At 51.2% G+C, this 55085-nt stretch carries 52 protein-coding genes; 31 read left to right on the top strand and 21 right to left on the bottom strand.

Features of this window, described 5'->3' with window-relative positions:
* Positions 1 to 297: 297 nt before the first annotated feature.
* Positions 298 to 669 (top strand): tRNA-binding protein, encoded by a 372-nt coding sequence (locus tag B3Z23_RS04095; RefSeq protein ID WP_294901840.1) that lies wholly within the window; start codon positions 298 to 300, stop codon positions 667 to 669.
* Between the two features lie 132 nt (positions 670 to 801).
* On the top strand, positions 802 to 1605 hold the full coding sequence (locus B3Z23_RS04090; protein WP_294901838.1) for a nucleotidyltransferase domain-containing protein: 804 nt from the start codon (positions 802 to 804) through the stop codon (positions 1603 to 1605).
* A 7-nt stretch (positions 1606 to 1612) separates the two neighbouring features.
* On the opposite strand, the gene B3Z23_RS04085 is transcribed toward B3Z23_RS04090, so the two are convergent.
* From B3Z23_RS04085 to hemC, 5 genes are all read right to left on the bottom strand, one after another.
* Positions 1613 to 2152 carry an NADPH-dependent FMN reductase gene (locus B3Z23_RS04085; RefSeq protein ID WP_294901836.1) on the bottom strand — a complete coding sequence of 180 codons (540 nt, stop codon included), beginning with the start codon at positions 2150 to 2152 and terminating at the stop codon, positions 1613 to 1615.
* Positions 2153 to 2723: 571 nt separating this feature from the next.
* A complete protein-coding gene (gene hemY / locus B3Z23_RS04080; RefSeq protein ID WP_294901834.1) occupies positions 2724 to 3920 on the bottom strand; it encodes a protoheme IX biogenesis protein HemY in 1197 nt (398 codons plus the stop codon).
* Positions 3921 to 3922: 2 nt separating this feature from the next.
* Entirely contained in the window at positions 3923 to 5065 is a 1143-nt protein-coding gene (gene hemX / locus B3Z23_RS04075) for a uroporphyrinogen-III C-methyltransferase (protein ID WP_294901832.1), read from the bottom strand.
* A gap of 25 nt (positions 5066 to 5090) precedes the next feature.
* On the bottom strand, positions 5091 to 5831 hold the full coding sequence (gene hemD, locus B3Z23_RS04070; RefSeq protein ID WP_294901830.1) for a uroporphyrinogen-III synthase: 741 nt from the start codon (positions 5829 to 5831) through the stop codon (positions 5091 to 5093).
* Positions 5828 to 6772 (bottom strand): hydroxymethylbilane synthase, encoded by a 945-nt coding sequence (gene hemC, locus B3Z23_RS04065; protein WP_294901828.1) that lies wholly within the window; start codon positions 6770 to 6772, stop codon positions 5828 to 5830. The genes hemD and hemC overlap by 4 nt, the downstream gene beginning before the upstream one ends.
* Before the next feature lie 308 nt (positions 6773 to 7080).
* On the opposite strand from hemC, the gene B3Z23_RS04060 reads away from it, so the two are divergent.
* Entirely contained in the window at positions 7081 to 9645 is a 2565-nt protein-coding gene (locus B3Z23_RS04060; RefSeq protein ID WP_294901826.1) for a class I adenylate cyclase, read from the top strand.
* Positions 9646 to 9689: 44 nt separating this feature from the next.
* On the opposite strand, the gene cyaY is transcribed toward B3Z23_RS04060, so the two are convergent.
* Positions 9690 to 10007 carry an iron donor protein CyaY gene (gene cyaY / locus B3Z23_RS04055; RefSeq protein ID WP_294901824.1) on the bottom strand — a complete coding sequence of 106 codons (318 nt, stop codon included), beginning with the start codon at positions 10005 to 10007 and terminating at the stop codon, positions 9690 to 9692.
* Between the two features lie 179 nt (positions 10008 to 10186).
* On the opposite strand from cyaY, the gene lptM reads away from it, so the two are divergent.
* The 7 genes from lptM to corA all read left to right on the top strand — a co-directional run bounded on the left by lptM (position 10187) and on the right by corA (position 17032).
* Positions 10187 to 10369: an LPS translocon maturation chaperone LptM gene (lptM, locus tag B3Z23_RS18665; RefSeq protein WP_349677205.1), complete on the top strand. Its 183-nt coding sequence runs from the start codon at positions 10187 to 10189 to the stop codon at positions 10367 to 10369.
* 26 nt (positions 10370 to 10395) lie between these two features.
* Positions 10396 to 11220, top strand: coding sequence for a diaminopimelate epimerase (dapF, locus tag B3Z23_RS04050; RefSeq protein WP_294901822.1), 825 nt, complete (start codon positions 10396 to 10398; stop codon positions 11218 to 11220).
* A complete protein-coding gene (locus tag B3Z23_RS04045) occupies positions 11217 to 11924 on the top strand; it encodes a DUF484 domain-containing protein (RefSeq protein WP_294901820.1) in 708 nt (235 codons plus the stop codon). The genes dapF and B3Z23_RS04045 overlap by 4 nt, the downstream gene beginning before the upstream one ends.
* Before the next feature lie 8 nt (positions 11925 to 11932).
* The gene (gene xerC / locus B3Z23_RS04040; RefSeq protein ID WP_294901818.1) at positions 11933 to 12835 is read left to right on the top strand and encodes a tyrosine recombinase XerC; all 903 of its coding nucleotides are present in this window, start codon (positions 11933 to 11935) and stop codon (positions 12833 to 12835) included.
* On the top strand, positions 12835 to 13551 hold the full coding sequence (gene yigB / locus B3Z23_RS04035) for a 5-amino-6-(5-phospho-D-ribitylamino)uracil phosphatase YigB (RefSeq protein WP_294901816.1): 717 nt from the start codon (positions 12835 to 12837) through the stop codon (positions 13549 to 13551). The genes xerC and yigB overlap by 1 nt, the downstream gene beginning before the upstream one ends.
* 45 nt (positions 13552 to 13596) lie before the next feature.
* Entirely contained in the window at positions 13597 to 15759 is a 2163-nt protein-coding gene (uvrD, locus tag B3Z23_RS04030) for a DNA helicase II (RefSeq protein WP_038015404.1), read from the top strand.
* Positions 15760 to 16078: 319 nt separating this feature from the next.
* Positions 16079 to 17032, top strand: a complete 954-nt coding sequence (gene corA / locus B3Z23_RS04025; protein WP_038015401.1) for a magnesium/cobalt transporter CorA — start codon at positions 16079 to 16081, stop codon at positions 17030 to 17032.
* 118 nt (positions 17033 to 17150) lie between these two features.
* On the opposite strand, the gene B3Z23_RS04020 is transcribed toward corA, so the two are convergent.
* The 6 genes from B3Z23_RS04020 to B3Z23_RS03995 all read right to left on the bottom strand — a co-directional run bounded on the left by B3Z23_RS04020 (position 17151) and on the right by B3Z23_RS03995 (position 22243).
* On the bottom strand, positions 17151 to 18491 hold the full coding sequence (locus B3Z23_RS04020; protein ID WP_294901811.1) for a D-serine ammonia-lyase: 1341 nt from the start codon (positions 18489 to 18491) through the stop codon (positions 17151 to 17153).
* Between the two features lie 145 nt (positions 18492 to 18636).
* Positions 18637 to 18819 (bottom strand): amidase family protein, encoded by a 183-nt coding sequence (locus B3Z23_RS04015; RefSeq protein WP_294901809.1) that lies wholly within the window; start codon positions 18817 to 18819, stop codon positions 18637 to 18639.
* 121 nt (positions 18820 to 18940) lie between these two features.
* Entirely contained in the window at positions 18941 to 19375 is a 435-nt protein-coding gene (locus B3Z23_RS04010) for a LysR family transcriptional regulator (RefSeq protein ID WP_294901807.1), read from the bottom strand.
* Between the two features lie 20 nt (positions 19376 to 19395).
* Positions 19396 to 20619, bottom strand: a complete 1224-nt coding sequence (locus B3Z23_RS04005) for an MFS transporter (protein ID WP_294901805.1) — start codon at positions 20617 to 20619, stop codon at positions 19396 to 19398.
* 303 nt (positions 20620 to 20922) lie between these two features.
* A complete protein-coding gene (gene aphA, locus B3Z23_RS04000) occupies positions 20923 to 21642 on the bottom strand; it encodes an acid phosphatase AphA (RefSeq protein WP_294901803.1) in 720 nt (239 codons plus the stop codon).
* A gap of 130 nt (positions 21643 to 21772) precedes the next feature.
* Positions 21773 to 22243, bottom strand: coding sequence for a thioesterase family protein (locus B3Z23_RS03995; protein WP_294901801.1), 471 nt, complete (start codon positions 22241 to 22243; stop codon positions 21773 to 21775).
* A 162-nt stretch (positions 22244 to 22405) separates the two neighbouring features.
* Between B3Z23_RS03995 and pldA the strand changes: the two genes are divergently transcribed.
* The 3 genes from pldA to B3Z23_RS03980 are packed head-to-tail and all read left to right on the top strand — an operon-like array spanning position 22406 to position 25822.
* Positions 22406 to 23284, top strand: coding sequence for a phospholipase A (gene pldA / locus B3Z23_RS03990; RefSeq protein ID WP_294901799.1), 879 nt, complete (start codon positions 22406 to 22408; stop codon positions 23282 to 23284).
* Positions 23285 to 23303: 19 nt separating this feature from the next.
* Positions 23304 to 25127 carry an ATP-dependent DNA helicase RecQ gene (recQ, locus tag B3Z23_RS03985; protein ID WP_294901797.1) on the top strand — a complete coding sequence of 608 codons (1824 nt, stop codon included), beginning with the start codon at positions 23304 to 23306 and terminating at the stop codon, positions 25125 to 25127.
* A gap of 38 nt (positions 25128 to 25165) precedes the next feature.
* The gene (locus B3Z23_RS03980) at positions 25166 to 25822 is read left to right on the top strand and encodes a LysE family transporter (protein ID WP_294901794.1); all 657 of its coding nucleotides are present in this window, start codon (positions 25166 to 25168) and stop codon (positions 25820 to 25822) included.
* 32 nt (positions 25823 to 25854) lie between these two features.
* On the opposite strand, the gene rhtB is transcribed toward B3Z23_RS03980, so the two are convergent.
* A complete protein-coding gene (gene rhtB, locus B3Z23_RS03975) occupies positions 25855 to 26478 on the bottom strand; it encodes a homoserine/homoserine lactone efflux protein (protein WP_294901792.1) in 624 nt (207 codons plus the stop codon).
* A 112-nt stretch (positions 26479 to 26590) separates the two neighbouring features.
* Between rhtB and pldB the strand changes: the two genes are divergently transcribed.
* Both pldB and yigL read left to right on the top strand, forming a co-directional pair.
* Positions 26591 to 27631: a lysophospholipase L2 gene (gene pldB / locus B3Z23_RS03970; protein ID WP_294901790.1), complete on the top strand. Its 1041-nt coding sequence runs from the start codon at positions 26591 to 26593 to the stop codon at positions 27629 to 27631.
* A 20-nt stretch (positions 27632 to 27651) separates the two neighbouring features.
* The gene (yigL, locus tag B3Z23_RS03965; RefSeq protein WP_294901788.1) at positions 27652 to 28449 is read left to right on the top strand and encodes a sugar/pyridoxal phosphate phosphatase YigL; all 798 of its coding nucleotides are present in this window, start codon (positions 27652 to 27654) and stop codon (positions 28447 to 28449) included.
* Positions 28450 to 28510: 61 nt separating this feature from the next.
* Here yigL and glpT read toward each other — a convergent pair whose 3' ends face one another.
* Both glpT and metR read right to left on the bottom strand, forming a co-directional pair.
* Positions 28511 to 29860: a glycerol-3-phosphate transporter gene (glpT, locus tag B3Z23_RS03960; RefSeq protein WP_294901786.1), complete on the bottom strand. Its 1350-nt coding sequence runs from the start codon at positions 29858 to 29860 to the stop codon at positions 28511 to 28513.
* Between the two features lie 279 nt (positions 29861 to 30139).
* Entirely contained in the window at positions 30140 to 31072 is a 933-nt protein-coding gene (metR, locus tag B3Z23_RS03955) for an HTH-type transcriptional regulator MetR (protein WP_294901783.1), read from the bottom strand.
* A gap of 211 nt (positions 31073 to 31283) precedes the next feature.
* Between metR and metE the strand changes: the two genes are divergently transcribed.
* Positions 31284 to 33554 carry a 5-methyltetrahydropteroyltriglutamate--homocysteine S-methyltransferase gene (metE, locus tag B3Z23_RS03950; protein ID WP_294901781.1) on the top strand — a complete coding sequence of 757 codons (2271 nt, stop codon included), beginning with the start codon at positions 31284 to 31286 and terminating at the stop codon, positions 33552 to 33554.
* Between the two features lie 72 nt (positions 33555 to 33626).
* Here the strand turns inward: metE and rluF are convergent, their stop codons facing one another.
* The 3 genes from rluF to B3Z23_RS03935 form a co-directional block, all read right to left on the bottom strand.
* Entirely contained in the window at positions 33627 to 34496 is an 870-nt protein-coding gene (gene rluF / locus B3Z23_RS03945) for a 23S rRNA pseudouridine(2604) synthase RluF (protein WP_294901778.1), read from the bottom strand.
* Between the two features lie 166 nt (positions 34497 to 34662).
* Positions 34663 to 35205, bottom strand: coding sequence for a tetratricopeptide repeat protein (locus B3Z23_RS03940; protein ID WP_294901776.1), 543 nt, complete (start codon positions 35203 to 35205; stop codon positions 34663 to 34665).
* A 163-nt stretch (positions 35206 to 35368) separates the two neighbouring features.
* On the bottom strand, positions 35369 to 36157 hold the full coding sequence (locus tag B3Z23_RS03935; protein WP_294901774.1) for a dienelactone hydrolase family protein: 789 nt from the start codon (positions 36155 to 36157) through the stop codon (positions 35369 to 35371).
* Positions 36158 to 36436: 279 nt separating this feature from the next.
* Here B3Z23_RS03935 and udp point away from each other — a divergent pair, with 279 nt between their 5' ends.
* The 9 genes from udp (at position 36437) to tatD (ending at position 44474) form a co-directional block, all read left to right on the top strand.
* Complete coding sequence (gene udp, locus B3Z23_RS03930) at positions 36437 to 37198, top strand: uridine phosphorylase (RefSeq protein WP_294901772.1); 762 nt, start codon at positions 36437 to 36439, stop codon at positions 37196 to 37198.
* Positions 37199 to 37329: 131 nt separating this feature from the next.
* Positions 37330 to 38847 carry a DNA recombination protein RmuC gene (gene rmuC / locus B3Z23_RS03925; RefSeq protein WP_294901770.1) on the top strand — a complete coding sequence of 506 codons (1518 nt, stop codon included), beginning with the start codon at positions 37330 to 37332 and terminating at the stop codon, positions 38845 to 38847.
* Positions 38848 to 38926: 79 nt separating this feature from the next.
* Positions 38927 to 39691, top strand: a complete 765-nt coding sequence (gene ubiE / locus B3Z23_RS03920; protein WP_294901767.1) for a bifunctional demethylmenaquinone methyltransferase/2-methoxy-6-polyprenyl-1,4-benzoquinol methylase UbiE — start codon at positions 38927 to 38929, stop codon at positions 39689 to 39691.
* 11 nt (positions 39692 to 39702) lie between these two features.
* Positions 39703 to 40308: a ubiquinone biosynthesis protein UbiJ gene (gene ubiJ / locus B3Z23_RS03915; protein WP_294901894.1), complete on the top strand. Its 606-nt coding sequence runs from the start codon at positions 39703 to 39705 to the stop codon at positions 40306 to 40308.
* Positions 40305 to 41942 (top strand): ubiquinone biosynthesis regulatory protein kinase UbiB, encoded by a 1638-nt coding sequence (gene ubiB / locus B3Z23_RS03910; protein WP_294901765.1) that lies wholly within the window; start codon positions 40305 to 40307, stop codon positions 41940 to 41942. Before ubiJ ends, ubiB begins: the two co-directional genes overlap by 4 nt.
* A gap of 94 nt (positions 41943 to 42036) precedes the next feature.
* On the top strand, positions 42037 to 42282 hold the full coding sequence (gene tatA / locus B3Z23_RS03905) for a twin-arginine translocase TatA/TatE family subunit (RefSeq protein WP_038015359.1): 246 nt from the start codon (positions 42037 to 42039) through the stop codon (positions 42280 to 42282).
* A 3-nt stretch (positions 42283 to 42285) separates the two neighbouring features.
* A complete protein-coding gene (gene tatB / locus B3Z23_RS03900; RefSeq protein WP_294901761.1) occupies positions 42286 to 42849 on the top strand; it encodes a Sec-independent protein translocase protein TatB in 564 nt (187 codons plus the stop codon).
* Between the two features lie 2 nt (positions 42850 to 42851).
* Complete coding sequence (gene tatC / locus B3Z23_RS03895) at positions 42852 to 43610, top strand: Sec-independent protein translocase subunit TatC (RefSeq protein WP_294901759.1); 759 nt, start codon at positions 42852 to 42854, stop codon at positions 43608 to 43610.
* Positions 43611 to 43691: 81 nt separating this feature from the next.
* Complete coding sequence (gene tatD, locus B3Z23_RS03890; RefSeq protein ID WP_294901758.1) at positions 43692 to 44474, top strand: 3'-5' ssDNA/RNA exonuclease TatD; 783 nt, start codon at positions 43692 to 43694, stop codon at positions 44472 to 44474.
* Here tatD and rfaH read toward each other — a convergent pair whose 3' ends face one another.
* Positions 44475 to 44963 carry a transcription/translation regulatory transformer protein RfaH gene (gene rfaH, locus B3Z23_RS03885; protein WP_294901756.1) on the bottom strand — a complete coding sequence of 163 codons (489 nt, stop codon included), beginning with the start codon at positions 44961 to 44963 and terminating at the stop codon, positions 44475 to 44477.
* Positions 44964 to 45238: 275 nt separating this feature from the next.
* Between rfaH and ubiD the strand changes: the two genes are divergently transcribed.
* Both ubiD and fre read left to right on the top strand, forming a co-directional pair.
* Positions 45239 to 46723, top strand: a complete 1485-nt coding sequence (gene ubiD, locus B3Z23_RS03880) for a 4-hydroxy-3-polyprenylbenzoate decarboxylase (protein WP_294901754.1) — start codon at positions 45239 to 45241, stop codon at positions 46721 to 46723.
* 44 nt (positions 46724 to 46767) lie between these two features.
* Positions 46768 to 47469 carry an NAD(P)H-flavin reductase gene (gene fre / locus B3Z23_RS03875; RefSeq protein ID WP_294901753.1) on the top strand — a complete coding sequence of 234 codons (702 nt, stop codon included), beginning with the start codon at positions 46768 to 46770 and terminating at the stop codon, positions 47467 to 47469.
* Between the two features lie 60 nt (positions 47470 to 47529).
* Here fre and fadA read toward each other — a convergent pair whose 3' ends face one another.
* Together fadA and fadB are read right to left on the bottom strand one after the other, a co-directional pair.
* The gene (gene fadA / locus B3Z23_RS03870) at positions 47530 to 48693 is read right to left on the bottom strand and encodes an acetyl-CoA C-acyltransferase FadA (protein WP_294901751.1); all 1164 of its coding nucleotides are present in this window, start codon (positions 48691 to 48693) and stop codon (positions 47530 to 47532) included.
* A complete protein-coding gene (gene fadB / locus B3Z23_RS03865; protein WP_294901749.1) occupies positions 48694 to 50886 on the bottom strand; it encodes a fatty acid oxidation complex subunit alpha FadB in 2193 nt (730 codons plus the stop codon).
* Between the two features lie 184 nt (positions 50887 to 51070).
* On the opposite strand from fadB, the gene pepQ reads away from it, so the two are divergent.
* The 4 genes from pepQ to hemG are packed head-to-tail and all read left to right on the top strand — an operon-like array spanning position 51071 to position 55046.
* Positions 51071 to 52402 (top strand): Xaa-Pro dipeptidase, encoded by a 1332-nt coding sequence (pepQ, locus tag B3Z23_RS03860; RefSeq protein ID WP_294901747.1) that lies wholly within the window; start codon positions 51071 to 51073, stop codon positions 52400 to 52402.
* Entirely contained in the window at positions 52402 to 53034 is a 633-nt protein-coding gene (locus B3Z23_RS03855; protein ID WP_294901745.1) for an IMPACT family protein, read from the top strand. Before pepQ ends, B3Z23_RS03855 begins: the two co-directional genes overlap by 1 nt.
* 10 nt (positions 53035 to 53044) lie before the next feature.
* On the top strand, positions 53045 to 54496 hold the full coding sequence (gene trkH / locus B3Z23_RS03850) for a Trk system potassium transporter TrkH (protein WP_294901743.1): 1452 nt from the start codon (positions 53045 to 53047) through the stop codon (positions 54494 to 54496).
* A 13-nt stretch (positions 54497 to 54509) separates the two neighbouring features.
* Complete coding sequence (hemG, locus tag B3Z23_RS03845; protein WP_294901741.1) at positions 54510 to 55046, top strand: menaquinone-dependent protoporphyrinogen IX dehydrogenase; 537 nt, start codon at positions 54510 to 54512, stop codon at positions 55044 to 55046.
* Positions 55047 to 55085: the final 39 nt, after the last annotated feature.

Here is a 55085-nt window from a genome sequence, read left to right as displayed (position 1 = left end):
CCCGCAGGGGCATCATCCTCTCCCGCCATCCAATTTTGAAGAAACCCGCTTTTTGGACTGAACCCATAGAGTTAGCCATCAGAAAAAAACAAAATATTCAGATACCACCTGAAACCGCGTAAGCAGGTGTTTTTTGAAACTATTCTTGTTATAAGTGTGAATACCAAATATCAGCAAAACCACTGCCAGTGAACAGGGTTGTAGTCATTATTCTCAACACTATTACGGTCCCGGGTTTCGGCCTGCTAATGAGGGCTGGCAAGGTTTTTATCCACCAGATAACAGGATGATATAGTTATGCACCTGAATCACCCGCACGATGCTCCGCCTGCCGATACCACAGACTTTAGCCAGTTTTTAGCGGTGGATATTCGCATCGGCACTATCCTTTCTGCTGAAGCCTTTCCCGAAGCGCGTAAACCGGCCTACAAACTGACTATCGATTTTGGTCCCGGGGTCGGGGTAAGGCGCTCGAGTGCACAAATCACAAAACATTATCAGTTACAGGATCTGGCTGGCCGACGTGTAGCTGCGGTGGTTAATTTTCCACCACGGCAGATAGGCAAGTTTATGTCCGAGGTGCTGACCTTAGGATTTCCTGATGCAGAAGGCGAAGTGGTGTTGTTTGCACCTGATAAAGATGTCCCTGACGGAAGCAGGCTTTTCTGAATGATAAGCCTCTTATATCGGGGACTTCTCCGTTAAGTCAGCGTTTGTTATCTGCCGTGTCAGGCACCGTGGGTATTACCGTATATATTCAGGATCTGAAATACCGATAAGTAATGAAATGACGGAGCGATTATGTCCGTGGATCTCAATGGATTTATCAGTATTCCGCCGCCAGGCAGAATACAGCCAGTGTTTACTACAACAGTGGCTGATGTGGTTAGCCGGTTAAAAAGTCAATTCCCAACGCTTATCCATAGTCTCTATGTTTATGGCAGCGTTGCGCAGGGAAAAGCATTGCCAGGGCGGTCAGATCTCGACTTAACGGTGATTTTCACAACTCAGCCGGATGCAGCCGCGTTGCAGCAGCTTGAGGCTCTTCAGGTCATTCTGGAAAGTACTCATCCAGAGGTGAGTAAAATCGATTTTGATTGCGGTGTACTGGTAGAGGTACTGAAATTTGAAAACCGTCTTAGCTGGGGATATTGGCTGAAACATCACTGTGTCTGCGTATACGGTGACGATTTAAGTCTGCATTTCGGGCTGTTTCGGCCTTCACCAGCCATTGCTCTGGCGGTGAACGGTGACTTTATGGCTGTCATACACAGACTGGCAAGCCAGATCCGGGAAACGGATGATCCTGCCCGGCAGAGGCAATGGCTGAGAGCTGCGGCCAGAAAAGCCATTCGGGCGACCAGTATTCTGCGCGGTCCTGAAGATACTGACTGGCCGGATACTCTGCAGCAACATGCAGAAAAGTTTATGACCCGCTATCCACAACACTCCGTAGCTACCCTGACGTTACTGGATCTCTGTACCGTCTTTGACGGAGATATCTGCCAGGACTGTGAAACCATTCTGGCATTCGCCCGTCGGCTGCAACAGGAGTCCGCAGGCAGGATACCCCGTAGTTCAGATACAGAAAACCATGCTCTCTAAAATATCCTCAGGCAGAGTGCAGCACTCCGGAAATATTCAGCCATAGCTGCTGTAACCGTGGGCTGATCTGTGGATGGTCGATTAACTGCTGTTCTGTGATATCAGGTAATACATAACGGCAATCCAGTGATGCCGAAGGACTACAGGTCTCAGAAAGCACTCCCCCCATCACGGTGATAATTTCCCGTAAATGTCCCTGCGCAAGGTCAGTACGCGGCGAGAGGTTTGGCAGGGCAACGGGTTTGTCGAGGAATTCTCCACTGCTCACCAGCCAGTCGAGGGAGTTTTTGAACGCCCCGCTGATCCCATGTGCGTATTCAGGGCTGACGATTAAAAATAAATCTGCCTGCCGTAATTCCTGTCGCCACCGGGTGACTATTTCTGGTGGGGTATCTTCCAGATCAGGATTAAACAACGGAAGTTTTCCTGGCAATGAACTGATTTCAAAACAGATATCTTGTGGACAGATCAAGGCCATAGCACGCAGGAAAAGGCTGTTTAATGAACTTTTACGTAAACTTCCGGAAATACCGATAACTTTAAACATGCAGTAGTCTCTGCAAAACAGGGCTCCAGCTCACCGCGCGGGCCCGAAGGAAAGTCAGCCCACAGCATACTAATCGACAACTGTCGCTGTAAAGGCACAGTTTTCATAGCGGATTGTCGCTGGATGAAGACATTTATCCTTTTGAAACTTATAAGCTATTCAAATAAGGAGGGGAGGTTGTCGCCAGGGGGTGACGATTCTTCGATAGTTTTGGCTTCTGAATATGATTTGCTTTGCGGTGAATATTTATTTATATCATTAAATTCAGTGAGATATATATTTTTATTTTTTTTAAAGATGTTCTGGCACTGATCATGCAATAGTAAAGCTGTAGATGCTCATTCTGTTTTTTTATGTCTGCCGCTGGCAACATAATCCCTGGAATGATGCAGAGCCCTTTACCGATACCTGTTATCTGCCATCTCACAAATTATTGATGAGAGCTTCAGATATTACGTTGAGTCTGGTATCAGCTGTTGTCTGTCGACCTGATTTTACACCTGCCTGGTTGCAGGTGTTTTTTTTGCCAAAAAAAAGCGCCTGTCAAAGGCGCTTCCTTTTGTAAGAGTTACTACTGTTCCGGATTTTGTTTCAGTGTTAACAACAGGCCTTCACGTCGCATGCGGGCGGCTTCTTCCGGGCGGCCAATTTTGTCATAACAATCGGCCAGCCAGGCATAGTCAAAACCATCAGGACGCTGTTTCAGGGCCAGGGAGAAAGCATCGGCAGCCTCCTGCCATTTAGCCTGACGCATCAGCATCTGTCCCAGGGTACTGTTCAGCAACGGGGTGGCACCATGTTGTTTAATCTGCTGGCGTAACGCTTTTTCCAGAGGCTCAGGCTGCGGACTGTTAATCCTGGGCAGTAGCAGAATCAGGCGTTCGTCATACTGACGCTTCAGTCCGGTTAGCACAATTTCCTGGGCCATCATTGGATCATTACACTCGATCAGATGGTTTGCCATCGCCACCTGCAAGGAAATATCCTGGCGTGTCTTACGACTCTGGTTCTTCCACCACTGTTTAAGCCCTTCGCTGCCTTGTTCTGCCATTGCCTGATTCATCATGCCAAGCCAGGCCCGCTCACGTAAATCCTGTAAATGCTGTTCGTTACCGGTTTGTACCTTCTCCATGGATGGCAGAATATCCAGTAATGCCCGCCAGGCTCCGGTATTGAGATAAGCCTGTTCAGCCAGACGCAGGACTTCAGGATGGCGCGGTGCGACCTCCAGCAGCCGGTCGAGGCAGTGTCGGGCTGCATGATCTTCATGGCGGGCCAACAGGATACGGGCACGGGTAATTTCTACCGGAATCTGGTTATCGGTGCTCACTTCGGCTGCACGTTCCAGATGCTGGTTAGCTCTGACCTCATCACCTCGTTGCTGAGCTGCTTCGGCGGCCAGCAGATAATTCGCCAGCGGGTCTGTTGCATGATCAGCATCACGGGACAGCAGTTTCTCAACCTGTTTATGATCACCTTCCGCCAGTTTGATCAGCGCATCACGTGTATGGCGCTGTGCACGGCGACGTTTACGACCACTGAACCAGCCACGGGTTCGGATTCCCGTACGCAGCACCCTGCGCAGTAACCATTCGACGGCCAGGATCACCAGCAATGCGACAATCAGAATGATCACAAGCCCGGTAACGCTGGTTTCAATATTCCAGTTATCAGTCTGAATCAGGACATATCCCTGATGGCCAGCGAGCATAGGGCCCAGAACGATTCCTGCGAGCAGTAGCAAAAAAACAATCAGGACTTTTAGCATTATCAGCCTCCCTGCTTGCCGGAGGCCGGCTCAGGGGCTGGTGACGGCTGACTGAGCAGACCCCGCACCCGGGTTTGCATTAGCTTATCCAGCAATGGCTGGCTGGAGAGAGAATCCGGGACATCCATGGCAATGGTTTGCTGTTCCAGAGTATCAATCTGTGCCAGAAAGGCTTTGGTGGCTGGGTCACTGGCGTCATACCATGAACGTACCCAGGTGGAGACGGATTCCAGTGATTGTTTATAAATTTCCTGCTGATGGCGGGGGACGGCCTGCGCGGCAATCAGCAATGAAGAACGAATATTTTCCCGCAGATAAATATCCTGATTCGGGGCCAGAAGTGGCTGTGCGGTTTTATCACGACGACGGATAGTAATAAAGTTATCCATGAAGTCATGCCAACTTTTTACCAGGTTTTCGCGCCAGTGGGCCAGAGATCCGGAGAGTTCATTGCTGTCCTCATCCATCGGATTGCTGTGGTCTTCATTATCTGCCAGACGCAGATTATCGACACCGTTAGCCAGCTGGTTGAGCTGCAGAATAATACCATCGTAGTCCACCTGACTGACGGCAGCTAACGAACTGATATCCTGAGTCAGTGCCCGCCGGACATTCAGTACACTGGGGTCATTCATCTCTGCCAGGCTGCCATCGGCGCTTTTCAGCAATGCCGCCGCAGTGGTGGCATCCTGATCGCTCCACAGTTTACGCCCGGCCAGTTTTACCAGGTAATCAGCCTGAGCGATCAGCCAGTTGTTGCTGTCGTTACCGGTGAGCGCAGTTACTTTTTCCTGCAGGGTATCCAGTGCTTTGCTGGTCGTTTCCTGCCGCAATTTCGCATCCTGCAGCGCCTGGTTGGCAGCCGACAGCTGTTCTGTCAGCTGTTGCTGAGCATTCCCGGACTGCTGCTGTAATGTATTCAGTTTGTCGTTCAGTGCCGACAGCGACTGCGCATCAGCACTCTGTTGCTGCTTAATATACCAATAGCTTCCGGCTCCGGTCGCCAGAGCAATGATAATGGCCACAATGGCTAAAGGGGTTCCGCTATTCCTTGCTGTTGAAGTTTTATCCTCCGTGCCGGGAGTCAGTTGCTCCTCCGGCGGAGTCACTTCAGGTATGGCGGAGGGGTCTTTGTGTTCCGTCATGTTGGCTCATCCCATTTTAGTAAGTTCAGTGTAACGCACGTAACAACGCATCGTTATCCGCACCATCAGCTACTGTCACTGAATGCCAGCCTAATTCACTGGCCAGAGTAGCTAAACGTTCACTGACGACAACCAGCCGGCAGTGCAATAGCCATTCCCTGCGGTCAATTGCCGGAAACAGCGAATATAAAAGTTTTAGCATTTCGCCACTGGTCACGACCAGGGTTGTAATACCTTGCCTGCGCCAGCGAACCGCCTGTTCTGCACCCTGATACTGACAGGGAATGCGCTGATAACACTCACATAATTCTACGCGGGCACCACGTTGCTGTAATGTTTCGGCCAATAGTTCCCGGCCACCATTACCACGTAATATTAATATCTGTTTACCACTCACATCTTTGAGCGAAGGCAGATTAAGCAATGTTTCACTGGTGGCACAGTCTTCAGGGTAGTTCACAGTTTGCTGACAAGCCATATGTAAATCTAATGCTGTCCGGCGCCCTATAGCATAATAGTCGACACTGGCCGGCCATGCAGTATTGGTTTGCATCAATGCCGGAATCGCAAAATGGACTGCCTGATGTGATACGGCAAATACCATATCTTTGGGTTGCAAAGCTGACAGGCGCTGAGGCAGTGACGCCAGGTCTTTACCTGGCGTATATTCAATCAGCGGAAAACTCCAGGCATGTTTGCCTGTCTGGCGTAGTCTGGCAACCAGCTCTGACGCTGAGGGCTCCGGCCTGGTGACCAGAATGGTCATACCGGAGGCTGCCCCTGATAGACTTCGCGCAGAATGTCGCCGGCACCTTTTTCCAGAAGTTCTTCTGCCAGGGCAATACCCAGTTGCTCGGCCTGATCGCGATGACCGCGGCGTTCAGCACTGATCATTTGCGAACCATCCGGTGTGCCCACCAGGCCACGCAACCATAACTGGTCATCCGCCTGCAGTAATGCGTAACTGCCAATTGGTACCTGACAACCGCCCTCCAGACGAGTATTCATTGCGCGTTCAGCCCGGACACAGCTCTCGGTATCGTGATGATTCAGTGCCTGTAACAGGGCTATCAGTGCCGTATCATCGGTACGGCATTCGATACCGACAGCTCCCTGACCAACGGCAGGCAGCGACACTTCGGCAGGAAGGGTGCTACGGATACGGGATTCCAGGCCCAGGCGCTTCAATCCGGCGGCGGCCAGGATAATGGCATCATATTCACCGGCATCGAGTTTGGAGAGGCGGGTTCCGACATTCCCCCGTAACGAACGAATGACCAGGTCAGGGCGACGGGCGCTAATCTGACACTGCCGGCGCAGGCTGGATGTTCCTACAACAGCACCTTCCGGCAATTCGTCCAGGGACGCGTATTTCCCGGAAACAAATGCATCCAGGGGATCGGCCCGCTGGCAAATAGTCACCAGGCCCAGCCCTTCAGGGAAGGCCACCGGCACATCTTTCATTGAATGCACAGCAAGATCGGCTCGATTTTCCAGCATGGCCAGTTCCAGCTCTTTGACAAACAATCCCTTGCCGCCCACTTTTGACAGCGGAGTATCCAGCAGTACATCACCTTTAGTCACCATCGGGACCAGTTCAACCTGTACCCCGGGATGGGCTGACATTAATTGTTCCTGAACATAATGCGCCTGCCAGAGAGCAAGTGGGCTTTGTCGGGTGGCGATGCGGATAATTTTATCAGACATGTGTTTAACCGTTTTAATCGTTTGTTAATCATCCTATCATTTAAACAGCAAATGTGGCAGGCTTCGGCGATGAAATCCATGCGACGTTTATGGGATTGCTCCTTATGCAGAGGGGTTCTCCGCACCGAATATTAAGATTTCAGTTTGAAAGGTGATAAAATAATCGCCGGAGTCATTGTGTTTAGCCAGTACAGGAAGAGAGGCTAACCGCCCGCATCTCCCTGGCCGGGTCAACACCAGGCACGGGAACATCAAGGGAGCCGTGGGAGCGACAGTGCTTAATTACCGGAAAAAACAGGCAAAACGTCTTGTACCTTTATATTGAGACTCTGAAACAGAGACTGGATGCCATTAATCAACTGCGGGTTGATCGGGCAATGGCGGCGATGGGGCCTGCCTTCAGGCAGGTGTACAGCTTGCTGCCGGTATTTCTACAGTATCATCATCCCATGCTGCCAGGTTATCTTGACGGTAATGTGCCCCACGGCATTAGCTTTTTCACGCCTGTCGAAAACCAGCAGGAAATGCTGGATAAACTCTGTCATTCCCCTGTGAAACTGCCGGCGGTTTCTCCCGGCGAAGCCCCGATTACCGGGGTCTATTCTATGGGCAGTACCTCTTCCGTTGGACAAAACAGTGTTTCAGACCTGGATATCTGGGTCTGTCATCAGTCGTGGCTGGATAACGACGAACGGCAAAAATTGCAGCAAAAATGTCATTTGTTGCGGCAGTGGTGTTTGTCCCTGGGGATTGAAGTCAGTTTCTTCCTGATCGATGAAAACCGTTTCCGGCATAATGAAAGCGGCAATCTGGGCACTGAAGATTGCGGAAGTACCCAGCATATTTTGTTGCTGGATGAATTTTATCGCTCGGCCGTAAGGATGGCGGGTAAGCGTATTCTGTGGAATATGGTGCCGGGTGAAGAAGAAGGACATTACGACGATTATGTGATGTCTCTGTATGCCGGTGGTGCTTTGACACCGAACGAATGGCTGGACCTGGGGGGACTTGGTACCCTGTCTGCTGAAGAGTATTTCGGTGCCAGTCTGTGGCAGTTGTATAAGAGTATCGATTCTCCGTATAAAGCCGTGTTGAAAACTCTGCTGCTGGAAGCTTACACCCGCGAGTATCCGAATACCCGGCTGTTGGCGATGGATATTAAGCAGCGTTTGCATGATGGTGAGATTGTCAGCTTTGGGCTGGATCCCTACTGCATGATGCTGGAGAAAGTCACCCACTACTTACAGGAAATTAATGATCCGGCCCGGCTGGACCTTGTCCGGCGTTGCTTCTATCTGAAAGCCTGTGAAAAACTGACCGAAGAACGCCCTCAGGTCCGTTCACAATGGCGGAGGGAGATCCTGAGCCAACTGGTCAAAGAGTGGGGCTGGGACGCTCAGCGTCTGGAAATGCTGGACAGTCGCGCCAGCTGGAAGATTGAACAAGTTCGTGAAGCGCATAACGAGTTACTGGATGCGATGATGCAAAGTTATCGTAACCTGATCCGTTTTGCGCGCCGGAATAATTTAAGTGTCAGTGCCAGCCCGCAGGATATCGGGGTACTGACCCGTAAGCTGTATGCGGCTTTTGAAGCGTTGCCTGGGAAAGTTATTCTGGTTAATCCGCAGATTTCGCCCGATCTGTCTGAAGAGCATCTGACGTTTATTCATGTCCCGGAAGGCAGGGCCAATCGTCCGGGGTGGTACCTGTACAATAAGTCACCGGATATGGATTCCATTATCAGTAACCAGCCACTGGAATATAACCGCTACCTGATCAAGCTGGTGGCGTGGGCCTGGTTTAACGGGTTACTGACCGATAAGACACTGCTGCATATCAAAGGTAATGGGGGGTGTGATGCTCAGCGGTTGGATGAAGTGGTCAGCGATGTGTCTCATCACTTTCCTCTGCGGGTCCCGGCTCCGACGCCAAAAGCCCTCTACAGCCCATGCGAAATCCGTCACCTGGCAATCCTGGTGAATCTGGAAGATGACCCGACGGCTGAGTTCCGTAATCAGGTCGTGCATTTTGATTTCCGTAAACTGGATGTGTTTAGTTTCGGGCAACAGCAACGTTGTCTGATCGGCAGCATCGATCTGCTGTACCGCAATTCATGGAACGAAGTACGAACCCTGCATTTCAGTGGTGAGCAATCGATGATTGAAGCGCTGAAAACCATCCTGGGTAAGATGCATCAGGATGCTCTGCCCCCGGATGCCGTCGAAGTCTTCTGCTATAGCCAGCATTTACGCGGACTGATACGTACCCGTGTTCAGCAGCTGGTTTCGGAATGTATCGATATCCGTTTATCCAGTACCCGGCAGGAACCTGGCCGCTTTAAAGCTCTGCGTCTGGCCGGAGATACCTGGGGTGTGTTCTTCGAGCGGATGAGTGTTTCGGTACAGAAACTGGAAAATGCGGTGGAATTTTATGGTGCAATTTCTAATAACAAGCTGCATGGTCTGTCGATTAAAGTCGATTCACAACAGGTCGATCTACCTCCAGTGGTTAACAGCTACGCCAGTGAAGGTATCATTCAGTTCTTCTTCGAGAATAATCCCTCATCTGAATCTGATGATTTCAGTATTTATATTCTGGATGAGAATAACCGCGTGGAAGTTTACCGTCATTGTGAAGGTAGCAGGGAAGAGCTGGTCCGGGATGTCAGCCGTTTTTACTCCTCTTCACATGACCGCTTTACTTACGGTTCCAGCTTCGTCAATTTTAACCTGCCACAGTTTTATCAGTTGGTGAGCGAAGACGGGAAAAGTAAGGTGTTGCCTTTCCGTTCTGTTTCACATGATGAAGTGGCAGAAGACGTGTCACCGCAACTCAGCCGCGATGTGCTGCCGCGGTCCCGCAGCCTGTTCTGATATATTCCGGTTGCGGAACAAGCTCCGCAGCCGGACAGGGTCGGTCAGAAACTGAATTTCTCGCCAGACTGAGTGGTACAGGCTTCTGCCAGCACCCCCCAGAAATCACCGCCGGTGCGATCGCACACCCATCTCGGTGCCTGATAACTGAAATGATAGCCGCCGGCTTTGGTCGCCAGCCAGACCTGATGCATCGGTTCCTGACGGTTAATCACAATTTTGCTGCCGTTTTCAAAGCTCAGGGTCATCACGCTGCCATGAGTTTCATAATCGATATCGGCATCACCCTCATGCTCATCCAGGCGTTCTTCTACCGCCCGTAGCAATTGGTCAGCCAGTTGGTGGAATTCACTGTCGTTCATCATAGCTCCCGTGTTTTTGGCAAAGTATAGCGCGCTGATATTGTTTGCCAATCTTTGTCTGAGCGGTCTGACCTGAGATATTGAACAGGTTATGCGAATTCAGGGATTTTCTGTTGCTTTTCCTTGTTCAACTGCGATGATAAGTGAATGAGATAAAGCACAGAATGAGTGTAACCTAAATGAAGAAAATGGTCGGCTGGCTGGCGATAATTGTAATTCCGGCTGCGTTAACGGGATGCGGGCTGAAAGGGCCGCTTTACTTTCCTGATAGTCAAACTACCAAGAAAGAGCGGCAGCAAGAAACTGTGACTAAACCCTGGAAAGATGACACCACAGCACCAGCAGGCACTGTGTCACCGTAATTAACCGGTTACCGGCGGAGCAAAAAATGCAGTTTTCTAAAATGCACGGTCTCGGCAATGATTTTATGGTCGTTGACGCGGTGACTCAGAATGTTTTCTTCTCGCCGGAGCTCATTCGCAGGCTGGCAGACAGGCATCTTGGCGTCGGGTTCGATCAACTATTGATAGTTGAGCCGCCCTATGATCCGGAGCTGGATTTTCACTACCGTATTTTTAATGCGGATGGCAGCGAAGTTGCACAGTGTGGCAATGGGGCCCGCTGTTTTGCGCGTTTCGTTCGCCTGAAAGGGCTGACGAATAAAAGCGATATTCGCGTCAGTACTCAAACCGGCAGAATGACGCTCAGTGTCACGAATGATGAGCTGGTACGGGTCAATATGGGTGAGCCAGACTTTGAACCTGGCAATGTCCCGTTCCGCGCCAATAAAGCCGAGAATCTCTACCTGATGCGCCTTGCGGAACAAACGGTAATGTTTGGGGTGGTATCCATGGGTAATCCCCATTGTGTCATTCAGGTGGAGAGTGTGAAAACTGCCGCCGTGGAACTGGTGGGGCCGCAGATGGAGAGCCATGAGCGATTTCCGGAACGGGTGAATGTGGGTTTTATGGAAGTGGTATCAGAATCGCATATCCGTCTGCGGGTCTACGAACGCGGTGCCGGTGAAACTCAGGCCTGTGGTAGCGGAGCCTGTGCAGCTGTTGCCAGCGGAATTCAGCAAGGGCTACTCGGTGACAAAGTGCGGGTAGATTTACCGGGCGGCAGCCTGCAGATTGCCTGGGGCGGCCCGGGAACACCCCTGTATATGACCGGTCCTGCGACTCATGTTTACGACGGATTTATTCATTTATGAAACCAGACGAAGACCCGGAATTACTGAATCTTGTGGCTCCTGATGATCAGTCGGTCAGTGATTATCTGCGCCTGAACCCTGATTTTTTTATCCGTAATGCCAGACAGGTTGAACAAATGCAGGTTCCGCACCCGGTGCGAGGGACCACCTCGCTGGTGGAGTGGCATATGGCCCGCCAGCGTAACCATATTCAACGGCTGGAAGAAGAAATCACCTTATTGATGGAGCAGGCTACGGCTAATCAGCAATTGTTTGGGCAATTGCTTTCGTTGCAGTCTCATCTGGCCTGTGCTGACAGCCTGCAGGAGATGCTCAACCGGCTGCACCGTTGGGCCAGAGATCTGGGGCTGGCCGGAGCGACCGTCAGGCTGTTTAACGAACAGTGGCAAATTGGTGCCCCTTCAGACTTTACCCGGCTGGGGCTGTCCCGGCAGGCATTTGATGCGCTGCGTATTCAGCGGCTCGGTCGAGGGCAACATTATCTCGGCCCCCTGAATGGTCCGGAGTTGCTGTTATTGCTGCCGGAGGCAAAAGCGATTGGTTCGGTGGCTATGTCTCTTATGGGGGATACTGAGGATGTCGGGGTGCTGATTTTCAGCAGCCGCGATAAGCAGCATTATCATCCGGGGATGGGCACCGAATTACTGCAATATCTGGCAGGGATGTTACCAGCTCTGCTCTCGCGCTGGATTAGCCGCAGATGAACAGGGAGATGCCTTTATCGTTACAGGCACCCGTCGATAGCTTTCTGCGCTTTCTGAAAGTCGAGCGACAGTTCAGCGCGCTGACCATCACCAGTTACCAGCGACAGTTAGCGGTACTCACAGAGATGATGGATGACATGGGGCTGTCCCAGTGGGGGCAGCTTGAGCCAGCACATGTCAGGATGCTGGCGGCTAAAAGCCGCCGGGCGGGATTACAGGCGACCAGTCTGGCGTTGCGGTTGTCAGCCCTGCGTAGTTTTCTGGACTGGCAGGTGGGTCAAGGGTTACTGCCGGCGAATCCGGCGAAAGGCGTGGCTACCCCAAAAGCCCCCCGTCACTTGCCGAAAAATATTGATGTCGATCAGATGGGGCAGTTGCTGGAAATTGACCTGAATGACCCGTTGTCTGTACGGGACCGGACAATGTTGGAAGTGATGTACGGAGCAGGTCTGCGTCTGTCGGAATTAGTTAACCTGGATTGTCGCCATTTTGATGCTGAGCAAGCTGAAGTCTGGGTGATGGGTAAGGGCAGCAAAGAGCGGCGGTTACCCGTTGGCAGAACTGCCTGTGAATGGTTACTGCGCTGGCTGGAGATGCGGGAACAGTTCGCTCCGCAGGATGATGCGATATTTCTCTCCATGCAAGGCAAACGCATCTCTGCACGTAATGTCCAGAAACGGTTTGCTGAATGGGGAGTCCGTCAGGGCCTGAACAGCCATATTCACCCACATAAATTACGCCACTCTTTTGCTACCCATATGCTGGAATCCAGTGGTGATTTGCGGGCAGTGCAGGAGTTACTGGGTCATGCCAACCTGTCCACCACCCAGATTTATACCCACCTGGATTTTCAGCATCTGGCTACCGTGTATGATGCTGCACATCCCCGTGCTAAACGAGGAAAAAAATAATGCGTTTTTACCGCCCCACCGGAAAAGTCCGGGCGATGACGTTTGACCTGGACGATACACTATATGATAACCGCGAGGTTATCCTGACCACCGTCAGGAAGACTCATCAGGCGCTTCAGGAGTTTCATCCTGATCTACGCGATATTTCGCTGAAAGAGTATGAGACAGCCCGCGAAGAAATAAAGCATCATCAGCCCGACACGGTTCATGATGTCACCGCCTGGCGGGAAAAAGCGGTCTTCCGGGTGATGCAGAAAGCGGGATTGCCGGAGGTATTATGCCGTCAGGGAGCGACTCATGTGATGTCGGTATTTTCTGCCTGGCGAAGTGAGGTCACGATGCCGCAAAGCACCCACGATACCCTTAAATATCTGGCGCAACGTATCCCGCTGGCCGCCATCACCAATGGTAATGCGGACCCTGATCTAATGGGGATCGCGGGTTATTTTCGCTTTATTCTGCGGGCTGGTCCGCATGGCAGATCCAAGCCGGCGGAAGACATGTACCGACTGGCAGAAGAAAAACTGCAAATACCTGCCGCTGAGATTCTGCATGTCGGCGATGATTTAACCACCGATGTGGTCGGTTCGTTGCGCAGCGGATTCCAGTCATGCTGGATTAATCCTTATCAGCAGAATCTGATGACAGCCAGCGATGCGCGGTTGTTACCTCACCTGGAAATTTCACGGTTGGATTCGCTGACCACGCTGCTATAATGGCTGTAAAAATATACAGCTAAATTTTCCTGATACGCGGTGCTTATGGACGTTTCTGATCTGCTCAACAGTTTAAATGATAACCAGCGTGAAGCCGTTGCGGCACCGCGCAGTAACCTGCTGGTGTTGGCCGGGGCTGGCAGTGGCAAGACGCGGGTACTGGTACACCGCATCGCCTGGTTACTGACTGTTGAGAACTGTTCCCCGTATTCCATCATGGCGGTGACCTTCACTAATAAAGCGGCTGCAGAAATGCGTCACCGTATTGAACAGGTGTTGGGGACCAGCCAGGGCGGAATGTGGATTGGCACCTTCCATGGTCTGGCACACCGTCTGTTACGGGCCCATCCTCTGGATGCCGGATTACCTCAGGACTTTCAGATTCTTGACAGTGAAGACCAGCTGCGACTGCTAAAACGTCTGATCAAAGCCCTCAATCTGGATGATAAACAATGGCCTGCCCGTCAGGCGATGTGGTATATCAACGGTAAGAAAGACGAGGGTCTGCGGCCGAAGCATATCGAAAGTTACGGCAATCCGGTTGAACAAACCTGGCTGAAAATTTATCAGGCCTATCAGGAAGCCTGTGACCGTGCCGGGCTGGTGGATTTTGCTGAGCTGTTATTACGGGCCCATGAATTGTGGCTGAATAAGCCGCATATTCTGAATCATTACCGTGAGCGTTTTACTAATCTGCTGGTGGACGAATTTCAGGATACTAACAATATTCAGTATGCCTGGATACGAATGCTGGCAGGTGATACCGGTAAGGTGATGATTGTCGGCGATGATGACCAGTCAATTTACGGATGGCGTGGCGCTCAGGTCGAGAATATTCAACGCTTTCTCACCGACTTCAACGGTGCTCAGACCATTCGCCTGGAACAAAACTACCGCTCAACCAGCAATATACTGAAAGCGGCCAATACCCTGATTGCTAATAACCAGGGAAGATTAGGCAAAGAGCTGTGGACCGAAGACGGTGAAGGTGAACCCATTTCACTGTATTGTGCATTCAATGAACTGGATGAGGCCCGGTTTGTTGTCGGACGCATTAAACACTGGCATGAACAGGGGGGAGCACTGGCCGACTGCGCTATTCTCTATCGCAGTAATGCTCAGTCGCGAGTGCTGGAAGAAGCCTTACTGCAGAGTAGTCTTCCTTACCGTATCTATGGTGGTATGCGCTTCTTCGAACGTCAGGAAATTAAAGATGCGCTGGCCTATTTACGACTGATTTCTAACCGCAATGATGACGCAGCCTTTGAACGGGTGGTGAATACACCCACCAGGGGGATTGGTGACCGGACGTTGGATGTGGTTCGCCAGGCGGCCCGTGACCGGCAGCTGACTCTCTGGCAGTCTTCCCGTGAGTTGCTGTCGGAAAAAGTACTGGCCGGCAGAGCTGCATCGGCATTATTACGTTTTATAGAGCTGATAGACTCATTATCCCGCGAAACCAGTGACCTGCCCCTGCATGTCCAGACCGACAGGGTGGTCAAAGATTCCGGTCTGTGGATGATGTATGAGCAGGAAAACGGCGAGAAAGGCCAGGCGCGTATTGAGAACCTTGAAGAACTGGTCACTGCTACCCGGCAGTTCAGTTATCAGGAGGAAGATCAGGATTTAATGCCGTTGCAGGCTTTTCTGTCGCATGCCGCGCTGGAAGCCGGTGAAGGGCAGGCCGATAAATGGCAGGACGCTGTACAGTTGATGACAATGCATGCGGCTAAAGGTCTGGAATTCAGCCAGGTCTTTATTGTGGGCATGGAGGAGGGGATGTTCCCGAGCCAGATGTCGCTGGAAGAGGGCGGTCGCCTGGAAGAAGAGCGGCGGCTGGCTTATGTCGGTGTCACCCGGGCCATGCAGAAACTGACTCTGACCTATGCCGAAAGCCGGCGCTTGTACGGAAAAGAGGTTTATCACCGTCCGTCACGATTTATTGGTGAAATCCCTGAAGAGTGTATCGAAGAGGTCCGCCTGCGGGCCAGCGTCAGCCGACCGGTCAGCCATCAACGAATGGGAGCACCAGTCACCAACAATGACAGTGGTTTTGCGCTGGGTCAGCGGGTCCGGCATGCCAAATTTGGTGAAGGGACTATTATTAATCTGGAAGGTAGCGGCGAGCATTCCCGGGTACAGGTTGCGTTTCAGGGGCAGGGGATTAAATGGCTGGTAGCGGCCTATGCCCGGTTGGAAAGTGCATGATTGTGGGGAGTTTTCTTGACGATTTTTTCGTCTCGGCGTAACATGCGCGCACTATTATTATCAGAGGACAATGCCTTGGACACGCCCAGTCGCTGCTGGCACACAGACCTGAACAACAGGCAACCCCGCTAAGGCAACCTCTTTTACCGGTAGCCCTGGCGGTTATCGGTGACTCTCTGTAAATCATCGTCATTTAGCCAGCACTGATCTGTCACATCTGTGATTTATTGTGTTCGGGCGCCTGCTGTGCCAATCATCGGTTTTTCCTGCGGTGTACAGCCTTGTCCCATCCTGTCAGAAATGGGGAGTACCTACTGCTATGCTGAGTGCATTTAAACTGGAAGAGAATCGGTTAACCCGGCTGGAGATGGAAAGCGATGACAATACGCTCACTTCCTCAGTCTGGATTGATCTGATTGAACCTGAAGAACAGGAACGTGAATATGTTCAGGAACAGTTAGGGCAAAGCCTGGCCACCCGTCCTGAACTGGAGGATATCGAAGCCTCAGCACGTTTTTTTGAAGATGAAGACGGACTGCATATTCACTCATTCTTCTTTTTCGAAGACGCAGATGACCATGCAGGTAACGCCACCGTCGCATTTACCATTCGTGACGGTCGTTTGTTCACCCTGCGTGAACGTGAACTTCCCGCATTCAGGCTTTATCGTATGCGGGCGCGTAATCAGACGCTGATTGACGGCAATGCTTTCGAGCTGTTGCTGGATCTGTTCGAAACCAAAATAGAACAGCTGGCCGATGAAATTGAAAATATCTACACCGCGTTGGAGAAGCTGAGCCGTGTCATTATGGAAGGCCAGCAGGGTGAAGAGTATGACGAAGCCCTGTCGCGACTGGCGGAACTGGAAGATATCGGCTGGAAAGTGCGCCTGTGTCTGATGGATACCCAGCGGGCATTGAATTTTCTGGTCAGGAAAGCCCGACTGCCGGCCAACCAGTTGGAACAGGCCCGTGAAGTATTACGTGATATCGAATCGCTGTTACCGCACAACGAATCGCTGTTTCAGAAGGTTAACTTCCTGATGCAGGCTGCGATGGGCTTTATCAGCATTGAACAAAACCGCATCATTAAGATTTTCTCGGTGGTTTCGGTAGTATTCCTGCCGCCAACGCTGGTGGCCTCGAGCTACGGAATGAACTTTGAGTTTATGCCGGAGCTGAAATGGAGTTTTGGTTACCCCGGAGCGATTGTACTGATGATTCTGGCAGCACTGGCGCCGTATCTGTACTTTAAACGACGTAACTGGCTGTAAAAAGCCAGTACAGGCAACATAGTATGCCGTGGCAGCCCCTGATTTTTACTCTGTTATCACCGCCCTGAGATATCGCTGTCTCAGGGCGGTGTTTTTTTCACGGCTTAAGCCGGGCGCTTCAGGCCGGGTTGTGACTCCCATTGTCTGCGACAGCCAGGTAGTGCTGCATTTCTTCGGCCGGTACCATGCCACCGCCGGTCGCCCAGATCAGATGGATGGCATTTTCCAGCTGAATATCCGGGAAGCCAGCACTTGTGATACGCGCCACACCGGGGGCACCCGCCAGGGCGGAAGGTTCCAGCTGCAGATGCTCGGTACTGTCCAGCAGGCGTAACAGGCTAAACAGTTCTTCATCCGGCACGGTATAACAACCGGAAATCATTCTCTGCATTGAGCGGCCAACAAACCCGGAGGGGCGTCCTACCGCCAGTCCATCCGCCGCAGTGTGGTTGCTGATACCAAAGTCGGTCACTGAGACTGCTTCATGCAGGCCGCTGGCCATTCCCAGCAGCATACAAGGTGACTGGGTGGGTTCTGCAAAGAAACAATGGACGTGATCGCCAAAGGCCAGTTTTAGCCCGAAAGCGATACCGCCGGGACCTCCCCCCACACCGCAAGGCAGATAGACACATAACGGATGTTGTGCATCGATAGTGATTTGCAAAGCATCCAGCTGTGCTTTCAGCCGCTCTCCGGCGACAGCATAGCCGAGGAACAGGGTGGAGGAGTTTTCATCGTCAATAAAATGGCAGCGAGGATCGGCTTCTGCCTGCCGGCGTCCTTCCTCAACAGCCAGGCCGTAATCTCCCGCATACTCAATCACGGTGACGCCATGACTGCGAAGTTTGTCTTTCTTCCACTGCCGGGCATCCGCCGACATATGTACGGTGGTGGCAAATCCCAGTCTTGCTGCGGCAATACCAATCGACAGCCCCAGATTACCGGTACTGCCAACGGCAATTTTATGCTGGCTGAACAGTTGACGGTATGTCTCATCGGCCAGACGGCGGTAGTCATCTGTGACGGTCAGCAAGCCATGGCGGATGGCCAACTGTTCGGCATTGAATAACACCTCATAGATACCACCACGGGCCTTCACTGAACCGGAAATTGGCAAGTGGCTGTCTTTCTTCAGCCACAACTGCGGGGTCTCCCCCAATGAATAGCGGCGGGTCATAGCAGCGGCGAACTCCGGAACCCTGACCAGTTCAGACTCAATAATTCCCTGCGCAGGGGCAACTTCAGGAAACAGTTGTGCCAGCAGGGGAGCAAAACGTTTCAGTCTGGCGCTGGCGGCTTCCACATCACCCGCCGTCAGCGGTATATCTGCCAGAGCCTCATGGAATGGGGCCAGGGCAGGGTTAGCCCATACCACGGATTCACCGGCCATCAGTGGGGTAAGTAACGGCAGGCTTTGCTGCCAGTCAGCCAGGGTTTTACCGTACAGTGTTTTTTCCACAACACTCTCCTTTTCCCGGGGTTATACAGCCGGGGCACTGTCCGTGACTGTATCATAACAGGAATCACTCAGTGGCGGATGTGTCACCGGACTGAGTAAATTGACCTGGCTTAATAACAATGCCTGCAAATCCGCACGAGGACGTTTAAGCTCCGGGGTGGTGTGCTGCCAGCATCAGTTCAAGGTCACCACGGAAACGGCCAATCACCTGCATCCCGAAAGGCATTCCCAGATGATCCACACCCATTGGCAGCGATAGTGCCGGATTGGTTGCCAGGGTGACGATGTAAGTCAGGGCCAGCCAGCGATAATAATTATCCAGTGGCACACCATTCACCGATTCCAGATAAGGTTGCGCCCAGGCTGAAGCTGAATCCTATATCGACTTCGCCTTCGCGCACCTGGCGCGTCACTTCGCGGGCAGAAGCAATCTGCAACAGGAAGGTGCTTTACGGTTCAGTCTGGCGAAATCCGGCGATGGCATAGGGCAGAAAATGTGAGGCGAATCCCTGGGTACAGGCCAGTTTTATTCGTAGTTCAGAGGCCTGGCGCAATGACTGTATCTCATTGGTCACCTGGGCTGCATCCAGTAATGTCCGGCGGGCATATCCCGCCAGTAATTCTCCGGCGGCGGTCAGGGTGACGCCACGTGGCTGGCGGTCAAATAGCGGTGTTGCCAGCTGATTCTCCAGTCGGCTGATTTGCCGGCTGACCGCAGAAGGAACCATGTGCATTCGCTCGGCAGCTTCGCTGATCGATCCGCTGTTCACTACCTGCATAAAGTACAGTACGGCAGTGTCACTAAGAATTCTGGCATTCATAAGTAACTTGCTCTCCTGATGAGGAAAACGACAGTGTAGCGGAACAGGCGGTGTAATATTCATTTCAATATTGCCTTAAAGCATCAGGCTTCATGGGCATTTGCCAGCTGTACTTCACGGATTTTTCTTCCGCTCAGCGTCATGCCAGTAGCAATGGCGACGGCAATCGCACCCAGCAGAAACAGGAACACATTCTGATAGTTGTGGGTGGCTGAGACGATGAACCCAATGACCAACGGAGAGACGAATCCAGCGGCCTGTCCGCCAAAGTTAACCATACCGATACCGGTACCCATTAAGCGCTGTGAAAGAATTTTTGCTGGCAGAGCAAAGGCCACAGAGAAAACAAAAGATTTAAAAAAGTAAGCAATGGTTTGGAACACAATGACTTCTGTCGTCGTGTGAGCCTGGTACATACCGAAAATAAAGACGCCGGTAAGTACGCAGCTCAGTGTCATCAGTACCTTTTCCCGTCTGTCAAACCAGCGGTTCATCAGCCAGCCTCCCATCGCAGTGGCAATACTGGCAGAGATAAACGGCAGTGGTAGCAGAAAACCGACGGTCTTTAAATCAAGTCCGCGAGCGGTCAGCAGATACATTGGCACCCAGGCATCCAGTCCTTTATTCACCAGGCTCAGGCAGAACCAGACAATCACAATTTTCCATAACAGCGGCATACGCAGCAGCTCTGCAGCACCGACCCGCTGCCGGGGGGGTGCTGGTTGATTTGATGCGGTGCTGCGCGGGACGGTCAGAAAATAAATGACAGCAAATACAATTCCTGCGATACCGATGGTGAAAAACGCATTACGCCATCCCAGGCCAATTATCAGAGGTGCGATAATCAGAGGGGCAACAAAACTTCCCACGTAATTCGACGACATCAGAAAACCGGACATTTTCGGCCTGCCGTCACGCGGGAACAGCTCTGCGATCCCTTTCATTGCCGACGAGGGATAACCACCTTCTCCCAGGCCAAACAGAAAACGAATTAACAGCAGTGAGGTGAGTGACCAGGCAAAACCCGTCATTACGGTAAACAGTGACCATAAACCAATCGAAATAATGATGACGGCTTTGCTGCCGAAGCGATCAGCCAGCCAGCCTCCCGGAATCTGCATGGCCGCATAGCCCAGGTAAAATGCGCTGAGTACCACCCCCAGTTCGGCCGGACCCATATGAAAATCTTTGCCAATGTGTGCCAGTGATAAAGAGATGGCGCTACGATCAACATAGGAGATCATAAAACCAAGGTAGAGCAGGATAAATGCGAACAGCGGGTGACTCAGTAATGTTCTGTGCTTCATCTGTTTAGGCTCCGGGTGATTAACCGTCTCAGGGCATCCTGTGCGGCACAGCCCGGGGCAACAAGTGATTAATTCAGACTGCTGATTTGCCGGAAAATCACAGCACTAAGGTAGTGCGGATGCGCTGGGACGGGGCGGGGCGCATCCCAGTCGCCACGGTGGTTTTGTCGTGGATTGGTGCAAAAACCGGCAATGAGTGGCGGGTATTGATTGCAGCCGCCAGGTTAAGACATTTTTCTTATTACAGACGTTAGTCAGGTGATCAACGTCGTTTGCGACGCAGATCACCTACCCGGGACAGGATCAGTATTCAGAGTCGGTGATCACTTCTTCACCGAGACCTCCGGCTTTGGGGAGCGGTAAATATGAAGAGTTAGTGGCGCGTAACACCCGGATTCCCCGCGCACCAGCTGCCCGGGCGGCAGTAATATCACTGTCTGCATCTCCGTAGTAAATCCGGATGTTTTTCTGCTTAATCCAGGTGATCTTGGTATTTTGTCCCGGACGGAAGTCACTAAAAATCACCGGATTCATTTTATCCTGTGGAATATTAAAATCCTGTTGCAGGATTCGGCTGACTGTTTCGGTTTTGGTCGGGGTCCGGGCAGTAATAAAGTACACCTGGTCTCCCCGCTGCAAATGCATGGCAATCAGTTGCCGCGCTACCCGTTTCGGTATGCTGAACTCATCCCAGCCATTATTCATTTTTTCCCAAAATTGTGGGTTGTTCAGGTAATCGTCATTACCCGGAGAGAACATTTTCTGGCCGCGGTAAAATCCCGGGGTGGAATAGAGCACGGTATCATCAATATCAAACCCCACAGCAATCGGAGGTCGGCCTTGCAGACTGTTTTTAATCTGGGCAACTGAGATCCAGTGGACAGGTTGCTGATGGGATAATTCTGCGGCAGTAACTCCCTGGTATAACGGAGTCACGGGAGCCGTATTTTTAGCCTGTGCCAGAGGTTGAAGAGCGACTACAGATGCAACACAAAGCGATAGCACTAAGATACGTAGTTTCATTAAAGAGATCCTGGTAGTTGGTTTCGTCCTTTGAAAGGATAAATACCAGATATCATTAAGGTAAGTTACTGTAAAATAAATATTTAATATTTATGATCTGGCGCATGACCGGCAGGCCGAATACTCCTGATTAGCCAATCAGATAGGTGGCTGTCGCCGTAGCAATATAGTCTTGTTGCTGATTATGCAATTCCACCCGGCCTACCGCGACTTTATTACCGGCACGCAGTAGCCTGGCGGTAGCAATAAATTTATCACCACGGCCGGGACGCAGATAATCCACACGCAAATCAATGGTGCCCATCCTTGAGATACGCTGACGTAACTCTTCTTCACTGATCATATCCTGGCGGGTCAGAGCATGATTAACGCACACCAACCCGGCGGCAACATCCAGTACCGAGGCTATGACTCCCCCGTGCAGAATTTTTTGCAAAGCATTACCTACCAGTGCCGGTTTATTGGCCAGCGTCAGAATAGCTTCCTGATCGTCCAGGTGTTCAAGTTCAAGGCCTAACGCCTGATTGAACGGCATACTGTTCACGAAGATATCGCTGACCAGAGCTCGCGCCTGGTGTTGTGTCAGATAACGGAGACTCATAATTTCCCTGTGTCAGATAATTCAGTAAGGCTGGCTGGATAATAATCTAATATTATGCTGTTCTTAACCGGCTTTCCAGGTGAAGATTGGCGGTCGTTTTCGGCGTTTTACTGTGTGAATACAGAGTTTTTTATGGTGTTTTGCTAATTTGGGGTGAAAGTTATGCGTTTGTTTGGCTATGGGGTACTGACGGCCCTGCTGTTACCTGCACTGGCACAGGCTGATGAAGCGAAGATAAGTGATGTGCACGATAATCCTGCGGTTCGGGGGAGTATTATCGCTAACCTGCTGGAAAAACACGATAATGCATTTCTGCTGTATCCCTATGAAAGCAATTATGTGCTTTATACCGATACCAGTAATATGAACACCTCGGCGATCTCCAGTTACAGTTGGGCAGATAAAGCCAAAAAAGATGAACTTAAATTTCAGTTGAGCCTGGCGTTTCCTCTCTGGCGTGGAATTGCCGGCGATAACTCTGTGTTGGCAATGTCTTATACCCAGCGTTCCTGGTGGCAGATTTCCAATACCAGAGCTTCCTCGCCCTTTCGTGAAACCAACTATGAACCCCAGTTATTTATCGGCTGGGCCACAGATTACAGCCTGGGAGGCTGGACATTACGAGATATAGAGGCCGGTTTTAATCATCAGTCAAACGGACGCAGTGATCCGACATCCCGAAGCTGGAACCGGGTGTATGCCCGCCTGATGGCAAAAAATGGTAATATGCTGGCTGAGATCAAACCCTGGTATCGTATTCCGGAAAGTGCGAGCAGTGACGACAATCCGGATATTACTAAGTACATGGGCTATTACCGGGCGAAACTGGGGTATATGCTGGATGACAATGTATTCAGTGTGGAGTGGAACTATAACTGGAATACCGGTTATGGCGGCGCAACATTAGGATGGAGTTATCCGATCACACAACATGTACGTTTCTACACCCAGTTGTTTAGCGGGTATGGTGAATCGTTGATCGATTATAATCATCGCCAGACCAGAATCGGCGTCGGCTTTACTTTAAATGATTTATTGTGATTAAGAGAGCAGGACATTTGTGACAATATCGGTAGTGATTCCGCAGCAGGAGCTGGCTCAACAGATCCTGCGGGATATTTTTGGTTATCAGCAGTTTCGCCCCGGCCAGCAGGCCATTATTCAGGCCGCGCTTGATGGACGGGACTGTCTGGTCGTCATGCCTACCGGCGGAGGGAAATCGCTGTGCTATCAAATCCCGGCACTGCTGAGTGACGGGCTGACGCTGGTGGTCTCTCCGTTGATCTCACTGATGAAAGATCAGGTGGATCAACTGCTGGCGAACGGTGTGGCGGCGGCCAGCCTGAATTCGTCACAGACCAGGGAACAGCAACAACAGATATACAGTGATTGCCGGCAAGGGCGGATTAAGTTGCTGTATGTTGCACCGGAACGCCTGATGATGGAAAGTTTCCTGGATGCGCTGAGTCAGTGGCAACCGGCAATGTTGGCGGTGGATGAGGCCCATTGTATTTCTCAATGGGGCCATGATTTCCGGCCGGAATATGGTGCTCTGGGCGGATTACGTCACCGTTTTCCTGAACTGAAAATCATGGCTCTGACCGCAACGGCAGATAACGCGACCCGTCATGATATTTTACAGCAGTTGCAATTACAGGATCCGTTAATCCAGATCAGTAGTTTTGACCGGCCGAATATTCGCTATACCCTGTTGGAAAAATATAAACCGACCGAACAATTGCTGCGTTATGTGCAGGATCAACGGGGAAAAAGCGGCATCATTTATTGTAACAGCCGGGCCAAAGTGGAAGACACCGCTGCCCGTCTGCAGAGCCGGGGTATCAGTGCCGGAGCCTACCATGCGGGGCTGGATGTACAGCAGCGAGCCCATGTTCAGGAAGCCTTTCAGCGCGATGATCTGCAACTGGTCGTGGCGACAGTGGCTTTCGGCATGGGCATTAATAAACCTAATGTTCGCTTTGTGGTGCATTTTGATATTCCGCGCAATATCGAATCCTATTATCAGGAAACCGGCCGGGCAGGGCGTGACGGATTACCCGCCGAGGCCATGATGCTGTATGACCCGGCGGATATGGCCTGGCTACGACGTTGTCTGGAAGAAAAATCCCCCGGGGCGATGCTGGATATCGAGCGGCATAAACTGAATGCCATGGGAGCATTTGCGGAAGCGCAGACCTGCCGTCGGTTGGTCTTACTGAACTATTTTGATGAAGGTCGGCAACAGCCATGTGGCAACTGTGATATTTGTCTGGATCCACCGCGACGTTATGACGGACTGGTAGATGCTCAAAAAGCGTTGTCAGCCATCTACCGTGTCGGCCAGCGTTTCGGCATGGGATACATCGTCGAGGTGATCCGCGGAGCCGCAAATCAGCGTATCAAAGATCTGGGCCACGATAAATTACCGGTATACGGTATTGGCCGTGATCATTCCCATGAACACTGGGTGAGTGTATTACGCCAGTTAATTCATCTGGGGCTGGTTACCCAGAATATCAGCCAGCATTCGGCTTTGCAGCTGACAGAAGCCGCCAGACCGATATTACGTAGTGAACACCCGTTAATGCTGGCCGTACCGCGTGTGGTGGCTTTGAAACCCCGCCAGGCAATGAGCCGTTTACCTGGCGGAAATTATGACCGGAAATTATTCGCCAAACTCAGGAAGTTGCGAAAAACGATTGCTGACGAAGAGAGCATTCCTCCTTACGTGGTATTTAATGATGCCACTCTGATTGAGCTGGCTGAACTGTTGCCGGTGACTGCTTCTGAAATGCTCAGTGTTAACGGTGTTGGACAGCGAAAACTTGAGCGTTTTGGCCAACCCTTTATGCTGATGATAAAAGAGCACCTGAGTGACCTTTGATGGCTCCGGATATTTTCTTTTTTTGAGGAGTTTTCGGCATGTTAATGTCGTTTCTGACCCTGGCACTGGTCCAGTTACTGGCTCTGATGAGCCCGGGACCGGATTTTTTTTTTATTTCACAAACAGCCATTAGCCGTTCTTCCCGTGAAGCCTTTATGGGCGTGCTGGGAGTCACTCTGGGAGTGGCGGTGTGGGCTGGCGTGGCGCTGCTTGGGCTGAATCTGCTACTGGAAAAAATGGCCTGGCTGCATCAGCTGATTATGCTGGGCGGGGGACTGTACCTGATTATGCTGGGCGGGGGACTGTACCTGATTTGGATGGGTTACCAGTTGCTGCGGTCAGCAAGGCGTCAGCATTCACAGCCGCATGGGCAGCAGGTTCAGCCTGAACCTGCGCTGGCAAAGCCAGGGCGGACTTTCCTGAAAGGATTACTGACCAATCTGTCGAATCCTAAAGTGGTTATTTATTTTGGGAGCGTGTTTTCGCTGTTTGTCGGGAATGATGTCAGTAGTCTGCAACGCGGAGGAATTTACCTGTTAATCCTGCTGGAAACCCTGGGGTGGTTTATCCTGGTGGCCACGGTGTTTGCATTACCCTGGATGCGCAGGAAATATCAGCGGCTGGCAAAATGGCTGGATGGTGCAGGTGGCGTGCTGTTTACCGCCTTTGGCCTGCACCTTATCCTGTCGCGCTAACCCGTAGTCCGGCATTAAGGCGAATCTGTGCGTCAGTGGCTGTGTCGGGCGCTGGCTAATACCACGCCGATAGCCATAAACACGCCGCCAAAAATGCGGTTCAGTAGCTGCATTTGGTGCGGACCGCGAATCCAGCGGGCAATTCGGGTCGACAGCAAGGCATAACCCTGCATCACCAGAATATCAACTGTGATGGTCGTCAGGCCTAACACCAGATATTGCGCCATCTGAGGTTGATGCGGGATGACGAATTGTGGGAACAGGGCAGCGAGAAATACGATGCTTTTCGGATTGGTCAGATTTACCAGTACGGCACGTTTAAATACTTTGCCGCGCGAGGTGGCTTTCGCGACTGCGTTAAGGTCGATAGCACCTTTGGTTCTCCATTGCTGGATCCCTAACCAGATAAGATAAGCGGCACCGGCCCATTTTAAGATTTCAAAGGCCATGAGTGAATGAGAGAATAAGGCGCCCAGTCCGATACCGACTAACACGATATGTGTGGCCAGGCCGACCTGTAATCCGGCGATAGAAATCTGAGTGCCGCGGAAGCCATGGCTTATTCCGGTACTCATGGTGTTAATAGCGCCAGAGCCGGGAGAAAGGCTCAACAGGGTAGTGGTCAGCAGGTAAGTGATCCACCATTCAAAGGTCATTAATGTTGCTCCAGTTATCAGCAGATGAGCGACAGAATACGTTATAATTCTGGCTGACGATACCGGGATTTTAGTCGTTTTTCGGGTGACAACGAATGCCGAAGGAAGAGTGATGAAACAGTTTACGCAACGCTGGTTGCACCGTGAAAAAGAATTTTCGGCGTTTGTAACCGGGCCTCTGCTCCATTTCTGGCGGAGACGCCAGGAAAAATCATTTAACGGTACTGACGGACTCAGGATCCGTTATGTCAGTTTCACCTCATCGCAACACACGAAGGCTGTTCTGATTGCCCCCGGGCGTATCGAGAGTTACGTGAAATATCCGGAAGTCGCCTACGACCTGTTTCAGTGTGGATATGATGTTTTTATCATTGATCATCGTGGGCAGGGATTATCTGACCGGATGCTGGAAGATACCCATCTCGGCCATGTTGAGCATTTTTCTGACTATGTGGATGATCTTTACCGTTTTTGTCAGATCACGTTATCCGGTGATCGTTATCAGCGAAAATTTGCGTTAGCGCATTCCATGGGAGGCGCAATTCTGACATTGTTACTGCGGCGTGAGCCTGACCTGGTGGACGCTGCAGCATTACTGGCCCCAATGTTTGGGATTGTTCTGCCAATGCCAGAGTGGATGGCAGAACGGATACTTAACTGGACAGAAACCCGCTCCGGACTGCGCGAAGGATTTGCTCTGGGGACCGGTCGCTGGCATGCGCCGCCTTTTGCAGTAAATACATTAACTCACAGCCGTGTACGCTATCAGCGTAACCTGAGGTTCTATGCCGATGAGCCGGCATTACAGGTTGGGGGTCCCACCGCCCATTGGGTGCGGGAGAGTCTTAACGCAGGGCACGAGATCCTGCGCGATGCGGCTCAGATCACCACACCTATGCTTATCCTGCAGGCGGAAGAAGATCAGGTCGTTGAAAATCAGGCCCAGAACCAGTTTTGTGAATTACGCCAACAGGCAGGACATGCTTGTGAAGGAGGAAAACCCCGGGTTATTCAGGGTGCACGCCACGAAATATTATTCGAAAAAGACGAAATGCGGGCGCAGGCACTTAATTTAGTGGTCAGCTATTTTGGCCGCTTTGAAACTCATGAACATGCATCGACATTTACCTTACCTCCGGAAACTCCGGTCTGACGTTAATTAAAGAGGTTTTCATGTATCATATCGTCGCCTCCGACCTGGATGGAACGTTACTTTTACCCGACCACTCTTTGTCTGCCTATACCCGCGAAATCTTGCAGAAGCTTACCCGTAAAGGAATACGTTTCGTATTTGCGACCGGTCGTCACCATATCGATGTAGCGCAAATGCGGCAGTCTCTGGGTATCGAAGCCTATATGATTACCTCTAACGGGGCCAGGGTACATGACTTCTCGGGTAAGCTGATTTTCGAACATAATCTTGACCCGGATATCGCGGAGGATCTGTACGAGATGAAATATACCTCGCAGCAGATTTTGACGCAGGTATACCGTAATGATGACTGGTATATCAGTCGCCATAGTGAAAGAGAAGCGGAGTTCTTCCGTGAATCTGATTTCCAGTATCAGGTTTTTCAGCCGGGTGGGTTGGCAACGGATGGTATCAGTAAGGTATTTTTCACCTGCGACGACCATCAGGTGCTGGCCGAACTGGAACTGGCGATAGTCGCCCGCTGGGGTGACCGGGTGAATGTCAGTTTCTCATTACCGACATGTCTGGAAGTGATGGCGGGGGGCGTTTCTAAGGGACATGCACTGGATGAAGTTGCCCGCCGTCTGGGCTATACACTGCAGGACTGTATTGCGTTTGGTGACGGGATGAATGATAAAGAGATGCTAAGTATGGCCGGGAAAGGCTGTATCATGAAAAATGCACATCAGCGACTGACCGCACTACTGCCGGAACTGGAAATAATTGGCAGTAATGCAGAGGATGCGGTTCCGCATTACCTGCAGAAACTGTTTGGCTGAAGGCGAAGACAACCAGCACAGAGTGTTACTGTGCTGGTGCTATGGGGCCGGGAAAAGAAAATTAAGGCTGCAGGTTGAGTTTCTGCTTATGTTTCTTCTCACTGAGGGTTGTCAGCAGCAGCAGCAAGACCGCCAGTACGCAACCGGCAAGCATCACAATAAATCCGCCATCCCAACCGAAGAAGTCAACGGTATATCCGACAATGGCGCTGGCTGCAACGGACCCCCCCAGATAACCAAACAACCCGGTAAAGCCTGCGGCAGTTCCGGCGGCTTTCTTGGGGGCCAGTTCCAACGCATGTAAACCTATCAGCATTACCGGACCATAGATAAGAAAACCAATCACCACCATACAGGCCATATCAATGCCGGGATGGCCTGGCGGGTTCATCCAGTAAATCAGGGTGGCTATGGTGACCAGCGCCATGAAAAATACCCCGGTCAGTCCGCGGTTACCACGGAACACTTTGTCGGACATCCAGCCGCATAATAAGGTGCCCGGAATCCCTGCATATTCATACAAAAAATAGGCCCAGGAGGATTTATCCAGAGCAAAGTGTTTCACTTCTTTCAGGTAGGTCGGTGACCAGTCAAGAATGCCGTAACGCAGTAAATAGACGAACACATTGGCCAGTGCAATGTACCACAGTAAGCGATTGGGCAGGATGTACTGCATAAAAATTTGCCGTGCAGTTAACTCGACCTCTTGCCGCTCATCGTAATCTACCGGATAGTCATTTTTCCAGGCCTCAATCGGTGGCAAACCGCAGGACTGGGGGGTATCACGCATTAATCCGTAGGCCAGCAATGCAACCAGAATAGCCACAATGGCTGGCATATAGAGTGCGGCTTTCCAGTCATTGAACCAGGCCATGCCGAGTAAAAATAGCAATGGCGGGATTCCTCCGCCGACGTTGTGTGCGCAGTTCCAGACCGATACAATTCCGCCGCGCTCTTTCTGTGACCACCAGTGGACCATGGTCCGGCCACACGGTGGCCAGCCCATTCCCTGGAACCAGCCACAGATAAACAGCAGTACAAACATCACCATAATGCCGGAGGTCGCCTGAGGGACAAAACCCATCACCAGCATCACCAGCGCCGCCATAATCAGCCCTGCGGGCAGGAATACACGAGGGTTAGAGCGGTCAGAGACCGATCCCATAATAAATTTAGAAAATCCGTAAGCAATGGATATTCCGGATAAGGCAAACCCAAGGTCTCCGCGGGAAAATCCCTGTTCAATCAGGTAAGGCATAGCCAGGGTAAAGTTTTTACGAACCAGATAGTAAGCAGCGTAGCCGACGAAAATCCCAATAAAGATCTGCCAGCGCAGGCGGCGATATAATGCATCTGCCTTTGCCGGATCGGCAGGGGATATATGGGGTGCGGGTTTAAACAGACTCAGCATGAAGGTCCCTCCGGGGGAAGATTTTCCTTGAAAACGCCACCGGGGCTGACTGCCGGATCAGGTCCGGGGGCTGGATACCGCGCATAGAGTAGCCATCATGTCAGTAATTACCTTGACTGAGTGCACAGTTGTTACAAATTTATGACAAAGTGTGTTTATTTATGAATTTTTAACCAGTGCGTGGTCATTTCCGGGTCGTCAGCAGACTCTGCGACAGACCAGAGGAAGCAGCAAATCCGCAGCTGTCAGGGAGGAGCATGTCGCAGTATGAGCAGGGTGTTAAGCGGAAATACTTTTCTGAGCCGCAGGTCGTGAAGCATCGCGGACAAAAGGCAGCTGATCACAGGCATGCTGGCGTGCCGAACGGATAAAGGCATCAATCACCGGCTGACGCTGTTCGCCGTCGCGTACCGCTGCATACAGGCGGGACCATAAGCCGTCGCCGGGTGTTTTGGTCACAATGAGTTGCTGGCGCTCAAAACTTTCCACCACCCAGTGCGGCAGTGCAGCGATCCCCATTTTTGCGGCCACCATCTGAATTAACAGCAGCGTATTATCCACACTCTTCAGCTCCGGACTTATCCCGGCCGGTTGTAAGAAATGTCTCCAGATATCAAGACGCTGCCTCTGAACCGGATAAATTAACAGCGTTTCACCGGTCAGGTCTTCCGGAGTGATGAGCGTTTTCGTTGCCAACGGATGATCTGGCGCCATGACCAGCCGCACTTCAAAATCAAACAGCGGTGAGTAATGTAAACCGCTACGTGGCAGGATATCGGAAGTTAACACAATATCCAGTTCGCCCTGCTGCAACCCTGGCTGAGGATCAAATGTCACTCCGGATTTAAAATCGACCGACACCTGAGGCCAGTTACTGCGAAAAATATCCAGCGCTGGTGTCAGCCACTGAATACAACTATGACATTCAATCGCAATCCGCAGGTTGGTCTGGTGAGGTTCATGGCAGGATTGTAAAGCCTGTTGGATCTGCGGGAGGATCTGTTCGGCCAGTTGCAATAAAATTTCACCCTGCGGCGTAAACTGCAGCGGCTGGCTTTTACGGACAAATAAACGGAAACCGAGACGCTGCTCGAGATCACTGAACTGATGAGAGAGCGCAGATTGCGTCTGATGTAATTGTGCTGCCGCACCTGCCAGTGATCCCGTGGTCCTGAGAGCCTGTAGCGTCTTCAGGTGCTTAATCTCGATCATGAGAGACCTTCATAGTGATATTGAATAATTTGCGCTTGTGGATAGTACACTACCTGCTGAATATGGATGTGTAAACATCTGGACGGCTAAACATCTGAAAAATCTTTCAGAAGGCCGTAAGTGCTGGCAGGCCACATGATGATTTTCCCCGTAGCGCGCCAGGATTAGGCAGATGTCCCCGAGGTCTTTTTACTGAAAGGAATTGAGTGCCATGACCATTCTGAATCATACATTAGGATTTCCGCGCGTTGGGCTGCAGCGCGAACTGAAGAAAGCCCTGGAAAGTTACTGGGCGGGTGAGTGCGGGGTAAAGGAACTGCTGGAGACGGGTCGCCAGTTACGTGCCAGACACTGGCAACAGCAGAAAGAAGCGGGCGTCGATCTGCTGCCGGTCGGCGATTTCGCATGGTATGACCATATACTGACAACCAGCCTGATGCTGGGAAATATCCCCGCAAGGCACCGTAATGTCGGGGGGGCTCTGGATCTGGATACTCTGTTCCGGATTGGACGGGGACGTGCGCCCACCGGAAAGCCGGCGGCTGCAGCGGAAATGACCAAGTGGTTTAATACCAATTATCACTATATCGTGCCTGAATTTAGTCAGGGCCAGACCTTCACTCTGTCATGGACACAGTTGCTGGATGAAGTGGATGAGGCCCTGGCCCTTGGCCATCGGGTAAAACCGGTGCTGACGGGGCCAGTCACCTACCTGTGGCTGGGGAAAGTCAAAGGAACCGCCTTTGACCGGTTATCTTTGCTGCCGGAAATCCTGCCGGTATATCAGAAACTGCTGGCGGAGCTGGCAAAACGGGATATTGAGTGGGTCCAGATTGACGAACCCATCCTGTCTCTGGAACTGCCGGAGGAATGGCTGAATGCCTTTAAGCCCGCTTATCAGGCTCTGCAGGGGACTACGCGCCTGTTATTAACCAGCTATTTCGACAGTATTGGTCAGAATTTACCGGTGATCCGGGAGTTACCTGTCCAGGGGCTGCATGTCGATCTGGTACATGGCAGTGATGATATTTTGTCTCTGAATGAGCAATTACCTGCAGACTGGTTGCTGTCAGTCGGGGTGATTAATGGCCGGAATGTCTGGCGGGCGGATCTTAGCCGTTGGTATCAGCGGTTGCAGCCGCTGGTGGCGCAGCGTCAACAACTATGGATTGGGACATCCTGCTCTTTACTGCATAGCCCGATAGATTTGCGCAGTGAAACCCGGCTGGATGACGAAGTAAAAAGCTGGTTTTCGTTTGCACTGCAGAAGTGTGGGGAACTGGCCTTGCTGCGTGACGCACTGAATCATAAAGAACCGGCCTCTCTGGAAGCCTGGAGTGCGCCAGTCCGTGCCCGTGCACACTCATCCCGGGTACATAATCATGCGGTTTCGGGCAGACTAGGGGCGATTACCGCCAACGACAGCCAGCGGCAACATGGCTACCTGATCCGGGCAAAGGCACAACAGCAACGATTTTCACTCCCGGCGTGGCCAACTACAACGATTGGTTCCTTCCCACAAACCAGTGAAATTCGTGGACTGCGCCTCAACTTTAAGCAGGGGCGACTGGACCGGGCCAGCTATCGCACTGGCATCGCTGGCCATATCCGCCAGGCGATTGCCGAGCAGGAACGTCTGGGGCTGGATGTGCTGGTACATGGCGAGGCTGAACGTAACGATATGGTGGAATATTTTGGTGAACATCTGGACGGGTTTGTTTTCACTCAGAACGGCTGGGTACAGAGTTACGGTTCGAGGTGTGTAAAACCCCCGGTCATCATCGGAGACATTAGTCGTCCGCAGCCCATTACGGTCGAATGGGCTAAATACGCGCAGTCGCTGACCGACAAACCAGTAAAAGGCATGCTGACCGGTCCGGTAACTATTCTTTGTTGGTCATTCCCGCGCGAAGATGTGAACCGCGAGACCATTGCCCGACAAATTGCGCTGGCACTGCGCGATGAAGTGGCTGATCTGGAAAATGCCGGTATTGGTATTATCCAGATTGATGAACCTGCCTTGCGTGAAGGGCTACCCCTCCATCAGTCGGAATGGGCTGACTATCTGGCCTGGGCGGTAGAGGCATTCCGCCTGAATGCCGCCGTCGCCGGCGATAACACCCAGATCCATACCCATATGTGTTACTGCGAATTCAATGACATTATGGACTCTATCGCAGCACTGGACGCTGACGTCATCACTATCGAGACTTCACGTTCAGATATGGAGTTACTGGAATCCTTTGAACAGTTTCAATATCCGAACGAGATAGGCCCGGGGGTGTACGATATCCACTCCCCGAATGTCCCTGCGGTGGCTGAGATAGAAAACCTGCTACGTAAAGCGGCTCAACATATCCCCGCCGGGCGGCTATGGGTCAACCCGGATTGTGGCCTGAAAACCCGTGGCTGGAGTGAAACCCGTCAGGCACTGGCGAATATGGTGGAAGCGGCTAAAAAACTACGGACAGAGGTCGTGTAAACCATGGGTAATGCCAGGCGGGGCGAGTGATACGCCCCGCCTGGCAGCGGATTGGTCGTCAGAATCAGACAATCAGCGGCCCTTTTTCTTTCTGCCCGGCTGGTTAAAGCGCTTACGAGCCGGTGGGGGAGTTGCTGGTTTATCTGCTACTCTGCTTCCGGACGGGCTTTTCTTCGCAGCAGCGGTTTTAGGTTTATTTTTTTTCTCCGCCGGGTCCAGTGAGGTTGAGTTTTCCAGCAGCCGGAATAATTCGATTAACTCATCATCGGTAAAATCACGCCACTCCCCGGGAGGTAACCCCTTCAGGCTGACATTCATGATACGTACCCGTTCGAGTTTGGTCACTTCGAATCCGAAGTGCTGGCACATGCGACGGATTTGTCGGTTAAGCCCCTGTACCAGTGTAATGCGAAACACCTGGGGTGCTTCTTTCTTTACTTTACATTTCTTCGTCACCGTACCCAGCATGGGCACCCCGGCAGCCATGCCCTTGATGAACTCGTCGGTGACCGGTTTATTCACGGTGACCACATATTCTTTTTCGTGGTCATTACCGGCCCGCAGGATCTTATTGACCAGATCACCATGGTTAGTCAGAAAAATCAGTCCCTGGGAATCTTTATCCAGACGTCCAATTGGGAACACTCGTTTGCTGTGATTGACGAAGTCAACAATATTGTCTTTTTCGCTGCCTTCAGTGGTACTGATAATACCTACCGGCTTATTCAGGGCTATAAGCACTAAGTCTTCTTCATTCCTTGGCTCAATCAGCTGACCATTAACCTTCACCACATCACCGGCATACACCTGGTCACCAACGGTTGCACGTTTACCGTTAATAAATACGTTGCCTTGCTCAATAAAACGGTCGGCATCACGACGGGAGCAAATACCGCTCTCACTGATGTATTTGTTCAGGCGGGTCGATGAATTGGTCAGCATGAATTCTCCGGAAAAAAGCGGACTATACCTCAGCCGGGCGATGCTTAAAACTGTCTGTTGGTGTATTGCAATGTTCCCCGGGTATTTCAGGGGCTGTTACAACTGTCATAACTCAGCAATGTGCCGTATTAACACCCGCCCTGATACTGGCGGGCGGGAATGAATTTCATTTTTTGGCAGCAGGTCTTAACAGCTGCTTTTGTGCGGCACAGGCAAGAATATTCCCTTTTTTACATCCCATGCGGGCATACTCAAGGGCCTTGCGTCGGTCTTTGCTGACACCATAGCCGTAGCGGTACATATTCGACAGATACAGCATCGCGTTACCATCTCCCGCATCCGCTCCTTGCTGATACCACTTACGGGCATCAGAGTAACTTTGTGTCACGCCGTAGCCATTTTCAAACAAATGACCAATTGCCTGATAAGCGTCGGGTGAATGCAGTGCCAGACCTTTCTGGTAGAAGTCCATTGCCAGACGATAGTTGTCACCGCCACGAAGTTCATACATTGAACCTGCAGTAATACAATCCTCAGCGACCTTACCGGTATCGCACTGTTGAACATGGGTTTGCAAGACTTTTTCATCACCGCGTACCGGCGTGCGATCATTTCCGGAGAACATCCCACCGAAGAAATTGTTTATCGTGCTGCAGCCGCTAAGGGTCAGTGAGATCGCCACAATACCCACAGAGAGCATTTTTTTCATAAGGCTTTTCCTGTCCATGACCGAAACAAACAGCCCCCTGACAACTGTGTCACAGGGACCGGGTCTGTGCTCAGTAAAGCCTGATTCTATCCCGGATAATTTTTCGTGCCTTCGGAGTCCGTCTGAATTTTCACCGTCACAGGACAGAAAAGGCGGAATCAGGTTAAGAGTGCGGATGAGCGGGAGAGACTCCGTGGCGGCCGAACCATTCCAGCATTCGTTGCCATCCATCCTGTGCCGACTCTGCATGATAGTTTGGCCGGTAGTCAGCATGAAAAGCGTGTCCGGCATCAGGGTAAGTAATAATTTCAGAATCAGAATTGGCCGCGCGTAATGCCTGCTGCATCAGTGCGATGTTTTCTGCGGTAATCATCGGGTCCAAAGCGCCATACAGGCCGAGAACCGGTGCCGTCAGACTGGCGGCAGCATCGACCGGGGTCACCGGTTGGCGCAGAGTGATTTGCGGATGCAGATGGCCATACCAGGCCACGGCAGCCTGTAATTGCGGGTTATGGGCGGCATACAACCAGGCAATTCTTCCCCCCCAACAGAAACCGGTTAGCCCCAGTCGTCGCAGATCACCGCCATGGGTCGCTGCCCAGTTAGCGGCATGATCGAGATCGGCCAGCACCTCACGATCGGCCACTTTGCCAACCAGGTCATTTTTCAGTTGTTGCGGGGAGCTGAAACTGGCGGGGTCACCATGACGGAAAAACAGATCAGGAGCGATGGCCAGATAACCGGCCTTCGCCAGACGACAGCAGATATCGCGGATATAATCGTTGATACCAAAAATTTCGTGCACCACCAGGATGACGGGAAACGGGGCAGATACAGATTGTGAGGGTTTTGCCAGAAAAGCCGGTAATAAATCACCACGGCTCGGGAGCGTAGTTTCTGTGCAGTGAACTGCATCTGCGGTACTGCCCTGATTGCCGATTGAACTATTCATGAAGGACTCCCGTAAAGTTGTTAATTCCCGAACAGAACGTCGCCATACCAAAAAATTTTATTCCTGCTCCAGTCTACCTCTGGTGTTTTACAAAATGTGGTTCAGGATTGCTCCGGTGATCGGGAAATAATCAGCTTTACCGAGAGATTTGCGATCTGCATCTATATTTTGCTTACAAGGTATGTAATGTCAGATTTTAAGGTTGATTTTTGTCACATAAAAAACCGGTGCTTCAAGTACAATTGAATCATTATTCACTAGCTGCTGATTGAGGTACTTATGTCGCAATCCGACGTTTTTCATCTTGGACTGACTAAAGCCGATCTTCAGGGAGCCACACTGGCGATTGTGCCCGGTGACCCGGATCGGGTGAAAAAAATTGCGGAACTGATGGATAGTCCGCGTCAGCTGGCATCCCATCGTGAGTTTAGCAGCTGGATAGCCTTTATTGAGGCTAAACCTGTCATTATCTGTTCCACTGGGATTGGTGGGCCTTCTACCTCGATTGCGGTAGAGGAACTGGCTCAGCTGGGAGTCCGGACGTTTTTGCGGGTGGGGACGACCGGGGCGATACAGCCGCATATTAATGTGGGGGATGTGCTGGTAACTACTGCATCGGTCCGTCTGGATGGGGCCAGTTTGCATTTTGCGCCACTTGAGTTTCCGGCAGTGGCCGATTTTACCTGTACCACTGCGCTGGCAGAGGCTGCCCGCCGCGCCGGAGCGACCACCCATATCGGCATTACGGCTTCTTCAGATACCTTTTATCCGGGGCAGGAACGTTATGACACCTTCTCTGGCAGAGTGGTGAAAGCGTTCAGAGGCTCTATGGAGGAGTGGCAGTCGATGGGGGTATTGAACTATGAAATGGAGTCAGCAACCCTGCTAACGATGTGTGCCAGCCAGGGACTACGGGCAGGTATGATAGCCGGAGTGATAGTCAACCGTACCCAGAAAGAGATCCCGGACAGCGCTACCATGAAGCAGACCGAAAGTCAGGCAGTAAAAATCGTGGTCGATGCGGCCAAAGCGTTATTGTAATCCTCCTCACTCTTCCGGCAGGATAGCCTGATTGCTGTCTTTAGCCGGAAATCCTCAGCTGTAAAAATATCTGGACATCTATACAGTGCCACTCTACCTTTCCTCTGACAAAGTGTTAAGCGGAGAAGCGGGTGGACACGCAATTCATTATTTCAGGATGCCTGTTACTGGGCGGTGCTGTTCTGGGCTGGCTGGTATCGGCACTGCGTAACGGTCATCAGTTGGCGCGTTATCAGGCAGAGCAACAGGCGGGGCAGGCGACGATAGAGCGGCTGCAGCAGGAGCTCGGTAGCGGACAGCAAAACACGCGACAAAAAGAGGCCGAACTGCGCCAGTTGCATGCTGAGTTGGCCGCGCAGCAGGAGAAGCTGCAACAACTGGCCTACTGGCGTGAACAGGCCGGGCAGTTGAACCAGGAACTGCGTCATCAGGCGGATATTCACCGGGTGCAGGAATCAGAACTGCGTGAGGTGACCACCCGGCTGGAAGAAACCCGTCTGGCGGCTGAAGAGAAGCAGCGTTTACTGCTCAACAGTGAACAGCGGCTGGCTGCGCAATTTGAAAATCTGGCCGGGCGGATTTTTGAAAACAGTGGACGGCGCTTTGACGAGCAAAATCGGCAAAGTATGAACGGAATACTGACACCGTTGCGGGAACAGCTGGAAGGTTTTCGTCGACAAATCAACGAAAGTTTCAGCAGTGAAGCCCGTGAGCGGCATACGCTTACACATGAAATCCGCCAGTTACAAAAACTGAATAGTCAAATGGCCCGTGAAGCCGTTAACCTGACCCGCGCTCTGAAAGGCGATAATAAGACCCAGGGCAACTGGGGCGAAGTAATCCTCAGCCGGGTGCTGGAAGCCTCAGGATTGAGGGAGGGGTATGAATATGAGACCCAGGTCAGTGTTCACAGAAATGACGGACGTTTTCAGCCAGATGTGATTGTACATTTGCCGCAAAATAAAGATGTCGTGATTGACGCAAAAATGACGCTGGTCGCTTATGAACGTTATTTTAATGCTGAGGATGATCTGCTGCGGGAGCAGGCGGTCCGGGAACATATCGGCGCTGTACGTAGCCATCTTCGTTTACTTAGCCGAAAAGATTACCAGCAGTTACCCGGTGTACGTTCGCTGGACTACGTACTGATGTTTATTCCGGTAGAACCGGCCTTTTTGCTGGCACTCGACAGAGAGCCTGAACTGGTAAACGAGGCGTTAGCGCAAAATATAATGCTGGTCAGCCCGACCACCCTGTTGGTGGCATTACGCACTATCAGTAATCTCTGGCGTTATGAACACCAAAGTCAGAATGCCCAGCAGATTGCCGATAAAGCCGGGCGTTTATATGACAAGATGCGACTGTTTGTCGACGATATGCAGGCGATGGGTAGCCACCTGGATAAGGCACGGGACAGCTATCAACAGTCGATGAAAAAACTGACTGAAGGGCGCGGAAATATGATAGCCCGCACGGAAGCGTTTCGTCGGCTGGGAGTTGAGGTTCGTCGCCCGATTGATCCGAAAATCACGGAAAAAGCGCTCTCTTTTGACTCCGAAGTCGAGGAAACTGAACGCGAAAACGAAAGCTCACTGGTCGCTTCCGGGAATCCGTGGGACAATAGTGAAAATCCCCGGGGGAAATGCTGAATAGTAGTGCGGTAACGTGCCTGACCTCTGGGAGTCTGGTACACTTCAGACAGTATTGATTACATAGCAGGTAATACCGATGGCAGATGAATCTCAGGAAACTCAGGAAACAACGCATTTTGGTTTTCAGACCGTTGCAAAAAACGAAAAGGCTGAAAAAGTTGCCGATGTTTTCCATTCCGTGGCAGCAAAATATGACCTGATGAACGATTTAATGTCGATGGGTATCCATCGCATCTGGAAACGTTTTACCATTGATTGCAGTGGTGTCCGTCGCGGACAACGGGTACTCGACCTGGCCGGTGGCACCGGTGATCTGACCGCTAAATTCTCCCGACTGGTAGGGGAAACGGGTCAGGTCGTGCTGGCCGATATCAACAGTTCAATGCTGAAGATGGGTCGCGAGAAACTACGTAACCGGGGAGTCTCTGGTAACGTCAGCTATGTCCAGGCAAATGCCGAAGCGCTACCCTTCCCTGATAATTATTTCGACTGCATTACTATCTCTTTTGGCCTGAGAAACGTGACCGAGAAAGAAAAAGCGCTGGCGTCAATGTTCCGGGTACTGAAACCCGGTGGTCGCCTGCTGGTGCTGGAATTTTCCAAACCGCTGCTTGAACCGCTCAGTAAGGCCTATGATGCGTACTCTTTTCACATTCTGCCGCGCATTGGTCAGATTGTTGCCGGAGATGCCGAAAGCTACCGGTATCTGGCGGAATCTATTCGTATGCATCCGGATCAGGAAACATTGAAAGGGATGATGAACGATGTTGGGTTCGAAAATACCTCCTATTACAACCTGACCGGAGGCATTGTTGCCCTCCACCGTGGGTATAAATTCTGATGTTCACAGCAATGACGGCGATGCCACTGCTGACAGCGACGATTGAGAATGTGCTTAACCGTGTTCTTTATCAGGATCGCGGCCTGAAACCGGCACGTCAGCGACTGAAAGGGAAAGTTCTGACACTGAAATTCAGTGAGTTTTCCCGGCCACTGGTGCTGGTTTTCGGTGAACAGCAACTGGATGTGGTGGGTGACTGGCAGGACAGCAGCGATTGTACTGTCTCACTGGCATTAGGTGTATTGCCAGAGTTGCGTGACCGGCAGAATCTGACCTCACTGATTCGTCAGGGAAAACTGGATGTACAGGGCGATCTGCAGGTTATTCAGCAGTTTTCAGCACTGATGGATCTGGCCGAATTGGATCCGGCGGAGTATCTGGCACCGTTTGTCGGAGATATTGTTGCTCAGGGAATCAGCCGGGCAGGACAACGATTGTTTTCCTTTGTCCGGCAGGATATCAGCAGCAGGCAACGGCAACTGGGAGAAACACTGACCGAGGAATGGCGGGCAGCACCTGGCGCACTCGAAGTGGCGTGGTTTTGTGAAGAAACAGCGGCACTGGACAAAAAGCTGGCAGCGCTGGATGCGCGGCTGGCGCAATGGGAGAAGAAATGACTGTTGGAGAAATTCGGCGACTCTATTTCATTATTCGTATTTTTTTGTCTCATGGCCTGGATGAACTGATCCCAAGGACCCGTCTGACTTTGCTGGTGCGTCTTTGGCGGCGGTGTATCTTTTGGATCCCTAATCGTCACCCGAAGGAAGAGTTGGGTGTACGTTTAAGGATGGCACTTGAACAACTCGGACCGGTCTGGATTAAGTTCGGTCAGATGCTGTCAACACGACGAGATTTGTTTCCACCGGAGATTGCTGATCAACTGTCCGCATTGCAGGACAAAGTTCCTCCTTTCGACGGCATCAGAGCGAAAGCACAAATTGAAAAGTCCCTTGGCGGACCGGTGGAACAATGGTTTGACGATTTTGAAATCACCCCGTTGGCATCTGCTTCGATTGCTCAGGTCCACACTGCGACCCTGAAAGAGAATGGTCAGCATATTGTTATTAAGGTTATCCGCCCGGATATCCTGCCAGTTATCAAAGCGGATATGCGGCTGATTTACCGACTGGCGCGCTGGGTTCCACGTTTGCTGCCTGACGGCAGACGGCTACGGCCGGTCGAAGTCGTCAGGGATTACGAAAAAACGTTGATTGACGAGCTCAATTTGCTACGCGAAGCTGCAAATGCCATTCAGCTGAGGCGAAATTTCGACAACAGTAAGATGTTGTATGTCCCTCTGATTTATTCGGACTATTGTAGTGAAAGCATGCTGGTGATGGAGCGGATCTACGGAATTCCCATTTCCGACACTGCCACCCTGAGAGCACATGGCGTTAATATGCAATTGCTGGCTGAACGTGGTGTTCAGGTATTTTTTACCCAGGTGTTTCGTGACAGCTTTTTCCATGCAGATATGCACCCTGGCAACATCTTTGTCAGTTACGAGCACCCGGAAGATCCACAATATATTGGTATCGACTGCGGAATTGTTGGCTCTTTAAATAAAGATGATAAACGCTATCTGGCAGAAAATTTTATCGCTTTCTTTAATCGCGATTACCGGCGGGTCGCTGAACTGCATGTCGATTCCGGCTGGGTTCCCCCGGATACGAATGTGGAAGATTTTGAATTTTCTATCCGTACAGTGTGTGAACCTATTTTCGAAAAGCCGCTGGCCGAAATCTCATTTGGTCATGTGCTGCTCAATCTGTTCAATACCGCACGTCGGTTCAATATGGAAGTTCAGCCTCAACTGGTTCTGTTACAGAAAACATTATTGTATGTTGAAGGCATTGGGCGTCAGCTGTACCCACAACTGGATCTGTGGAAAACGGCCAAACCTTTCCTTGAAGAATGGATTAAAGATCAGGTTGGCTTACCCGCTATATGGCGGGCAGTAAAATCAAAAGCGCCTTCCTGGGCTGAAAAATTACCTGAGCTGCCGGAGTTGTTTTATGACGGAATGCGGCAGCATAAATTACTGAAGCATAGTGTAGATAAACTGGCCCTTGAAATGAATGCTCAGCGTGTCCGGCACAGTCAGGCCCGCTATCTGCTGGGGATGGGGGCAGTATTTATGTTAAGTGGTACGGCCATTGCTATCGGCCGACCGCAGTGGGATGTTACTTCGGCAATACTGATTGTTGCTGGTGTGTTAACATGGATCATCGGTTGGCGTAAGACAAACTGATTGTCAGCCTTATCCCAAACGCGCTACTGTCGGGGGAATGAGGTGTTTTTACACGCTGTGTTTTGTTGGATCATAGATCTTCAGAGGTTAAGAAATGGGCGGCATTAGTATCTGGAAGTTACTTATCATTGTAGTCATTCTGGTGCTGTTGTTTGGTACCAAAAAACTGCGTGGACTGGGGTCGGATTTAGGATCTTCAATCAAAGGTTTCAAAAAAGCCATGAGCGATGAAGATGATAAAAAGAGTAAAGATGCGGATTTCCCCGCAAAACCACTCTCTGACGAATTACCTACTTCTTCTAAGAAAGAAGAATCCCGTAAAGACAACGATCAGGTATAACCCGTGTTCGATATAGGTTTTAGTGAGCTCTTACTGATATTCGTGATTGGTCTGATTGTGCTTGGGCCTCAACGGTTACCTGTGGCGGTGAAAACAGTCGTTGGCTGGATCCGTGCCATGCGCTCTCTGGCAGCCAATGTACAGAATGAACTGGCTCAGGAGTTAAAACTGCAGGAGTTACAGGATAGCCTGAAAAAAGTGGAAGAGGCTGGTAAAGGCACTCTTTCGCCAGAGCTGAAGGAGTCAATGGACGAACTGCGGAAAACGGCCGAATCGATGAAACGGACTTACCGGGAGGCCACAGACCTTGAAGGCGAGGATGATAAGGCAAATACCGCGACTTCCGGTGAGCAGCCAACCATTCATCAGCCAGCCACCAATGTTGCCCCGGAACCAGTGAATCCGCCAGCTCCGGTACAGACCGGGACAACGGCAGAAGTGCCTCAGCACCCAACACACTCTTCTGCAGAAACATCAGTGAAAGCAGAACATCAGACAGCCAGCAGTGTTAAAACGGAACCCGTGTCCGATACTAAACCTGCCTCACCGGTAAGCGAAGAACGATAATCATGGAAGTACAAGATACTCAACCGCTGATCAGCCACCTGATTGAGCTACGTAAGCGCTTGCTTTATTGCATTGTGTCCGTGCTGGTGATATTTCTCTGCCTGGTGTATTTTTCCAATGACATCTATCAACTGGTGGCAGCGCCACTGATTCGTCAGATGCCTACGGGTGCCAGCATGATTGCAACGGATGTTGCATCACCTTTCTTTACGCCGATTAAACTCACCATTATTGTCTCGATTTTTCTGTCTGTACCGGTGATTCTCTACCAGTTGTGGGCCTTTGTGGCACCCGCGCTCTACCGGCACGAACGCAAGCTGATAATGCCGTTACTGTTTTCCAGCTCGTTACTGTTCTACATTGGTGTTTGCTTTGCTTATTTTGTGGTGTTCCCGCTGGCGTTTGGTTTTTTTGCCAAAACCGTGCCGCACGGCGTACAGATTGCTACAGATATCAGTAATTACCTCGATTTTGTGATGGCGTTGTTCCTCGCTTTCGGGGTGGCGTTTGAGGTGCCGGTGGCGATTGTATTGCTGTGCTGGACCGGGATTACCTCGCCCGATGATCTGAAAAAGAAACGTCCTTATATGCTGGTAGGGGCATTTGTGGTGGGTATGTTATTAACCCCGCCGGACGTTTTTTCCCAAACTTTGCTCGCTATTCCGATGTACTGCCTGTTCGAAGTCGGCGTATTCTTCTCACGTTACTACGTAGGAAAAGGACGTTGGGATAAGGACCAGGATCAGGATACAGACTCCTGAGCTCCCAACTCAGGTCCCGTCACTGCGTGAAGGGCTAACTAAAACCACCCGTCAGGGTGGTTGAGATTTTTGGGAAAAATTATGTTTGATATTGGAGTCAACCTGACCAGTACGCAGTTTGCTAAGGATCGTAAGCAAGTGGTAGCCCGCGCGCGCGCGGCAGGGGTATCCGGAATGCTTATCACCGGAACTAACGCACTGGAGAGTCAGCAGGCATTATCGCTGGCGAAACAACATTCCGGATATTGCTGGTCCACTGCTGGCGTTCATCCCCACCATGCCAGTGAATGGTCACAGGAAACGGCAGGAACTCTGCGCCGCCTGGCTGGCCAGCCCGAAGTCGTTGCAATCGGTGAATGCGGGCTCGACTTCAACCGTAATCTCTCCGACCATAATCAACAGGAATACGCATTTGATGCGCAACTGGCGCTAGCGGCTGAGTTGCAACTACCGGTATTCCTGCATTGTCGTGAGGCTCATCAGCGCTTTATGGCCGTTTTATCCCCCTGGCTCGACAAAATACCGGCAGCGGTAGTGCATTGCTTTACCGGCAACCGTCAGGAACTGGAAGAGTGTCTGGCCGCAGGTCTGTCGGTGGGAATTACTGGCTGGGTCTGTGACGAACGCAGGGGGTTGGAGTTAAGAGAGTTACTGACGTTAATTCCGGGTGACCGTTTGCTGCTGGAAACTGATGCTCCGTACCTTATTCCGCGAGATATGCATCCCCGGCCACCTTCACGACGAAATGAACCCTGCTTCCTGCCACACATTGTGCAGCAGGTTGCTGGCTGGAGAAATGAAGAGACTGAGCAACTGGCACAACAGATTGATCATAATGCGCGGCAGTTATTTCGGTTGAACTAATCAGATTTTCCGGAATTGCTGATTGCTGACACTGCGGACGACCTGCTTATTCAACAGATTCAACAGTAATATTGAGCGGGATTCACCCTCCGGTTCGGCAAAAATCGCCCGTAAGCCCTCGAATGTCCCGGCGATAATCTCGACTTCATCTCCCTGCCGGGGCAGTTCTTCTGACAGAAGTGCCTGATAATCGTGACTGGTGATGCTCTCAATCACTTCTTCCGGGACCGTCGCAGGCAGAGCGCCGAATCTGACAAAGTGGCTGACGCCACGGGTAGCAGCGATGGTCGTGGTATGAATAACTTCAGGCGAGAAGCGGATAAACAAGTAATTTGGAAACAAAGGCTCACTCACCTTACTGAGTTTACCGCGAACTGTTTTTTCTACCTCAATCATCGGACTCATACAGGCAACACCCTGACGTTCCAGATGTTCCTGGGCCCTCAACAGCTGACCACGTTTGCAAAAAAGTAAGTACCATGATTCCATAACAGCTCCAGATAGCAGGCAGCCAAGAATAGCAAAACCGGTAACAGAGTTATAGGCTATTCATTAACGTAAATCAGTGGTGTAGCCTTTGCTGTTAGCGGAAATTTAATTATTTTTAATCTGTGCTGAACCCCGTGAGTTGCTGCGTCAGATAGTCCGGCAGTGAACACGGATAATTTATCACTCACCCGCATAGAGGGTTAATAAATTTCAGCATCCTGATGCGAACATCCCTATAATGACCAGATTATCTCCGGCAACAAAGTAAAAACCTCATGAAATATCAGGACTTAAGAGACTTCCTGCAACAACTTGAGCAGCGTGGCGAGTTAAAAAGAATCAGTTACCCTGTTGATCCTGCATTAGAAATGACCGAGATCGCAGACCGGACGCTACGGGCCGGCGGACCAGCCTTGTTGTTTGAAAATCCTAAAGGCTATGACATGCCGGTACTTTGTAATCTGTTTGGTACTGCCAAACGGGTGGCGATGGGGATGGGGCAGGAGGATGTCAGTGCGTTACGTGATGTCGGTGAACTGCTGGCATTCCTTAAAGAACCCAGCCCGCCGAAAGGTTTTCGTGACTTATTTGAACAAATGCCGCGTTTCAAACAAGTACTGAATATGCCAACCAAGCGTCGTAGTCATGCTCCCTGCCAGGAAATAGTCTTACAAGGCGATGAGGTCGATCTGGCGTCGGTTCCTGTCATGACTTGTTGGCCGGAAGATGCTGCCCCGCTGATTACCTGGGGCCTGACGGTCACCCGTGGGCCACATAAAGAACGACAAAATCTTGGCATCTATCGTATGCAGGTGATTGGCAGGAACCGGCTGATTATGCGCTGGCTGTCTCATCGTGGTGGTGCGCTTGATTTTCAGGAATGGTGTAAAGCCCATCCCGGAGAACGTTTTCCGGTTTCTGTGGCTTTAGGGGCAGACCCAGCAACTATCCTGGCCGCGGTTACCCCTATCCCTGACAGTTTATCGGAGTATGCTTTTGCCGGATTGCTGAGAGGCACTAAGACTGAGGTCGTCAAATCACTGTCTAATGAACTGGAAGTCCCGGCCAGTGCCGAAATTATCCTTGAAGGATATATTGAACAGGGTGATATGGCTCCGGAAGGCCCTTACGGGGACCATACCGGTTATTATAATGAAGTGGATAACTTTCCGGTATTTACGGTAACGCATATTACCAAACGCCAGCAGGCCATTTATCATTCAACCTACACCGGCCGTCCGCCAGATGAACCTGCCTCCCTCGGGGTGGCTCTGAATGAAGTGTTGGTCCCGATTCTGATTAAGCAGTTTCCTGAAATTGTCGATTTTTATCTGCCCCCGGAGGGTTGTTCTTACCGGCTGGCGGTAGTGACAATGAAGAAACAATATGCCGGACACGCGAAACGCGTTATGTTTGGGGTATGGTCGTTCCTGCGACAATTTATGTACACTAAGTTTGTCATTGTCTGCGATGATGATGTGAATGCCCGTGACTGGAATGATGTTATCTGGGCGATTACCACCCGGATGGACCCGGCCAGAGATACGGTGATTGTTGAAAACACACCCATCGACTATCTGGATTTTGCTTCACCGGTGTCCGGGCTGGGGTCGAAAATGGGTATGGATGCCACGAATAAATGGCCGGGAGAAACGGATCGTGAATGGGGACGACCGATCGTCAAAGATCCCCGTGTCACGGCAAGGATTGATGAAATCTGGGATGAGCTGGCAATTTTCGAACCTCAACCCAAACGTTAACCGACAACCACCCAATTTAGTTGATGACCCGACAGAGGGAATGCATGACAAGATTAAGCTGTAAAGTAATTTCTGTAGAAACTATTACCGACACTGTCTATCGGGTCCGGTTAGTTCCAGAGTCCGACTATGATTTTCAGGCAGGACAGTATCTGATGGTCGTGATGGAAGAGAACGATAAACGTCCGTTCTCACTGGCATCAACCCCAATGGAAAAAGATATTATCGAACTACATATCGGGGCTTCAGACCATAACCTGTATGCAATGGCGGTTATGGACCGTATCCGTGAACAGCGGAAAATTACGGTCGATATGCCACATGGTAATGCAGGGTTGCGGGATGACAGTGATCGTCCGATTATTCTGGTCGCCGGAGGTACCGGATTCTCTTATGCGCGCTCTATCCTGCTGACTGCCCTGTCACAGAACCCCCAACGCGAAATCGCCATTTACTGGGGAGGACGTGAACCTCAGCATATTTATGATCTGGAAGAACTGAATGCCCTGGCGGTACGGCATCCTAACCTGAAAGTTGTGCCGGTGGTCGAGCAGCCTGATGACAGTTGGCAGGGTCGTACCGGGACAGTATTACCGACAGTCATTCAGGATTACTCTTCTCTGAAAAACTACGATATCTACATTGCCGGTCGTTTCGAAATGGCGAAAGTTGCGCGTGATCGTTTCTGCGCTGAACGTGACGCTGTCAGTAGCCAGATTTACGGTGATGCATTCGCCTTTATCTGATGTTGTCGGTCTGATATCAACGCAGGCGTGACGGTGGATGACCATCACGCCTGCGGCATTTTATACCCGTTCAAAAACGGTCGTTATTCCCTGACCGAGCCCGATGCACATGCTGGCGACACCAAATTCGACATCATGTTCTTGCATCTGATGGATAAGCGTAGTGCAGATTCGACTGCCGGAACAGCCGAGTGGATGCCCCAGAGCTATTGCACCTCCCCGCAGATTGACCTTTTCATCCAGTTGATCTGCCAGCCCGAGATCCTTGATACAGGGCAGCGTCTGTGCAGCAAAAGCTTCGTTAAGTTCAAATAGCCCAATATCAGCAATGCTCAGTCCGGCACGCTGCAACGCTAACCGTGTTGCCGGGACGGGGCCATAGCCCATCAGTGACGGGTCACATCCGGTTACGGCCATGCTGCGAACCCGGGCCAGCATTGGTAATCCGAGGCTACGGGCGCGGCTTTCACTCATTATCAGCATTCCTGACGCACCATCCGAGAGTGCTGAAGAATTCCCGGCAGTGACGCTGCCATTGACGGGGTCAAAGGCCGGTGGCAGGGCGGCTAAACTTTCCATACTGGTGTCATGGCGAATCACTTCGTCACAACTCATCCGGAACAACACGCCCCCGGCATCATGAGCGTAAACCGGGGTGATTTCCCGCAGGAACTGCCCGCTGATGGTTGCCTGCCATGCCCGCTGGTGTGAACGCAGCGCAAAACTGTCCTGTAGTTCACGGCTGATACCGTGCATCCGGGCCAACATTTCAGCAGTCAGTCCCATCATACCGGCAGCCTTCGCCACGGTTCTGCTAAGCTGCGGATGAAAATCTACCCCGTGAGACATGGGAACATGTCCCATATGTTCGACACCACCCACCAGGCAACTGTCGGCATCTCCTACCATAATTGCGCGGCTGGCATCATGCAGTGCCTGCATGGATGAACCACATAGCCGGTTGACGGTGGTCGCCGGTACCTGCACCGGAATTTCGGCCAGCAGAGCCGCATTGCGTGCAATGTTAAATCCCTGTTCGAGGGTTTGCTGCACACACCCCCAGACAATATCGCTCAGTGATGCCGGATCCAGTGCCGGATGACGCAACAGAATTTGCTGCATTATGTGCGCAGATAGATCTTCAGCCCGTAAATGACGGAACGCCCCGCCCTTTGAACGGCCCATTGGGGTTCGCAACGCTTCTACAATCACAACGTTTTCCATTTACGCTCTCCCTTGGTCAGAATTCAGGGGACCTGCTATCGGCGCCGGAGGGGAATACCAACTCTGCTGCTGACGGCCTTTTTCCGTTAGCAATGCCGGCGCATGGTACAGTGGTGATAATCCGGTAAACTGTGCGGACTGTTGCAGGAAATGGTCTGATCCCAGGCTGTCAAGGTAACGAAAAACACCGCCGCGAAATGCGGGGAATCCCAGCCCGTAAACCAGCGCCATATCAGCTTCTGCCGGAGAGGCGATGATATTTTCTTCAAAACACCTCACCACTTCATTGATCATCGGAATCATCATCCGTTGGAGTATTTCTTCATCGGTAAATAAGCGGGAGGGGGCACAAACCCCTGCCAGTAATTCTGAAGTTTGCGGATCGGCCGTTTTCTTCATTTTGCCTTTGCGGTCGGTTTCCCAGAGCCAGAAGCCCTGGTGATTTTTCTGCCCGTAGCGTCCGGCGTGGAACAGTGTACTTACCACATCCTTGTCAGGAATCTGCATTCTTTCCGGATAACCTTTCGCCATAACTTGCTGAGCATGGAATGCTGTGTCAATTCCCACCACATCCAGTAACCATGAGGGTCCCATCGGCCAGCCGAACTCAGATTCCATGACTTTATCTATATGCCGGTAGTCTGCGCCGTCCAGCAGTAACAGGTTGAAGGCGGCGAAATAAGGGAACAATACCCGGTTCACAAAAAATCCCGGACAATCGTTAACCACAATCGGTGTTTTGCCGAGGGCGATAGCCCAGGAAATGACTCTGTCGATAGTGGCTTCTGCGGTCTGTTCACCCCGGATAATTTCAACCAGTGGCATTTTGGGGACCGGATTAAAAAAGTGCATCCCACAAAACTGCTGCGGTCGGCTGAGCTGCCGGGCCAGCAGGCTGATGGGAATCGTCGAGGTATTGGAGGTCAGCAGGGCATGATCCGAAAGATGTTGTTCTGTCTCTGTCAGTACTTTTATCTTAATCTGTGGGTTCTCTGTGACCGCCTCAACCACGATATCGACCTGTTCGAAACCGGTATAATCCAGTGTCGGATGAATCGCGGATAGAATGCCGGCAAACTGCAGAGGAGTAATTTTCCCGCGCTGCTGTTGATCGCTTAATAATCGGGTCGCTTCGTTGATTCCGGAATCCAGAGCCTGCTGATTAATATCTTTCATTTTGACCGGAATACCCTGACGGGCAGATTGCCAGGCAATACCACCGCCCATAATTCCGGCACCTAGCACTGCAGCCAGTGTAGGGGCAGTGGTGCGGGCGGCTTTTTTCCGTGTCAGCACTTTGACATACTGGTCATTCAGAAAAATGCCAATTAATGCCCGTGCCGTTTCCGATTTTGCCAACGGGATGAAAGCGGCCCTTTCTGCGGTTAATGCATCATCGCGTGCCATACCTGCAGCGGCCTCAATGGTTTTGACTGCCGTCAGAGGGGCTGGGTAGTGAGGCCCCGCCTTTTGCCGGACCAGCGCTTTGGCCGTGGTGAAGCTCATTACGGCCTCGACGGGGCTTAGTTTTAATGCCGCCAGTTTCTGACGGCGGCGAGCCTGCCAGTAATTTTCTGTACTGACTTCATTCAGCATGGTGACAGCGGCGGTCCGAAGCTTATCGACTGGGACGATAGCATCGGCAAGGCCCAGATGTAGTGCGGTTTCTGCGTCAACATCTTTACCTGCGGTGATGATTTCCAGGGCGCTGTCGGCGCCAATGAGCCTCGGCAGCCGCACAGTCCCCCCGAAGCCCGGGATAATGCCCAGCCGGGTCTCCGGTAAGCCGATCCGGACATCCGGAGCGACCAGACGAAAATCGGTTGCCAGTACGCATTCACAGCCGCCGCCCAGTGCGTAACCGTTAATGGCCGACAGGGTGGGAACTGGCAGGTCTTCAAGGCGGCAAAACGTCTGGTTGGCAAATATCAGCCATTGATGAATCTGTTGATCATCGGCTGCAAACAGAGATAAAAACTCATTAATATCCGCACCGACAATAAACGCAGGTTTAGCCGAAGCCAGAATCAGGCCCCTGAGCTCTGGCAGGGCTTCAAGCCTGTCAAGTGCGGCACTTAAACTAAGGATTGTTCCGGTATCCAGAGTATTAACTGAACCCCGGGCATTAAATTCCAGCATGGCGATGCCATCATCGAGCCAGCTTAGGGTAAGTGTATCGCCCTGATAGAGCATGTCAGCCTCCTGCATTTGCGAAAGGGATCTGGTCGTACCAGATGATTGAGTGTGAAATTTTGGTGGTTTATTTGCAAATTAATTGCATCTTATTTGTTACCAGGATCACATCAGTGGCGGGCACGGCATCAGGATAAGAGCTGTGTTAAAATAATCAAAAATGCGAACGGCGAAGAGGCTTGGGATGAATTCACTAAATGAACTGTATAAATCGCATCTGATGACATTGCAGCAGCATGCTCAGCAGGTTCTGGCAGCCGGTAATCTGGAAGCCTTACTCATCCATTCCGGAGAATTGCAGAATGTATTTCTTGATGATCACACTTATCCCTTTAAGGTGAATCCGCAATTTAAAGCCTGGCTGCCTGTCACTCAGAATCCTAACTGCTGGCTATGGATTGATGGGGTCAGCAAACCAAAATTATGGTTTTATTCGCCGGTGGATTACTGGCATAAACCGGAACAGGTCCCTGAGAGTTTCTGGACCGATGAATTTGAGATCACTGAACTGCGCGACAAGGCACATATCGCTCAACTTTTACCGGCTGACCGCTCGCGGGTGGCTTATATTGGCCCGGTTACCGAACGTGGCCGGCAATTAGGGATTATTGAATCGCATATCAATCCGCAGGCTGTTATTGATTATCTTCATTACTACCGCAGTTTTAAGACTGACTATGAACTGTTCTGCATGCGTGAGGCGCAGAAAATTGCGGTGGCGGGTCACCGGGCTGCCAGACAGGCTTTTTTCTCTGGTCAGAGTGAGTTTCAGATCAATTCGGCCTATTTGCTGGCGACAGGGCAGCGTGATACTGATGTCCCTTATGGAAATATTGTGGCACTGAACGAACATGCCTCTTACCTGCATTACACACAACTGGATTTCCATGCTCCTGAGGTTTCCCTTAGCTTTCTGCTGGATGCCGGTGCCGAATATAATGGTTATGCTGCCGACCTGACCCGCAGTTATGCCGCAGATGCAGGGTCTGATTACGCTGATCTGGTGACCCGGATGGATCAGCATCAGCAGGCATTGATCAACACTCTGCAGGCAGGCACCAATTATGCAGACTATCATCTGCAGATGAATCAGAGAATTGCCAGTATCTTGTGCGAGTTTGACCTGGTGACCGGACTTAGCGAAGAAGCTCTGGTGAGTGAAAATATCACTTCAGTCTTTATGCCACATGGCGTGGGTCATCTGTTGGGTTTACAGGTGCATGATGTCGCCGGATTTATGCAGGATGATCAGGGGACACATTTGGCTGCGCCATCTCACTACCCGTGGCTGCGGTGTACCCGTACCCTGGCGCCCGGGATGGTGCTGACAATAGAACCGGGTCTCTATTTTATTGATTCATTGTTGTCTCCCTGGCGGCAGGGAAGTTTCAGTAAGCACTTTAACTGGCAGCGTATTGATCAACTGCGGCCGTACGGAGGTATCCGCATTGAAGATAACGTTATTATCCGTGATGATGGTATCGAAAACATGACCCGTGACCTGCAGTTAGCCTGATGGATGCTTATGAAATTCCGTCATCTGATCTCTGTGTGACGGAAGATACAATTAAGAAAAGTCGCTTCATTACCTACCTCGCCCATACTGAAGGGGCTGAGGCGGCGCGGTTATTTGTCCGGCAAATAAAAGAATTGCATCCTGATGCACGACACCATTGCTGGGCATGGGTCGCGGGTGCCCCGGACGATTCACAGCAACTGGGTTTTTCGGATGATGGTGAACCTTCCGGAACAGCAGGAAAACCTATGCTTGCCCAGTTAATGGGGAGTGGGCTGGGGGAAGTCACGACAGTAGTGGTTCGTTATTACGGTGGTATCATGCTGGGCACCGGAGGGTTGGTAAAAGCCTATGGCGGGGGGGTGAGGACGGGGCTTTCCATGCTTATCCGTCGGACCAAAGTCCCTATGCAGGAATTCAAACTATGTTGTGATTACGGGCAACTGTCTGAGATTGAACGAATGCTTGAACTACACCAGGGACAAATCATTCGTAGTGATTATCAGGCTGATATTACTCTGATGCTGGCATTACCCTATGGCCAGGTCGATGACTTTGAACAACATCTCACGGATTTCAGCCGGGGCAAATTACAGCTTCAGCGGGTAAATCAACAACCGTTATCTTGTTAAGGACAGGCAAATGCACTTTCGTGCTATTACCCGCATCGTGGGTTTATTAATCATTATTTTCTCCGTCACCATGATTTTGCCAGGTCTGGTGGCCCTGATCTATCGTGATGGTGCAGGCAGGGCCTTCAGCCAGACATTTATTATGGCGTTGCTGATCGGCTCGGTATTATGGTGGCCTAACCGTAAGCAAAAGGGAGAACTGAAGCCCCGCGAAGGTTTTCTGATCGTGGTTTTGTTCTGGACAGTGCTGGGTAGTGTCGGGGCCATGCCGTTTATTTTTGCTGAACAACCCCATCTGTCGATTACTGATGCTTTTTTTGAATCCTTTTCCGGCCTGACGACTACCGGAGCAACCACGCTGGTGGGGCTCGATTCCCTTCCGAAAGCCATCTTATTTTACCGGCAGATGTTGCAGTGGCTGGGAGGCATGGGGATTATTGTGCTGGCAGTGGCTATCTTACCTATTCTTGGCGTCGGCGGGATGCAGCTGTACCGTGCCGAGATGCCCGGGCCACTGAAAGATCATAAGATGCGGCCAAGAATTGCCGAAACTGCAAAAACACTCTGGCTCATTTATGTCTTACTGACAGTAGCTTGTGCTCTGGCACTCTGGCTGGCGGGGATGCCGCTGTTTGATGCCATCGGCCACAGTTTTTCTACCATCGCTATCGGTGGTTTTTCGACCCATGATGCAAGTATCGGCTATTTTCACAGTTCGACCATCAATACCATCATTGCAATCTTCCTGCTGATATCAGGCTGTAACTACGGTCTGCACTTTTCTTTACTGAGTGGCCGTAGTTTGCGCGGCTACTGGCGAGACCCTGAGTTCAGAGTATTTATCGGAGTTCAGTTTACTCTGGTGCTGATAGCGACTCTGATTCTCTGGATACACCACACCTACAATAGTTTGTGGCAGACATTTAATCAGGCCTTTTTCCAGGTAGTCTCTATGGCGACTACTGCCGGATTTACTACTGACAGTATTTCCCACTGGCCCTCTTTCCTGCCCATACTGCTGTTGTGTTCTGCATTTATCGGCGGTTGTGCAGGTTCGACAGGCGGTGGACTGAAAGTCATTCGTATTTTGCTGTTATGTAAACAAGGATCGCGGGAATTAAAACGCCTGGTTCACCCGAATGCGGTTTATACCATTAAGCTGGGTAATCGTGCTTTGCCGGAACGGATACTTGAAGCAGTATGGGGATTTTTCTCCGCTTATGCGTTAGTTTTTCTTGTCAGTATGCTGGCAATCATCGCCACCGGAGTTGATAACTTCTCTGCATTTGCCGCTGTCGCAGCTACCCTGAATAATCTTGGTCCCGGGCTGGGTGTGGTTGCCGACAACTTTGCCTCTATGAATGATGAAGCAAAGTGGATCCTGATATCGACGATGTTATTTGGCCGACTGGAAGTATTCACCTTATTAGTGCTGTTCACGCCGACATTCTGGCGAGAGTAAGGAATATAGAAGAATGAAGATGTTGATATTGTTTTCCAGCCGGGATGGACAAACTGAACGTATTGCCCGTTTTATCGCTGATGAAGTCCGGCCGTTAACTGAATGCGATGTGGTGAATATCCGGGATGTTGCCACTGTTAACTGGCAGGGCTATGACCGGTTGCTGATCGCTGCATCAATTCGTTACGGACGTTTCGCTCAGGAACTGCATAGTTGTATTGTTAGACATCTGCCTGAATTGCAGGCTCGTATCAGTGGTTTTATCCCGGTCAACCTTACAGCGCGTAAAGCGGATAAATGCACACCGGAAACGAACGTCTATACCCGTAAATTTCTGGAGCAGTCTCCCTGGAAACCGGACCGTTGTCTGGTAGCTGCCGGCGCATTACGTTATCCACGTTATCGTTGGTTCGACAAACTGATGATTCGCCTGATTATGAAGATAACGGGGGGCGAAACAGATACTTCGAAAGAAATTGAATACACTGACTGGCCGCAGGTAGCTGAATTTGCCAGGAATTTTGTACAGATTACCGGCAAAACGCTGTAAAAGTGGCAGGCTTGCCGAAAAAAACGTCATTCAGAAATT

This window comes from Tatumella sp. UBA2305, from assembly GCF_002345795.1.
In the GTDB taxonomy this organism is placed as follows: Bacteria; Pseudomonadota; Gammaproteobacteria; order Enterobacterales; family Enterobacteriaceae; genus Tatumella; species Tatumella morbirosei.
The sequence above is the reverse complement of the archived record's forward strand: the minus strand, read 5'-3'. Positions and strand labels throughout refer to the sequence as shown.

Bases quoted from the DNA above. Each gene is read 5' to 3' on its own strand.
- B3Z23_RS04095 (WP_294901840.1), top strand. From the start codon at position 298: ATGCACCTGAATCACCCGCACGATGCTCCGCCTGCCGATACCACAGAC.
- B3Z23_RS04090 (WP_294901838.1), top strand. From the start codon at position 802: ATGTCCGTGGATCTCAATGGATTTATCAGTATTCCGCCGCCAGGCAGA.
- B3Z23_RS04085 (WP_294901836.1), bottom strand. From the start codon at position 2,152: ATGTTTAAAGTTATCGGTATTTCCGGAAGTTTACGTAAAAGTTCATTA.
- hemY (WP_294901834.1), bottom strand. From the start codon at position 3,920: ATGCTAAAAGTCCTGATTGTTTTTTTGCTACTGCTCGCAGGAATCGTT.
- hemX (WP_294901832.1), bottom strand. From the start codon at position 5,065: ATGACGGAACACAAAGACCCCTCCGCCATACCTGAAGTGACTCCGCCG.
- hemD (WP_294901830.1), bottom strand. From the start codon at position 5,831: ATGACCATTCTGGTCACCAGGCCGGAGCCCTCAGCGTCAGAGCTGGTT.
- hemC (WP_294901828.1), bottom strand. From the start codon at position 6,772: ATGTCTGATAAAATTATCCGCATCGCCACCCGACAAAGCCCACTTGCT.
- cyaY (WP_294901824.1), bottom strand. From the start codon at position 10,007: ATGAACGACAGTGAATTCCACCAACTGGCTGACCAATTGCTACGGGCG.
- lptM (WP_349677205.1), top strand. From the start codon at position 10,187: ATGAAGAAAATGGTCGGCTGGCTGGCGATAATTGTAATTCCGGCTGCG.
- dapF (WP_294901822.1), top strand. From the start codon at position 10,396: ATGCAGTTTTCTAAAATGCACGGTCTCGGCAATGATTTTATGGTCGTT.
- B3Z23_RS04045 (WP_294901820.1), top strand. From the start codon at position 11,217: ATGAAACCAGACGAAGACCCGGAATTACTGAATCTTGTGGCTCCTGAT.
- xerC (WP_294901818.1), top strand. From the start codon at position 11,933: ATGCCTTTATCGTTACAGGCACCCGTCGATAGCTTTCTGCGCTTTCTG.
- yigB (WP_294901816.1), top strand. From the start codon at position 12,835: ATGCGTTTTTACCGCCCCACCGGAAAAGTCCGGGCGATGACGTTTGAC.
- uvrD (WP_038015404.1), top strand. From the start codon at position 13,597: ATGGACGTTTCTGATCTGCTCAACAGTTTAAATGATAACCAGCGTGAA.
- corA (WP_038015401.1), top strand. From the start codon at position 16,079: ATGCTGAGTGCATTTAAACTGGAAGAGAATCGGTTAACCCGGCTGGAG.
- B3Z23_RS04010 (WP_294901807.1), bottom strand. From the start codon at position 19,375: ATGAATATTACACCGCCTGTTCCGCTACACTGTCGTTTTCCTCATCAG.
- B3Z23_RS04005 (WP_294901805.1), bottom strand. From the start codon at position 20,619: ATGAAGCACAGAACATTACTGAGTCACCCGCTGTTCGCATTTATCCTG.
- aphA (WP_294901803.1), bottom strand. From the start codon at position 21,642: ATGAAACTACGTATCTTAGTGCTATCGCTTTGTGTTGCATCTGTAGTC.
- B3Z23_RS03995 (WP_294901801.1), bottom strand. From the start codon at position 22,243: ATGAGTCTCCGTTATCTGACACAACACCAGGCGCGAGCTCTGGTCAGC.
- pldA (WP_294901799.1), top strand. From the start codon at position 22,406: ATGCGTTTGTTTGGCTATGGGGTACTGACGGCCCTGCTGTTACCTGCA.
- B3Z23_RS03980 (WP_294901794.1), top strand. From the start codon at position 25,166: ATGTTAATGTCGTTTCTGACCCTGGCACTGGTCCAGTTACTGGCTCTG.
- rhtB (WP_294901792.1), bottom strand. From the start codon at position 26,478: ATGACCTTTGAATGGTGGATCACTTACCTGCTGACCACTACCCTGTTG.
- pldB (WP_294901790.1), top strand. From the start codon at position 26,591: ATGAAACAGTTTACGCAACGCTGGTTGCACCGTGAAAAAGAATTTTCG.
- yigL (WP_294901788.1), top strand. From the start codon at position 27,652: ATGTATCATATCGTCGCCTCCGACCTGGATGGAACGTTACTTTTACCC.
- glpT (WP_294901786.1), bottom strand. From the start codon at position 29,860: ATGCTGAGTCTGTTTAAACCCGCACCCCATATATCCCCTGCCGATCCG.
- metR (WP_294901783.1), bottom strand. From the start codon at position 31,072: ATGATCGAGATTAAGCACCTGAAGACGCTACAGGCTCTCAGGACCACG.
- metE (WP_294901781.1), top strand. From the start codon at position 31,284: ATGACCATTCTGAATCATACATTAGGATTTCCGCGCGTTGGGCTGCAG.
- rluF (WP_294901778.1), bottom strand. From the start codon at position 34,496: ATGCTGACCAATTCATCGACCCGCCTGAACAAATACATCAGTGAGAGC.
- B3Z23_RS03940 (WP_294901776.1), bottom strand. From the start codon at position 35,205: ATGAAAAAAATGCTCTCTGTGGGTATTGTGGCGATCTCACTGACCCTT.
- B3Z23_RS03935 (WP_294901774.1), bottom strand. From the start codon at position 36,157: ATGAATAGTTCAATCGGCAATCAGGGCAGTACCGCAGATGCAGTTCAC.
- udp (WP_294901772.1), top strand. From the start codon at position 36,437: ATGTCGCAATCCGACGTTTTTCATCTTGGACTGACTAAAGCCGATCTT.
- ubiE (WP_294901767.1), top strand. From the start codon at position 38,927: ATGGCAGATGAATCTCAGGAAACTCAGGAAACAACGCATTTTGGTTTT.
- ubiJ (WP_294901894.1), top strand. From the start codon at position 39,703: ATGACGGCGATGCCACTGCTGACAGCGACGATTGAGAATGTGCTTAAC.
- ubiB (WP_294901765.1), top strand. From the start codon at position 40,305: ATGACTGTTGGAGAAATTCGGCGACTCTATTTCATTATTCGTATTTTT.
- tatA (WP_038015359.1), top strand. From the start codon at position 42,037: ATGGGCGGCATTAGTATCTGGAAGTTACTTATCATTGTAGTCATTCTG.
- tatC (WP_294901759.1), top strand. From the start codon at position 42,852: ATGGAAGTACAAGATACTCAACCGCTGATCAGCCACCTGATTGAGCTA.
- tatD (WP_294901758.1), top strand. From the start codon at position 43,692: ATGTTTGATATTGGAGTCAACCTGACCAGTACGCAGTTTGCTAAGGAT.
- rfaH (WP_294901756.1), bottom strand. From the start codon at position 44,963: ATGGAATCATGGTACTTACTTTTTTGCAAACGTGGTCAGCTGTTGAGG.
- ubiD (WP_294901754.1), top strand. From the start codon at position 45,239: ATGAAATATCAGGACTTAAGAGACTTCCTGCAACAACTTGAGCAGCGT.
- fre (WP_294901753.1), top strand. From the start codon at position 46,768: ATGACAAGATTAAGCTGTAAAGTAATTTCTGTAGAAACTATTACCGAC.
- fadA (WP_294901751.1), bottom strand. From the start codon at position 48,693: ATGGAAAACGTTGTGATTGTAGAAGCGTTGCGAACCCCAATGGGCCGT.
- fadB (WP_294901749.1), bottom strand. From the start codon at position 50,886: ATGCTCTATCAGGGCGATACACTTACCCTAAGCTGGCTCGATGATGGC.
- pepQ (WP_294901747.1), top strand. From the start codon at position 51,071: ATGAATTCACTAAATGAACTGTATAAATCGCATCTGATGACATTGCAG.
- B3Z23_RS03855 (WP_294901745.1), top strand. From the start codon at position 52,402: ATGGATGCTTATGAAATTCCGTCATCTGATCTCTGTGTGACGGAAGAT.
- trkH (WP_294901743.1), top strand. From the start codon at position 53,045: ATGCACTTTCGTGCTATTACCCGCATCGTGGGTTTATTAATCATTATT.
- hemG (WP_294901741.1), top strand. From the start codon at position 54,510: ATGAAGATGTTGATATTGTTTTCCAGCCGGGATGGACAAACTGAACGT.